At 71.8% G+C, this 57,671-nt stretch carries 44 protein-coding genes and 1 pseudogene (1 of these 45 only partly in view); 27 read left to right on the top strand and 18 right to left on the bottom strand.

All coding sequences use genetic code 11. From position 1 onward, the window contains the following. The first annotated feature begins 311 nt into the window (after positions 1-311). A complete protein-coding gene (locus tag ACZ470_RS31085) occupies positions 312-950 on the top strand; it encodes a phosphatase PAP2 family protein (protein ID WP_468432572.1) in 639 nt (212 codons plus the stop codon). Here ACZ470_RS31085 and ACZ470_RS31090 read toward each other — a convergent pair. The 7 genes from ACZ470_RS31090 to ACZ470_RS31120 all read right to left on the bottom strand — a co-directional run bounded on the left by ACZ470_RS31090 (position 889) and on the right by ACZ470_RS31120 (position 9,985). Further along, a complete protein-coding gene (locus ACZ470_RS31090) occupies positions 889-2,703 on the bottom strand; it encodes a chitinase (protein ID WP_468432574.1) in 1,815 nt (604 codons plus the stop codon). The genes ACZ470_RS31085 and ACZ470_RS31090 overlap by 62 nt on opposite strands. 86 nt (positions 2,704-2,789) lie before the next feature. Beyond that, on the bottom strand, positions 2,790-4,208 hold the full coding sequence (locus tag ACZ470_RS31095) for an NAD(P)/FAD-dependent oxidoreductase (RefSeq protein ID WP_468432576.1): 1,419 nt from the start codon (positions 4,206-4,208) through the stop codon (positions 2,790-2,792). A 36-nt stretch (positions 4,209-4,244) separates the two neighbouring features. After that, on the bottom strand, positions 4,245-5,045 hold the full coding sequence (locus ACZ470_RS31100) for an ABC transporter permease (RefSeq protein WP_468432578.1): 801 nt from the start codon (positions 5,043-5,045) through the stop codon (positions 4,245-4,247). After that, positions 5,046-5,972, bottom strand: a complete 927-nt coding sequence (locus ACZ470_RS31105) for an ABC transporter permease (RefSeq protein WP_468432580.1) — start codon at positions 5,970-5,972, stop codon at positions 5,046-5,048. Further along, complete coding sequence (locus ACZ470_RS31110; RefSeq protein ID WP_468432582.1) at positions 5,969-7,144, bottom strand: ABC transporter ATP-binding protein; 1,176 nt, start codon at positions 7,142-7,144, stop codon at positions 5,969-5,971. The genes ACZ470_RS31105 and ACZ470_RS31110 overlap by 4 nt, the downstream gene beginning before the upstream one ends. A 4-nt stretch (positions 7,145-7,148) precedes the next feature. Next, positions 7,149-8,396, bottom strand: coding sequence for a polyamine ABC transporter substrate-binding protein (locus tag ACZ470_RS31115; protein WP_468432584.1), 1,248 nt, complete (start codon positions 8,394-8,396; stop codon positions 7,149-7,151). Positions 8,397-8,449: 53 nt separating this feature from the next. Continuing rightward, positions 8,450-9,985, bottom strand: a complete 1,536-nt coding sequence (locus ACZ470_RS31120; RefSeq protein WP_468432586.1) for a gamma-aminobutyraldehyde dehydrogenase — start codon at positions 9,983-9,985, stop codon at positions 8,450-8,452. Between the two features lie 400 nt (positions 9,986-10,385). Between ACZ470_RS31120 and ACZ470_RS31125 the strand changes: the two genes are divergently transcribed. Continuing rightward, a complete protein-coding gene (locus tag ACZ470_RS31125; RefSeq protein WP_468432588.1) occupies positions 10,386-10,946 on the top strand; it encodes an NADAR family protein in 561 nt (186 codons plus the stop codon). Positions 10,947-11,650: 704 nt separating this feature from the next. On the opposite strand, the gene ACZ470_RS31130 is transcribed toward ACZ470_RS31125, so the two are convergent. Continuing rightward, positions 11,651-14,491, bottom strand: coding sequence for a glycoside hydrolase family 3 C-terminal domain-containing protein (locus ACZ470_RS31130; RefSeq protein WP_468432590.1), 2,841 nt, complete (start codon positions 14,489-14,491; stop codon positions 11,651-11,653). Between the two features lie 358 nt (positions 14,492-14,849). Between ACZ470_RS31130 and ACZ470_RS31135 the strand changes: the two genes are divergently transcribed. The 8 genes from ACZ470_RS31135 (at position 14,850) to ACZ470_RS31170 (ending at position 26,818) form a co-directional block, all read left to right on the top strand. After that, positions 14,850-16,544 carry an extracellular solute-binding protein gene (locus tag ACZ470_RS31135; protein ID WP_468432592.1) on the top strand — a complete coding sequence of 565 codons (1,695 nt, stop codon included), beginning with the start codon at positions 14,850-14,852 and terminating at the stop codon, positions 16,542-16,544. A gap of 27 nt (positions 16,545-16,571) precedes the next feature. Next, positions 16,572-17,606, top strand: a complete 1,035-nt coding sequence (locus tag ACZ470_RS31140) for an ABC transporter permease (protein WP_468432594.1) — start codon at positions 16,572-16,574, stop codon at positions 17,604-17,606. After that, positions 17,603-18,538: a carbohydrate ABC transporter permease gene (locus ACZ470_RS31145; RefSeq protein ID WP_468432596.1), complete on the top strand. Its 936-nt coding sequence runs from the start codon at positions 17,603-17,605 to the stop codon at positions 18,536-18,538. Before ACZ470_RS31140 ends, ACZ470_RS31145 begins: the two co-directional genes overlap by 4 nt. A gap of 123 nt (positions 18,539-18,661) precedes the next feature. Next, positions 18,662-20,848 carry a 1,4-beta-glucanase gene (locus tag ACZ470_RS31150; RefSeq protein WP_468432598.1) on the top strand — a complete coding sequence of 729 codons (2,187 nt, stop codon included), beginning with the start codon at positions 18,662-18,664 and terminating at the stop codon, positions 20,846-20,848. Then, positions 20,848-22,818, top strand: coding sequence for a beta-galactosidase (locus ACZ470_RS31155; protein ID WP_468432600.1), 1,971 nt, complete (start codon positions 20,848-20,850; stop codon positions 22,816-22,818). Before ACZ470_RS31150 ends, ACZ470_RS31155 begins: the two co-directional genes overlap by 1 nt. Continuing rightward, a complete protein-coding gene (locus ACZ470_RS31160) occupies positions 22,815-25,025 on the top strand; it encodes a glycosyl hydrolase family 95 catalytic domain-containing protein (RefSeq protein ID WP_468432602.1) in 2,211 nt (736 codons plus the stop codon). Before ACZ470_RS31155 ends, ACZ470_RS31160 begins: the two co-directional genes overlap by 4 nt. Before the next feature lie 35 nt (positions 25,026-25,060). Further along, positions 25,061-25,774, top strand: coding sequence for a glycoside hydrolase family 12 protein (locus ACZ470_RS31165; RefSeq protein ID WP_468432604.1), 714 nt, complete (start codon positions 25,061-25,063; stop codon positions 25,772-25,774). 201 nt (positions 25,775-25,975) lie between these two features. Further along, a complete protein-coding gene (locus tag ACZ470_RS31170) occupies positions 25,976-26,818 on the top strand; it encodes a dioxygenase family protein (RefSeq protein WP_468432606.1) in 843 nt (280 codons plus the stop codon). A gap of 47 nt (positions 26,819-26,865) precedes the next feature. On the opposite strand, the gene ACZ470_RS31175 is transcribed toward ACZ470_RS31170, so the two are convergent. Then, the gene (locus ACZ470_RS31175; protein WP_468432608.1) at positions 26,866-27,876 is read right to left on the bottom strand and encodes a LacI family DNA-binding transcriptional regulator; all 1,011 of its coding nucleotides are present in this window, start codon (positions 27,874-27,876) and stop codon (positions 26,866-26,868) included. Positions 27,877-28,221: 345 nt separating this feature from the next. Here ACZ470_RS31175 and ACZ470_RS31180 point away from each other — a divergent pair, with 345 nt between their 5' ends. The 7 genes from ACZ470_RS31180 (at position 28,222) to ACZ470_RS31210 (ending at position 37,788) form a co-directional block, all read left to right on the top strand. After that, complete coding sequence (locus ACZ470_RS31180) at positions 28,222-30,180, top strand: acyl-CoA dehydrogenase family protein (protein WP_468432610.1); 1,959 nt, start codon at positions 28,222-28,224, stop codon at positions 30,178-30,180. A 350-nt stretch (positions 30,181-30,530) separates the two neighbouring features. Further along, a complete protein-coding gene (dxr, locus tag ACZ470_RS31185; protein WP_468432612.1) occupies positions 30,531-31,793 on the top strand; it encodes a 1-deoxy-D-xylulose-5-phosphate reductoisomerase in 1,263 nt (420 codons plus the stop codon). A gap of 8 nt (positions 31,794-31,801) precedes the next feature. Continuing rightward, complete coding sequence (locus tag ACZ470_RS31190) at positions 31,802-33,094, top strand: M50 family metallopeptidase (protein ID WP_468432681.1); 1,293 nt, start codon at positions 31,802-31,804, stop codon at positions 33,092-33,094. A gap of 184 nt (positions 33,095-33,278) precedes the next feature. Continuing rightward, positions 33,279-34,436, top strand: a complete 1,158-nt coding sequence (gene ispG / locus ACZ470_RS31195) for a flavodoxin-dependent (E)-4-hydroxy-3-methylbut-2-enyl-diphosphate synthase (protein WP_468432614.1) — start codon at positions 33,279-33,281, stop codon at positions 34,434-34,436. A 130-nt stretch (positions 34,437-34,566) separates the two neighbouring features. Then, positions 34,567-35,415: a GNAT family N-acetyltransferase gene (locus ACZ470_RS31200; protein ID WP_468432616.1), complete on the top strand. Its 849-nt coding sequence runs from the start codon at positions 34,567-34,569 to the stop codon at positions 35,413-35,415. 26 nt (positions 35,416-35,441) lie between these two features. Then, entirely contained in the window at positions 35,442-36,047 is a 606-nt protein-coding gene (locus ACZ470_RS31205) for a GNAT family N-acetyltransferase (RefSeq protein WP_468432618.1), read from the top strand. Positions 36,048-36,087: 40 nt separating this feature from the next. Then, a complete protein-coding gene (locus tag ACZ470_RS31210) occupies positions 36,088-37,788 on the top strand; it encodes a proline--tRNA ligase (protein WP_468432620.1) in 1,701 nt (566 codons plus the stop codon). A 52-nt stretch (positions 37,789-37,840) separates the two neighbouring features. On the opposite strand, the gene ACZ470_RS31215 is transcribed toward ACZ470_RS31210, so the two are convergent. The 4 genes from ACZ470_RS31215 to ACZ470_RS31230 all read right to left on the bottom strand — a co-directional run bounded on the left by ACZ470_RS31215 (position 37,841) and on the right by ACZ470_RS31230 (position 40,416). Then, positions 37,841-38,347, bottom strand: a complete 507-nt coding sequence (locus ACZ470_RS31215) for a carboxymuconolactone decarboxylase family protein (RefSeq protein WP_468432622.1) — start codon at positions 38,345-38,347, stop codon at positions 37,841-37,843. A 108-nt stretch (positions 38,348-38,455) separates the two neighbouring features. Then, positions 38,456-39,361: an aminoglycoside phosphotransferase family protein gene (locus ACZ470_RS31220; RefSeq protein WP_468432624.1), complete on the bottom strand. Its 906-nt coding sequence runs from the start codon at positions 39,359-39,361 to the stop codon at positions 38,456-38,458. Positions 39,362-39,412: 51 nt separating this feature from the next. After that, positions 39,413-39,886 (bottom strand): ferritin-like domain-containing protein, encoded by a 474-nt coding sequence (locus tag ACZ470_RS31225; protein WP_468432626.1) that lies wholly within the window; start codon positions 39,884-39,886, stop codon positions 39,413-39,415. Next, entirely contained in the window at positions 39,883-40,416 is a 534-nt protein-coding gene (locus ACZ470_RS31230) for a hypothetical protein (RefSeq protein ID WP_468432628.1), read from the bottom strand. Before ACZ470_RS31230 ends, ACZ470_RS31225 begins: the two co-directional genes overlap by 4 nt. Positions 40,417-40,624: 208 nt before the next feature. Between ACZ470_RS31230 and rimP the strand changes: the two genes are divergently transcribed. The 10 genes and pseudogenes from rimP to ACZ470_RS31280 all read left to right on the top strand — a co-directional run. After that, positions 40,625-41,146 (top strand): ribosome maturation factor RimP, encoded by a 522-nt coding sequence (gene rimP / locus ACZ470_RS31235; protein WP_468432629.1) that lies wholly within the window; start codon positions 40,625-40,627, stop codon positions 41,144-41,146. 2 nt (positions 41,147-41,148) lie between these two features. Beyond that, positions 41,149-42,135 carry a transcription termination factor NusA gene (gene nusA / locus ACZ470_RS31240; RefSeq protein ID WP_037861923.1) on the top strand — a complete coding sequence of 329 codons (987 nt, stop codon included), beginning with the start codon at positions 41,149-41,151 and terminating at the stop codon, positions 42,133-42,135. A gap of 102 nt (positions 42,136-42,237) precedes the next feature. Then, on the top strand, positions 42,238-42,519 hold the full coding sequence (locus ACZ470_RS31245) for a YlxR family protein (RefSeq protein ID WP_030216796.1): 282 nt from the start codon (positions 42,238-42,240) through the stop codon (positions 42,517-42,519). A 185-nt stretch (positions 42,520-42,704) separates the two neighbouring features. Next, positions 42,705-45,746, top strand: a complete 3,042-nt coding sequence (gene infB / locus ACZ470_RS31250) for a translation initiation factor IF-2 (RefSeq protein WP_468432631.1) — start codon at positions 42,705-42,707, stop codon at positions 45,744-45,746. A gap of 194 nt (positions 45,747-45,940) precedes the next feature. Then, positions 45,941-46,234 carry a DUF503 domain-containing protein gene (locus ACZ470_RS31255; protein WP_184829571.1) on the top strand — a complete coding sequence of 98 codons (294 nt, stop codon included), beginning with the start codon at positions 45,941-45,943 and terminating at the stop codon, positions 46,232-46,234. A 48-nt stretch (positions 46,235-46,282) separates the two neighbouring features. After that, positions 46,283-46,732 carry a 30S ribosome-binding factor RbfA gene (gene rbfA / locus ACZ470_RS31260; RefSeq protein WP_468432633.1) on the top strand — a complete coding sequence of 150 codons (450 nt, stop codon included), beginning with the start codon at positions 46,283-46,285 and terminating at the stop codon, positions 46,730-46,732. Beyond that, entirely contained in the window at positions 46,729-47,634 is a 906-nt protein-coding gene (truB, locus tag ACZ470_RS31265; protein WP_468432635.1) for a tRNA pseudouridine(55) synthase TruB, read from the top strand. Before rbfA ends, truB begins: the two co-directional genes overlap by 4 nt. Positions 47,635-47,905: 271 nt before the next feature. Beyond that, a complete protein-coding gene (locus ACZ470_RS31270; protein WP_468432637.1) occupies positions 47,906-51,724 on the top strand; it encodes a trypsin-like peptidase domain-containing protein in 3,819 nt (1,272 codons plus the stop codon). A gap of 141 nt (positions 51,725-51,865) precedes the next feature. After that, the gene (locus ACZ470_RS31275) at positions 51,866-52,819 is read left to right on the top strand and encodes a bifunctional riboflavin kinase/FAD synthetase (protein ID WP_468432639.1); all 954 of its coding nucleotides are present in this window, start codon (positions 51,866-51,868) and stop codon (positions 52,817-52,819) included. Next, positions 52,820-52,963, top strand: a pseudogene (locus ACZ470_RS31280) (tannase/feruloyl esterase family alpha/beta hydrolase); the annotation flags it as partial. It abuts the gene before it with no gap. A gap of 446 nt (positions 52,964-53,409) precedes the next feature. On the opposite strand, the gene ACZ470_RS31285 reads toward ACZ470_RS31280, so the two are convergent. The 5 genes in view from ACZ470_RS31285 to ACZ470_RS31305 are tightly spaced (at most 18 nt apart) and all read right to left on the bottom strand, a layout consistent with a single transcriptional unit that may run on beyond the window. After that, positions 53,410-54,393 carry an ABC transporter ATP-binding protein gene (locus ACZ470_RS31285; protein WP_468432641.1) on the bottom strand — a complete coding sequence of 328 codons (984 nt, stop codon included), beginning with the start codon at positions 54,391-54,393 and terminating at the stop codon, positions 53,410-53,412. Further along, positions 54,390-55,394 (bottom strand): ABC transporter ATP-binding protein, encoded by a 1,005-nt coding sequence (locus tag ACZ470_RS31290; protein WP_468432642.1) that lies wholly within the window; start codon positions 55,392-55,394, stop codon positions 54,390-54,392. The genes ACZ470_RS31285 and ACZ470_RS31290 overlap by 4 nt, the downstream gene beginning before the upstream one ends. Continuing rightward, complete coding sequence (locus ACZ470_RS31295; RefSeq protein WP_468432644.1) at positions 55,391-56,305, bottom strand: ABC transporter permease; 915 nt, start codon at positions 56,303-56,305, stop codon at positions 55,391-55,393. The genes ACZ470_RS31290 and ACZ470_RS31295 overlap by 4 nt, the downstream gene beginning before the upstream one ends. After that, positions 56,302-57,318 carry an ABC transporter permease gene (locus tag ACZ470_RS31300; RefSeq protein ID WP_468432646.1) on the bottom strand — a complete coding sequence of 339 codons (1,017 nt, stop codon included), beginning with the start codon at positions 57,316-57,318 and terminating at the stop codon, positions 56,302-56,304. Before ACZ470_RS31300 ends, ACZ470_RS31295 begins: the two co-directional genes overlap by 4 nt. 18 nt (positions 57,319-57,336) lie before the next feature. After that, positions 57,337-57,671 carry the 3' portion of an ABC transporter substrate-binding protein gene (locus tag ACZ470_RS31305; RefSeq protein ID WP_468432648.1) on the bottom strand. Its footprint extends 1,528 nt past the window's final position, so only the last 335 of its 1,863 coding nucleotides appear in the window; its start codon lies off the right edge, out of view; it ends in the stop codon at positions 57,337-57,339.

Genomic DNA, 57,671 nt, shown 5'->3' on the forward strand with positions numbered 1-57,671 from the left:
CCCTGCCGTAGGTTTCTACCCGGATGAGAGATACACCCCGCCCACAGGGGACTGTGGGCGGATCAGGCCGGGGCCTCCCCAGCTTCGACCTGGTCGTGCCCTCGCGCACACAAACCGGGGCCTGAAGGCTTCGGGTCTCCTCACGATCGGACGGTCGCCCGCCCCAAACCCCCCGGGGCGCGCGACGTTCCGATCAGGACGGCCACCCGCGCACCTCACACGGCAAGCCGTTCCCCGTGGGGCCGGCGCTACCCCCCCCTTGCGCCGGCCCTTCGGTGCGTCATCGCCCCTCACCTGCGAAGCTGTGCGGCATGCTGCTGCTCGGACCGCCCGTTCTCCTCTTCGTGCTGATCACCTGGCAGGTCGTCGTCGACGGGCCGCTGCTGGGACTCGACGAGCGGCTGAGCCGGGCCCTGGTCCACCCGGACCGGGCCTCGGAGCTGCTCGCCGACCTCGGCAACGTCCAGGTGGCCGTACCGGTCCTGGTGACGGCGCTCGCGTACACCGCCTGGTACGGGCGTGCCACAGGTGTGGACCGCTGGTGGCTGCCGCCCGCCGCCGGGGCCGCGGCGATGGTGCTGGTGCCGGTGCTGGTCGCGCCCCTGAAGGAGTGGACCGACCGCCCCGGCACCCCCGCCGTGCCTCCGGCGGTCGGCTACTACCCCTCCGGGCACACGGCGACCGCCGTCGTGGCGTACGGAGCGGCGGCGCTGCTCCTCGTTCCGCTGCTGCGTTCGCCGGCGGTCCGCCGGGTGCTCGTCGTGGTCTGCGCCGTCCTGGTGGCCGGCGCCTCGTTCGGGCTGGTGCGCCGGGGCTACCACTGGCCGCTGGACGTGGCGGCCAGCTGGTGCCTCGGCGCGGTGCTGCTGATCTGTCTGTGGCTGCTGGTCAGCCGAAGTAGCCGTCGAACGTCCGCTGGAACTCCCAGCCGCCGAACCGGTCCCAGTTGATCGACCAGGTCATCAGCCCGCGCAGTTCGGGCCAGGTGCCGTGGGTCGCGTACGAGCCGCAGTTCACGCGCTTCGTCAGACAGTCGAGGGTCTTGGTGACCTCGGCCGGGGACACGTGCCCGTTGCCCGCGTTGGTGGTGGCCGGCATGCCGATGGCGACCTGGTCGGCGCGCAGCGGCGGGAAGACGTTGTTCGCGTCGCCGGCCACCGGGAAGCCGGTGAGCAGCATGTCGGTCATGGCGATGTGGAAGTCGGCGCCGCCCATGGAGTGGTACTGGTTGTCCAGGCCCATGATCGGCCCGGAGTTGTAGTCCTGGACGTGCAGCAGGGTCAGGTCGTCGCGCATGGCGTGGATCACCGGGAGGTACGCGCCCGCCCGCGGGTCCTGGCCGCCCCACTTGCCGGTGCCGTAGTACTGGTAGCCGAGCTGGACGAAGAAGGTCTCCGGGGCCATGGTCAGCACGAAGTCGTCGCCGTACTTGGCCTTGAGGGTCTTCAGGGCGGAGATCAGGTTGACGATCACCGGGGTCTTCGGGTTCTTGAAGTCGGTGTCGTCGGCGTTCAGGGAGAGGGAGTGGCCCTCGAAGTCGATGTCCAGGCCGTCGAGTCCGTACTCGTCGATGATCTTCGAGACGGAGGAGACGAAGGTGTCCCTGGCGGCCGTCGTGGTCAGCTGCACCTGGCCGTTCTGGCCGCCGATGGAGATCAGCACCTTCTTGCCGGCCGCCTGCTTGGCCTTGATCGCGGCCTTGAACTCGGCGTCGCTCTCCACGCCCGGGCACTCGGAGGCCGGGCAGCGCTCGAAGCGGATGTCGCCCGAGGTGACCGAGGTCGGCTCGCCGAAGGCCAGGTCGATGACGTCCCAGCTGTCGGGGACGTCGGCCAGGCGCGTGTAGCCGGAGCCGTTGGCGAAGCTGGCGTGGAGGTAGCCGACCAGGGCGTGGGGCGGGAGGTCGGAGGGGCCGCCGCCCGAGTCGGGGGCGCCCGTCGTCGCGGTCACGGTGGCCGAGCGGGCCGACTCGCCCGCGTCGTTGACCGCCGTGACCTGGAAGGCGTACGTCGACGACGGGGACAGCCCGGACACGGTGGCCGACGTCCCGCTCACCGTCTGCACCTTGGCGCCGTCGCGGTAGACCGCGTAGCCGGTGGCGCCCGCGACCGGCGACCAGGACAGGGCCACGCTGGTCGAGGTGACGGTACCGGCCTTGAGACCCGTGGGCGGGGCGGGCGGCTGCCCGGTCTCGCCGCCCGGGCCGGTGAGCGTGATGTCGTCGGCGTGATAGGCGCCGGTGCCGTACCAGCCGTGGGTGTAGATCGTGACGCGGGTCGTGGAGGGGCCGGTGCGGAAGGTGGTGGTGAGCTGCCGCCAGTCGGGGGCGGACTGGGTCCAGGCGGAGACGTCGGTGGTGCCGGTGCCGCTCGCGCCGAGGTAGACGTAGCTGCCGCGGACGTAACCGGAGAGCGTGTACTGGGAGTCCGGTTTCACGGTGACGGTCTGCGCGCAACGGGCGTTGTCGGCGCCGGCGGGCGTCGCCTGGAGTGCCGAAACGCCGCTGCGGACGGGCGAGTTCACGGTCGTACCGGCCGTGCAGCTCCAGCCGTCGAGGCCGGACTCGAATCCGCCGTTCCTGGCGAGGTCGGCGTCGGCCGCGCGGGCGGCCGACGAGAGCGCGGTCATTCCGGTGGCGGCGAGGGCGGTGGCGGTGAGCAGGGCGACGAGGGGCCGACGGGCGAGAGGTCTGGAGCGGTCCACAAGGGCCTCCGGGCAGGGGGGAATTGGAGGGGTGGAGCGCGCTCAATTTGGTCCAGACCAATTCGGTTGTCAAGCCCTCGCGCGGTTCAGCTGTCGAAGCCGAGGCCCAGCCGGTCCATCGTCCGCAGCCAGAGATTGCGGCGCCCGCCCTGCGCGTCCGCCCTGGCCAGGGACCACTTGGTGAGGGTGATACCGGTCCAGGCGAACGGTTCCGGCGGGAACGGCAGCGGCTTTCGGCGCACCATCTCCAGCTCCGTGCGCTCGGTCCGTTCCCCCGCCAGCAGGTCCAGCATCACCTCGGCGCCGAAGCGGGTGGCGCCGACGCCGAGCCCCGTGTAGCCCGCCGCGTACGCCACCTTCCCCGCGTGGGCCGTGCCGAAGAACGCCGAGAAGCGGGAGCAGGTGTCGATCGCCCCGCCCCAGGCGTGGGTGAAGCGGACCCCCTCCAGCTGCGGGAAGCAGGTGAAGAAGTGCCCGGCGAGCTTGGCGTAGGTCTCCGGCCGGTCGTCGTACTCGGCGCGCACCCGGCCGCCGTACGGATAGATCGCGTCGTAGCCGCCCCACAGGATCCGGTTGTCTGCGGAGAGCCGGAAGTAGTGGAACTGGTTGGCGCTGTCCCCGAGGCCCTGGCGGTTCTTCCAGCCGACCGACGCCAGCTGCCCGGCGGTGAGCGGCTCGGTCATCAGGGCGTAGTCGTAGACCGGGACGGTGTAGGGGCGGACCCGTCTGACCAGGCTGGGGAAGACATTGGTGCCGAGCGCCACCGCGCGGGAGCGGATCCGCCCGTACGGGGTGCGTACGGCCATGCCGGCACCGTACGGCCTCAGGGTGAGGGCGGGGGTGTGCTCGTACACGCGCACGCCGAGGTCGAGGCAGGCCCGCTTCAGGCCCCAGGCGAGCCTGGCCGGGTGGAGCATCGCCACACCGCGGCGGTCGTGGAGGCCGGCCTCGAAGGTCGGGGAGTTCACCTGGTCCCGTACGGCCTCGGTGTCCAGGTACTCGATGCCGTCGGCGAGGCCCTCGGCCCGGATCTCCTCGAACCACTCCTTCAGCTCCCGGGCCTGGTACGGCTCGGTGGCGACGTCGATCTCGCCGGTGCGTTCGAAGTCGCAGTCGATGGAGTGGCGGGCGACCGTCTCCTCGATGGCGTCGAGGTTGCGGGCGCCCAGCCGCTCCAGGGTGTGGATCTCGTCCGGCCAGCGGGCCAGTCCGTTGGGCAGGCCGTGGGTGAGGGAGGCGGCGCAGAACCCGCCGTTGCGGCCGGAGGCGGCCCAGCCCACCTCGCGGCCCTCCACCAGTACGACGTCCCGGGAGGGGTCGCGCTCCTTCGCGATCAGCGCGGTCCACAGTCCGCTGTAGCCGCCCCCGACGACCAGCAGATCGCAGGTCTCGGCCCCGGTGAGGGCGGGCTCGGGGTCCGGCCTGCCGGGGTCGTCCAGCCAGTAGGAGGCCGGACGGGCCTCGGAAAGGGATTTCGTCCAACGGCTCATGGCGCTCGGGGCCATGATTTCAACTCCCTACAGGGGCCTGCGGATTTGTTTCTATGCCTTCTGGCGGTTGCGGCGATTGCCGATGACCATGGAGACCAGTACCAGCAGAACGGCGATGACGAACATGGCCGTACCGATGACATTGATCTGTACGGGCGTTCCGCGCTGGGCGGAGCCCCAGACGAACATCGGGAAGGTGACGGTCGAGCCGGCGTTGAAATTGGTGATGATGAAATCGTCGAAGGAGAGCGCGAAGGCGAGCAGCGCGCCCGCCGCGATGCCGGGGGCGGCGATGGGCAGCGTGACCCGGACGAAGGTCTGGAACGGACCGGCGTACAGGTCCTGCGCGGCCTGCTCCAGCCGGGGGTCCATCGACATCACGCGCGCCTTCACGGCGACCACCACGAAGCTCAGGCAGAACATGATGTGGGCGATCAGAATCGTCCAGAACCCCAGCTCGGCACCCATGTTGAGGAACAGGGTGAGCAGCGAGGCCGCCATCACGACCTCGGGCATCGCCATCGGCAGGAAGATCAGCGAGTTCACGGCGCCACGGGCGCGGAAGCGGTAGCGGACCAGCGCGAAGGCGATCATCGTGCCGAGCAGGGTGGCGCCGAGCGTCGCCCACAGTGCGATCTGGAGGCTGAGCGTGAGCGAACCGCACAGCCCGGAGACCCCGCAGGGGTCCCGCCACGCGTCCGTGGAGAACTCCTGCCATTCGTAATTGAAACGCCCCTTCGGATTGTTGAAGGAGAACACGGTGACGACGACGTTCGGCAGGAGCAGATACCCGAGGGTCAGCAGTCCCGCGATGACGACCAGACGGCGCTTGAGCCAATTGACGAAGGTCATTTAAACCAGATCCTCCGTGCCGGACTTGCGGATGTAGAACGTGACCATGATGAGGATCGCGGCCATCAGGATGAACGAGAGCGCCGCGGCCGTCGGATAGTCGAGAATCCGCAGGAACTGCGACTGGATCACATTGCCGACCATGCGGGTGTCGGTGGAGCCGAGCAGATCCGCGTTGACGTAGTCGCCGGTCGCCGGGATGAAGGTCAGCAGCGTGCCGGAGACCACGCCCGGCATCGACAGCGGGAAGGTGACCTTGCGGAAGGTGGTCGAGGGCTTGGCGTACAGGTCGTTCGCCGCCTCGTGCAGCCGCGGGTCGATGCGCTCCAGGGAGGTGTAGAGCGGCAGGATCATGAACGGCAGGAAGTTGTACGTCAGACCGCAGACCACCGCGAGCGGGGTGGCGAGCACCCGGTCGCCGGCGGTCCAGCCGAGCCAGGCGGTGACGTCCAGGACGTGCAGGGTGTCCAGGGCGCTGACCAGGGGGCCGCTGTCGGCCAGGATCGTCTTCCAGGCGAGGGTGCGGATCAGGAAGCTGGTGAAGAACGGCGCGATCACCAGGATCATGATCAGGTTCCGCCAGCGCCCCGCGCGGAAGGCGATCAGATACGCCAGCGGGTAGCCCAGCAGCAGACACAGCACGGTCGCGGAGGCCGCGTAGAGCACCGAGCGGACGAACTGCGGCCAGTACTCGGACAGCGCGTCCCAGTAGGTGGCGAAGTGCCAGGTGACCTCGTACCCCTCCTCCAGGGAGCCCGTCTGCACGGACGTGGAGGCCTGGTAGATCACCGGCAGTGCGAAGAACACGACCAGCCACAGCAGTCCGGGCAGCAGCAGCCAGTACGGCGTCCAGCGGCCCCGCCTGCGCGGTGGTTTCGGCTCCGGCGGGGCGGGCGCCAGGGGTGGCGCCTCGGTGACCGTCGTCATCGGGCGACCTCTTCCTCGACGCTTTCCACGCCCGCGTCGATGTCCTGGGCCGCGTCCAGGCCGAAGGTGTGCGCCGGGTCCCAGTGCAGGACGACCTCGGTGCCCGGCACCAACCGGGCGTCGCGGTCGATGTTCTGGACGTAGACCTCGAAGTCGGCGCAGACCGGGCTGTCGACCACGAACTGCGTGGAGACGCCGATGAAGCTGGAGTCCGCGATCCGGCCGGTGATGCGGTTGCGGCCCTCGGCTATCTCCCCGGCGTCGTCGACGTGGGTGAGGGAGATCTTCTCCGGGCGCACCCCGACCAGCACCTTGCCGCCGGTCGTCGTGGGCGCGCTGTTGCGGGCCCCGGGCAGGACGAGCTTGCCGCCGCCCGCCTTGAGGACGATCTCGTCGCCGGACCTGGTGTCGACCTCGGCCTCGATGAAGTTGGAGGTGCCGAGGAAGTTGGCGACGAAGGTGGTGCGCGGGTTCTCGTAGAGGTCGGCGGGCGAGCCGAGCTGCTCGACCCGGCCCGCGTTCATCACGGCGACGGTGTCGGCCATGGTCATGGCCTCCTCCTGGTCGTGCGTGACGTGCACGAAGGTGATGCCGACCTCGGTCTGGATCCGCTTGAGCTCCAGTTGCATCTGGCGGCGCAGCTTCAGGTCGAGGGCGCCGAGCGGCTCGTCGAGCAGCAGCACCTTGGGGTGGTTGATCAGGGCGCGGGCGACCGCGACGCGCTGCTGCTGGCCGCCGGAGAGCTGGTGCGGCTTCTTGCGGGCCTGCTCGCCGAGCTGGACCAGCTCCAGCATCTCCTCGACCTGCTTCCTCACGCTCTTGATGCCGCGCCGGCGCAGACCGAAGGCGACGTTCTCGAAGATGTCGAGGTGCGGGAAGAGGGCGTAGGACTGGAAGACCGTGTTCACCGGCCGCTTGTACGGCGGGAGCGCGGTGACGTCCTGGTCGCCGAGGTGGACGGTGCCTCCGGTGGGCTCCTCCAGGCCGGCGATCATCCGCAGGGTGGTGGTCTTGCCGCAGCCGGAGGCGCCGAGCAGGGCGAAGAAGGAGCCCTGCGGGACGGTCAGGTCGAGCGGGTGCACGGCGGTGAAGGAGCCGTACGTCTTGCTGATGCCGGTGAGTCGGACGTCCCCGCCCTGGCCGGCCGCGGTGGTGTCTTTGGTCGTCTTCATCTCGTCACGCCCCAGTGAGCTTCGCGAACTTCTCTTCGAATTCCGTTTCTTCCTTGGAGCTCAGGGAGCGGAAGGCACGGGACTTGGCCTGCATGGCCTTGTCGGGGAGGATCAGCGGATTGTTCGCCGCGTCCTCGTCGATCCGCGCGAGCTCGTCCTTCACTCCGTCGACGGGACAGACGAAGTTGATGTAGGCGGCGAGCTGGGCGGCGGGCTGCGGCTCGAAGTAGTAGTCGATCAGCCGCTCGGCGTTCGTCTTGTGCCGGGCCTTGTTGGGGATCAGCATGTTGTCGCTGGACGTCATGTAGCCGCTGTCCGGGATCAGGAACTCGATGTCCGGGTTGTCGGCCTTGAGCTGGACGACGTCACCGGCCCAGGCCAGACAGGCGGCGAAGTCGCCCTTGGTGAGGTCGGCGGTGTAGTCGTTGCCGGTGAAGCGGCGGACCTGGCCCTTGTCGACGGCCTTCTGCAACCGGGCGATCGCCGCGTCGTAGTCGTCGGCGGAGAACTTCGCCGGGTCCTTCTCCATGTCGAGCAGCGTCATGCCTACGGTGTCGCGCATCTCCGTGAGCAGACCGACGCGGCCCTTGAGCTTCGGGTTGTCCAGGAGGTCGGCGAGCGTCCTCACCTCGACGCCGTCGAGCGCATTCTTGTTGTAGGCGATGACCGTCGAGATGCCCTGCCAGGGGTACGAGTAGGCGCGGCCCGGGTCCCAGTCGGGGTTGCGGAACTGGGCCGACAGATGGGTGAAGGCGTTCGGGAGGTTCGCCGGGTCCAGCTTCTGCACCCAGCCGAGGCGGATCAGCCGGGCGGCCAGCCAGTCGGTGAGCACGATGATGTCGCGGCCGGAGTCCTGGCCGGCGGCCAGCTGCGGCTTGATCTTGCCGAAGAACTCGGTGTTGTCGTTGATGTCCTCGGTGTATTTGACCTTGATCCCGGTGCGTTTCGTGAACGCCTCCAGCGTGGGGTGCGTGCGCCCGCTGTCGTCGACGTCCATGTACTCGGTCCAGTTGGAGAAGTTGACGGTCTTCTCCTTCTCGGAGTGGTCCTCCGCCGAGACGCCGCCCTGCGTGTTGCCGGCCGCGGGGATCCCGCAGCCGCTCAGCGCCCCGAGTCCGCCCACCGCGAGCGCGCCGCCCGCGGAGGCGCGCAACAGGGAACGGCGGGTCAGGGCCGCCCTGCCGTTGCGGAAGCTGCGCCGCATGGCGGCCACCTGGGCCGGGGAGGGGCGGTCGGGCTCGTACTGCTCCATGCGCGTGGTTGCCCTTTCGGGAGAGTGTGGCCGCGGGTCGGGCGGCCTGGCTGCTATCGGTCCCCGAAGACGGTGCGGTGCCAGTCCTTGCGGACCACCGCCGTGTTGTCGAACATGACGTGCTTGATCTGGGTGTACTCCTCGAACGAGTACGCGGACATGTCCTTGCCGAAGCCGGACGCCTTGTACCCTCCGTGCGGCATCTCGCTGATGATCGGGATGTGGTCGTTGATCCACACGCACCCCGCCTTGATCTCGCGGGTGGCACGGCCCGTGCGGTACACGTCCCGGCTCCAGGCGGAGGCGGCGAGCCCGTACGGGGTGTCGTTGGCCAGCGCGATGCCCTCGTCGTCGGTGTCGAAGGGCAGCACGACCAGCACCGGCCCGAAGATCTCGGACTGCACGACCTCGCTGTCCTGCGGCGCGCCGGCGATGAGGGTGGGGCGATAGTACGCGCCGTTCCCCAGCTCGCCCAGGGGCGTGTCGCCGCCGGTCACGACGCGCGCGTAGGCACGCGCCCGGTCGACGAAACCGGCCACCCGGTCGCGCTGGACGTGCGAGATCAGCGGGCCGAGGTCGGTGCCGGGCGCGAAGGGGTCGCCGAGCCGCACGGTCTCCATCAGGGCGGCGGTGCGCTCGACGAACGCCTCGTAGAGCGGGCGCTGCACATACGCGCGCGTGGCGGCCGTGCAGTCCTGCCCGGTGTTGATGAGCGCGCCCGCGACCGCGCCGTTGACGGCGGCGTCGAGGTCGGCGTCGTCGAAGACGACGAAGGGTGCCTTGCCGCCGAGCTCCAGGTGCAGGCGCTTGACGGTGGCGGTGGCGATCTCGGCGACCCGCCTGCCGACGGCGGTGGAGCCGGTGAAGGAGGTCATGGCCACGTCGGGGTGGCCGACCAGGTGCTCGCCCGCCTCCTTGCCGGTCCCGGTGACGATGTTGATCACGCCGTCAGGGATGCCCGCGTCGGTGGCGGCCTGGGCGAAGAGGAGCGAGGTCAGCGGGGTGAGCTCGGCGGGCTTGAGGACGATGGTGTTGCCCGCGGCGATCGCCGGGAGGATCTTCCAGGCGGCCATCTGGAGCGGATAGTTCCAGGGGGCGATGGAGCCGACGACGCCGATGGGCTCGCGGCGGACGTACGAGGTGTGGTCGCCGGAGTACTCGCCGGCCGACTGGCCCTGGAGGTGGCGGGCGGCGCCGGCGAAGTAGGCGATGTTGTCGATCGTGCCCGGGACGTCGAATTCCCGGCTCAGCTTCAGGGGCTTGCCGCACTGGAGTGACTCCGCACGGGCGAAGTCCTCCGCGCGGTCGGCGACGACGGCGGCGAACCGGTGCAGGGCGTCGGACCGCTCGCCGGGGGTGGCACCGGCCCAGGCCGGAAACGCCTCCCGCGCGGCGGCGACGGCCGCGTCGACGTCGTCGGTGCCGGCGAGTTCGTAGGTGTACACCTCCGCGCCGGTGGCGGGGTCGACGACCGCGTGGGTCCGGCCCGAGGTGCCCTTGGTCAGTCGTCCCGCGACGAACTGCGCACCGTCCGTGAACCGGTCCTGGGCGGGAAACCGCTCCGGGGTGGTGCTGCCCGGGTTGTGCATGTCGCTCCTCCGTGTCCCCGAGGGGGGCGGCGTGGCTCCAGCTCGATTTGAGTGCCGATCCTGACAGAGCGATGGGACTCCAACAAGGGATTCCGTTGTTGCCTTTTGGTTACGCGACGGAATCTGTCGACCGGGTGTCGAGTTACTGCGGAAAAGGCAGGACGGAGTGTCAGTGGTCGCTGCGAGACTCCTGCCGGATGGGTTGGAAGCCGCCCCCGCCGCCCCTTCCCGTCCCGAACCCGGGGGCGCTGCCCCCGGACCCCCGCTCCTCAAACGCCGGAGGGGCTGGTTTCAGCCCGTCCGGCGTTTGAGGACGAGGCCCGAAGGGCCGAGAGGGGGGTCTGGGGGCGCAGCCCCCAGGGACGGGACGGGAAGGGGCGGCGGGGGCGATTCACACTGCATGGAGGCGGCGATGGACTCACGGGAGACGTTGATCGAGGCGGTGCGCGCCGGTACGAGGGTGAAGTACATGCACTTCTGGGGCCACCGCCCCCTGCCCGACGGCCGGATCGGCGCGAGCTGCCTCAGCCAGTGGTGGCCATCCCCGTTCACCGTGGACGGCAAGGAGTACGCGACGGCCGAACACTGGATGATGGCCGCCAAGGCCCGGCTCTTCGCGGACCCGGAGGGCGAGCGACGGGTCCTGGACGCAGGCCACCCCTCCCAGGCCAAGAAGGCGGGACGCCAGATACGAGGCTTCGACGAGGCGACCTGGCAGCGCGAGCGCTTCGGCATCGTCGTCGAGGGCAGCGTCCACAAGTTCGCGGCCCACGCCGACCTGCGGGCGTTCCTGCTGAACACCGGCGAGCGCGTGCTGGTCGAGGCGAGCCCGGTGGACCGGGTGTGGGGCATCGGCCTCGCGGCCGGCGACGAGGGGGCCATGGACCCGGAGCACTGGCGGGGCCCGAACCTGCTGGGCTTCGCGCTGATGGAGGCCAGAAAACGACTGCGCGCCGGCTGACCCGGGCGGCCGCCGGTGCCGTGGTCCGCTCCGCGGGCCCTCCCCGACGCCTGCCGGGCTCGGGCCACGGAGGGGATGCCGTGCGTGGTGCGGAGCCGCCCGATGGAGGCCAGGAATCGACTGCGCGCCGGCTGACCCGGGGGGCCGCCGGTGCCGGGGTCCGCTCCGCGGGCCCTCCCCGACGCCTGCCGGGCCCGGGCCGCGGAGGGGATGCCGTGCGTGGTGCGGAGCCGCCCGATGGGGGCCAGGAATCGACTGCGCGCCGGCTGACCCGGGGGGCCGCCGGTGCCGGGGTCCGCTCCGCGGGCCCTCCCCGACGCCTGCCGGGCCCGGGCCACGGAGGGGATGCCGTGCGTGGTGCGGAGCCGTCCGACGTCCGGGCCGTATCCGTGTGGTCGTGTCTCTGGGAGACCGGCCTGCTGGGACCGGGCCACGGAGGGGATGCCGTGCCGTGGTGCGGAGCCGTCGACGTCCGGGCCGTATCCGTGTGGTCGTGTCTCTGGGAGACCAGCCTGCCGGGACCGGACCACGGAGGGGATCGGGGCCCCCGGGGCGCCGGAACCCGCGCGCCCGGACCTTCACGGCGTGCGGTTGATCGGGACCGGTGTCCGAGAGCGCGGGGCCTGCCGCTCCAAGAAGCGGGGCCCGGCACCGATTAGTCACCGGTGCCGGGCCCCCTCATCGTGTCGGCCCCCTCCGGACCCTCAACCGGAGAAGCCGACCCGCGCGAGCCGCAGCGGGCCGCGCAGTCGGAGGCGCACGTCGTGCACGCCGTCGAGGGCGGCGATGGACGCGCGGAGCGTGGTGTAGTCGTACGGACCCGACGTGGGCGCCGCAGGTGCCAGCTCGGCCAGCAACGGTCCGCCGTCGAGCGCGATTTCCACCGTGCCCTCGCCGGACACCTCGACGGTCACCTCCGTCACCCCGCCGCCGAAGTCGCAGTGACGGAAGAGGAGTTCGCCCTCCTTGCCGGACACGGGCGTGACCGCGTCACCCGCCGCCTTCGTCCGGTCGACGATCTCGACGCCGCTCTGCTCGTCGAAGTCGACAGCGTCCAGGCCGCGTTCGCGCAGAGCGCGCGGGGCGTTCGGCTCGCCGTCCAGAACCACGGTGGCCCGTGCCCGCACATCCTCGCTGGACGCCCCGGCCATCAGCTCGTAGGCCCCCGGCTCCACGCGCGACCGGCCCACCGCGACATCCCGGAACGCGAACGCGGACAGCGGCAGCACGAAGGACAGCTCGGCCGTCTCGCCGGGCGCCAGCGTCACCCGCCGGTGGGCCAGCAGTTCGCGGCGCGGACGCGGGACCGACGGGTCCACGGCCCGGGCGTAGAGCTGGGGCACCTCGTCGGCGGCGACGTCCCCGGTGTTGGTGACCGTGAACGAGACACGCACCGCCGACTCGACGACAGCGGCGGTCAACTCCCCGTAGGAGAAGGCCGTGTACGACAGACCGTGCCCGAAGGGGAACAGCGGGGCGCCCTCGAAGTAGAGGTAGGTCTGCCGGGAGCCGATCACGTCGTAGTCGAGGAGGTCCGGCAGGTCGGCGTCGTCGGCGTACCAGGTCTGCGGCAGCCGGCCGGCGGGGGAGACGTCCCCGGAGAGCACGCGGGCCAGCGCGGTGCCCCCCGCCTGGCCGCCGTGCGCGGTCCACAGCACGGCCGGGAGGTCCGCCGGGTCCACCGCGTACGGGTAGGCGGAGACCAGCGCCAGCACCGTGTCCGGGTTGGCGGCGCGGGCCGCGCGCAGCAGCCGCTCCTGCTGGGCGGGCAGCCGCAGCGTCGTACGGTCCTCGGTCTCCCGCCCGTTGATGTGCGGATCGTTGCCCGCGACCACCACGACCACGTCGGCACCGGCGGCGGCACGCGTGACCGCGTCCTCCCCGCGCTCGGCGACGACCAGTTCGAAGACCTCGGGATCCTCCTCGGCAACCTTCACGCCGTCGGCGGCGACCCGCACATGGCGACCTGTTCCCACATGCCTGAGGAGGTGACCGTCCCCGTGCGGTTCCAGCCGGAACGTCTCCTGCACGATCCAGCCGCCCGGCTGGTCGGCGGAGGCGCGGACGTACCCGTCCTCGGCGACCGAGAGATAGCGGCCGTCGGGTGCGCGCAGGGTGAGCACGCCCTCGCCCCAGTCGGCCAGGGCGAGTTCGGTGCCATCCACCTCGGCGGTGAGCGGCGGCAGGTCGGTACGGCCGGCGAGCAGCGCCGGGTCGAGCGCGCCCTCGGCGCCGCGCGCCGTCTCGGGGGCGTCGGGGGCGGCCGGGACGTGCAGAAACGTACCGGCGGAGGTCTTCAGCAGCACCCGGTCCACGCCCTCGGCGAACTCGACGCGCTCGGCGCCGAACCGCTCGTAGAGGCCCTCCAGCGGGGTGGAGCGGTGGATGAGGCTGCCGCTGTACCAGTCGAGTTTGCACTCGTCGGCGAGCAGTCCGACGACCGCGACGCGGGCGTCCGGGGCGAGCGGCAGCAGGCCGTCGTTCTTGAGCAGCACGATCGCCTGCTCGGCGGCCTCCCGTGCGAGCGCCCGGTGCTCCGGGGTGTCGAAGGGCTGCTCCCCGGCGTACGGGTCCGCGCCCGGGTCGAACTCGCCGAGCCGGAAACGCACCGACAGCTGGCGGCGGACGGCCGTGTCGATGTCGTCCTCCGTCAGCAGGCCCCGCTCCAGCGCGCCCCTGACCCGTCCGACGATTGTCGAGCTGTCGGTGCCGTGGTCGGTGAAGCTGTCGACGCCGGCCCGCAGGGCCGCCGCCGTGGCCTCCTCGTGGGTGTCGAAGTAGTGCTCGGAGTCGACCAGGTTGGACGGTGCCCCCGCGTCCGAACAGACCAGCAGGTCCTGCTCGGTCCAGGCGCGCAACTGCTCGCGCAGATACGGCGACACATGGTTCGGGCGCCCGTTGACCAGGTTGTACGCCGGCATCACCCCGGCCACCGTGCCCGCCTCGACCGTGTCGCGGAAGGCACGCAGGTCGTACTCGTGCAGCACGCGCGGGCGCACGGAGCTGGAGGTGGTGTCGCGCTCCGTCTCGTTGTTGTGCGCCAGCCAGTGCTTCAGTACGGGCGCCGTGCGCCAGTACACCGGGTGGTCGCCGCGCAGGCCGTGGGTGTAGGCGGTGGCGATCGCCGAGGTGAGCCGCGGGTCCTCCGAGTAGCCCTCCTCGTTGCGTCCCCACAGCGGGTGGCGCAGCAGGTTGACGGTCGGCGCCCAGACGTTGAGGCCGACGCGCTCGTCCCGGGCGCGCATCGCACGGGCCTCGCGGGACACGGCCTCGCCCACCCGGCGCACCAGTTCCTCGTTCCAGGTGGCGCCGAGGCCGACGGCCTGGGGGAACACGGTCGCCGGGCCCATCCAGGCGACACCGTGCAGGGCCTCCTGGCCGGTGCGGAAGGCGGCGACGCCCAGACGCTCCACGGCGGGCGCGAACTGGTGCAGAAATCCGATCTTCTCGTCGAGGGTCAGCCGCGACACAAGGTCGTCGATGCGCTTCGCGAACGACAGGTTCGCATCGCGGAAAGGCGGCGTAGGCGGCGTTTGTGCGGTCACGTGGGGTTCCCCTCGAGATGGAGCGGCGAGGCGCTTTCGAAGCGCTTCGATGCTCAGTCGGGGTGGGGGTGGGTGTCAAGGGATCCGAGGGCAACAGATCGGACGTCTCACCGACGATCCATGGGCGGCGCACCGGCATCCCGATCACGCATACATCCGAGGAATCTTGGATGTGACCCTTGTGTGCCCCTGGGTGTTCACTTAACCTCGCAGCAACATCGAAGCGCTTCGACTGCGAGGCCCGCCTTTCCGGCGCACCTTCCGCCGAACCACCGCTTCGGCTCAGCCAGTTCCAGTGAAGACACCGCAGCCGACGGCCACCGCCGGGTGTCCTGGTGCGCCATGAAGGGTTGACGCAATGACGCCGAACGCCGCCCCCAACTCCTCCGGACCGAGCCGGAGAAGCTTCCTCGCCTCCACGGCGGTCGCCACCGCCGCGGTGGCGGGAGGAATGCCGCTGCTCGCCGCGTGCGGTGGATCCGACGGAGGCTCGCGGGACGGCACCACGTCGGGCAAGGACGCCAAGAAGATCCTGCCGGCGTACGTGGCCAGCAACGTGGTCACGCCCGACATCCCCAGCAAGAACGGTTCCGCGGTCGGGTTCACCAGCAAGCTCGACCTGGCGACCCTGAAGACGTCGGTGCCGAAGAAGCTCGGCAAGGGCAACAAGGTCACCATCATGTCGCCGTTCTGGGGCTCCCCGCCCAAGGGCGGCAACGCCTACTACACGTCGATGAACGACCTCATCGGCGTCGACGTGGTCTGGCAGAACCAGGACGGCAACACCTACGACCAGAAGCTCGGCGCGGTCCTCGCCTCCAGCGAGGTGCCCGACGTGGTGGTCGTGCCCGGCTGGAACATGACCGGCAAGATCCCCAGCGCCATCATCGGCAAGTTCGCCGACCTCGGCCCCTACCTGTCCGGCGACGCGGTCAAGGACTACCCGAACCTCGCGGCGATCCCCACCGACGCCTGGCAGCGGTCCATCTTCGGCGGCAAACTGCGCGGCCTGCCCATGCCGTCCTCCTACGTCACCGGCATCGTGCCGCTCTACCGCCAGGACATATTCGAGAAGGAGGGCTACGAAGTCCCCCGCTCCTGCGACGAGTTCATGGCACTGGCCAAGGACGCCACCAACGCCAGGGCCAAGCGCTGGGCCTGCCTGGACATGAAGTGGACCGCCTTCAACGCCTTCGGCGTGCTCTCCGGTGAGGAGAAGTCGCTCGGCTGGAACATGGTCGACGGCAAGCTGATCTACCGCATCGAGACCGAGGAGTACCTCGAGGCCCTGGAGTGGACGCGCAAGCTGTTCGCCGCCGGCGTGGTGCACCCCGACGCCGAGCTGGGCAAGAGCAACGCCACCGACCCCGGCCCCAAGTTCGCCGCCGGTGAGTTCCTCATCTACAACCAGGACATGTCCCAGTGGTGGAGCCGCACCGCTGAGCAGGCCACCCAGAACCCCGAGTTCAAGATCTGGGGCATGGACATCTTCGGCCACGACGGCGGCGACCCCACGCTGTGGGCCAAGAACCCGGCCGGCATCTTCGCCTTCGTCAACAAGAAGGCCTCCGAGGCCGTGATCCGTGACGTGCTGGCCGTCGCCAACGTCACCGCCGCGCCGTACGGCACCAAGGAGTACATGGCCACCAACTACGGCGTGGAGGGCACCCACTACACCGTCAAGGACGGCGTACCCACCAAGACCGACCAGGGCAACGTCGACGTGATGAACGCCTTCGTGATGGTCGCGAGCCCCGCCGCGACCATCGCCCACCCCGACTTCCCCGAGGTCGGCAAGGGCCAGGTGGAGTGGCAGCAGCGGATGGGCGCCTTCACCAAGAAGTCGTCCTTCTACGGCATGCAGATCACCGAGCCCACCCGCTGGACCAACCTCTCCAACGACTTCGAGCAGCTGGAGGACGACGTCATCCGCGGCCGCAAGAAGGTCAGCGACGTGCAGCAGGCCGTCTCCGACTGGAAGAGCAAGGGCGGGGACGAACTCCGCGACTGGTACAAGAAGATCCTCGACGAGAACGGCTCGGCGGCCGGCTGACCGGGTACCGAGGCAAGGAGAACCGGCGTGTCCCACAGCACGGTGCCCCGGCCCGACACCGAGGCCGAAGCGAAGGAGAACCCCCCGGAGGCGCACGGCGGCGCCACCGGGGGCACCGGGAAACCGCCCGCCGGGAAGCTCAGCCTCCGGCTGAGGTTCCGACGCGACCGCGTCCTGCTGCTGATGACGCTGCCGGCCGTGCTGCTGGTGCTGCTCTTCAACTACGTACCGATCCTCGGCAACGTCGTCGCCTTCCAGGAGTACGACCCCTACATCAGTGACAACGGGGTCGTCTCCATCCTGCACAGCCCCTGGGTCGGCCTGGAGAACTTCCAGCGGATCTTCGAGGACTCCGCCTTCTGGAACTCGGTGCGGAATACGCTGGTGCTGTTCTTCCTCCAGCTGGTGCTGTACTTCCCGATCCCCATCCTGCTCGCGCTGCTCATCAACAGCGTGGTCAGGCCCCGGGTGCGGGCGATCTCGCAGGCCATCCTCTATCTGCCGCACTTCTTCTCGTGGGTGCTGGTCATCGCCGTCTTCCAGCAGTTGTTCGGCGGCGCCGGGCTGCTGTCCCAGCTGCTGCGCGACCACGGGTACGACGGACTCAGCCTCATGACCGACCCGGAGACCTTCAAGTTCCTGGTCACCGCGCAGAGCGTGTGGAAGGACGCCGGCTGGGGGATCATCGTCTTCCTCGCCGCGCTGGCCTCCGTCAGCCCCGACCTGTACGAGGCCGCCGCGATGGACGGCGCGAACCGCTGGCGCCGCATGTGGCACGTCACGCTGCCCGCGCTGCGCCCGGTGATCGCGCTGCTGCTGGTGCTGCGCGTCGGAGACGCCCTCACCGTCGGCTTCGAACAGATCCTGCTGCAACGCGACGCCGTGGGACCGGGAGCCGCGGAGGTCCTCGACACCTTCGTGTGGTGGAACGGCGTGCGCAACCAGGACTTCGGCTACGCGGCCGCCGCGGGGCTCGTCAAGGGTGTCATCAGTCTCGGCCTGGTCCTGATAGCGAACAAGGTGGCCCATCTCATGGGCGAGCAGGGGGTGTACAAGAAGTGACCGCCGTCATCGACAAGCCCGCGCGCACGCCCGGCCGTTGGGCGGCCCCGCCCCGGCCGGTGTGGGAGGAGAAGCCCAGCCGGGCAGGGCTCGTGGGCAAGGGTCTTGTCCTGTTCCTCGCCTGCCTGGCCATCCTGTTCCCGCTGTGGATCGTCGTGGTCACCAGCCTGTCCACGCGCAAGGCCATCGACGAGGCCGGCGGGCTGGTGATGATCCCGACGGACATCACCTTCGTCGCCTACCAGGAACTGCTCAGCGGCGGCCAGGTCACCCGGGCCGCGCTCGTCAGCATCGGCGTGACCCTCGTCGGCACCCTGTTCTCGATGGCGGTGTCGGTGCTGTGCGCCTACGGCCTGTCCCGCACCGGCTCCCTCGGCCACCGCTCGATCCTCATGGTGCTGCTGGCCACGATGTTCTTCAGCGCCGGCCTCATCCCCACCTACCTTCTGGTGCAGTCCCTGGGCCTGACGGACAGCTACCTCGCGCTGATCCTGCCCAGCGCCATCAGCGTCTTCAACATCCTGGTGCTGCGCGGCTTCTTCATGGGCATCTCACAGGAACTGATCGACAGCGCCCGCATCGACGGGGCCGGCGACGTGCGGATCCTGTGGCAGATCGTCATGCCGCTGTCCCGGGCGGTGATCGCGGTGATCACGCTGTTCTACGCCGTCGGGTACTGGAGCGCGTGGTTCAACGCGTCGCTGTATCTGAACGACCAGGACATGCTGCCGTTGCAGAACGTCATGATCCAGCTGGTGCAGAAGCAGGAGGCTCCGGTCGGGCTCGGGCAGGCGATCAAGACCGGTGAGCTGTCCGGGCTGGCCGTGCAGATGGCTGTCATGGTGATGGCGCTGTTGCCGGTGGCCGTGTTGTCGCCGTTCGTCCAGAAGCACTTCAAGAAGGGCATGCTCACGGGGGCGGTCAAGGGTTGACACCCTTTGTTTTCGGGGGTTCGGCGCGGTCGTTTCGGCTGCGGGCCGGTTGTGGTTGATCGCGCAGTTCCCCGCGCCCCTTCACGTTTCTCCACTCACCCCCCTCATAGGCGAGGTTCTGTCATGTTCGCGTCCCCCCTGAGTCGGCGTGCCGTTCTTGCCGGAGCGGCGGCTGTTGCCGCTGTCGCCGGTGTTCCCGTTCTCGCCGGTCAGGCGAAGGCCACCGGGGCCTCCTCCTACCGCTGGAGCAACGTCGTCATCGGGGGGACCGGGTTCATCACCGGTGTGCTGTTCCACCCCTCCGTGCGCGGGCTCGCCTATGCCCGGACCGACATCGGGGGTGCCTACCGCTGGGACGACCGGAGCGGGCGGTGGATTCCGCTGCTCGACCACATCGGGTGGGACGACTGGAACCTGCTCGGTGTCGAGGCCATGGCGGTCGACGCCGCCCATCCCGACCGGCTGTACCTGGCCTGCGGCACCTACGCCCAGTCCTGGGCGAACAACGGTGCCGTCCTGCGCTCGGACGACCGCGGCGCCACCTGGCAGCGCACCGACCTCACGGTGAAGCTCGGCGCGAACGAGGACGGCCGGGGTGCGGGTGAACGCCTGCTGGTGGACCCGCGTGACAGCGACACCCTGTGGCTGGGCACCCGGCACGACGGTCTGCTGAAGTCGACCGACCGGGGCGCCACCTGGGCGCCGGTGAGCGGCTTCCCGGCCACCCCGTCCGCCACCGGTCAGGGGATCACCCTCCTCGTGGCGGCCGGGCGCGCCGTCTACGCCGGCTGGGGCGACGGCGGTGACGCGAACCTGTTCCGCACCTCCGACGGCACCACCTGGGAGGCGGTCCCCGGGCATCCGTCCGGCGCCGCCGCCCGCGTACCGATCCGCGCCGCGTACGACCGGCACACCCGCGAGCTGTACGTGACGTACGCCGACGCGCCAGGCCCCAACGGGCAGGCCGACGGCAGCGTGCACAAGCTGCGCACCAGCGGCGACGAGTGGACCGAGGTCACCCCGGTGCGGCCCGACGCGGGCTCCGCCGACACCTTCGGCTACGGCGGTGTCGCCGTCGACGCCCGCCGTCCCGGCACCGTCATCGTCTCCACCAACAACCGCTGGGCGGCGGTCGACACGCTGTACCGGTCCACCGACGGCGGTCGCAGCTGGCGCTCGCTGAAGGACGACGCCGTTCTCGACGTGTCCGAGACGCCGTATCTCGAGTGGGGCGAGGACAAGCCCAAGTTCGGCTGGTGGATCCAGGCGCTCGCCCTCGACCCGTACGACTCGCGGCACATCGTCTACGGCACCGGCGCCACCCTCTACGGCACCCGGGACCTCCGCCACTGGGCCCCGCGGGTCCGCGGCCTGGAGGAGGCGTCGGTGACCCAGCTGATCTCGCCCCCGGCCGGGAGGGCGCACCTGATCAGCGGGTCACGGGACATCGGGGTGATGTACCACGAGCGGCTCACCTCGTCCCCGGCGCAGGGCATGGCGACCAACCCCGTCTCCGGGTCGGCGACGGGACTCGCGCAGGCCGCGCGCAGACCGGCGTACGTCGTCCGGGCGGGCTGGGGCGACCACGGCAACGGCGCGTACTCCCACGACGGCGGGCGGACCTGGGCGCCCTTCGCGGCCCAGCCCGGCATCGCCAAGGACGCCCCGGGGCCGATCGCCACCAACGCCGACGGCAGCGTGCTCCTGTGGTCCTTCGTGCACTGGGACGGCACCAGGTACCCGGCCCACCGCTCGGCGGACAACGGCACCACCTGGGCCGAGATCCCCTCCTTCCCCAAGGGCACCACACCGGTCGCCGACCCGGCCGACCCGACGCTCTTCTACGCGTACGACACCGACACGGGAACGCTGCTCGCCAGCACGGACAGCGGACGCTCCTTCACCGCCCGCGCGACCGGACTGCCCGCCGGTGACAGCCAGTTCAAGGTGGTCGCGGCGCCCGGACGCAGCGGCGACCTGTGGCTGAGCACCAAGTGGAATGGGCTGTACCGGTCCACCGACGGAGGTGTCACCTTCACCAAGGTCGACAGCTGCTGGGCCTCCTACACCGTCGGCTTCGGCAAGGCCGCCGCGGGGGCCGACTACCCCGCGGTCTACCAGGTCGGCTCGACCGAGGCGATCACCGCCGTGTACCGCTCCGACGACGAGGCGAGGACCTGGGTGCGCGTCAACGACGACGACCACCAGTGGGGGTGGACCGGCGAGACCATCACCGGCGACCCGCGGGTGTACGGCCGGGTCTACCTCGCCACCAACGGGCGCGGCATCCAGTACGGGGAGCCCGTCTGATGCCGAACCTCAGCGACGCCACCCGCGGCCGGATCCTCTACGGCGGCGACTACAACCCCGAGCAGTGGCCCGAGGAGGTCCGGCACGAGGACGTCCGCCTGATGAGGGCGGCCGGCGTCAACTCCGTCACCCTCGGCGTCTTCTCCTGGTCGAAGCTCGAACCCCGCCCGGGGGAGCGGGACTTCGGCTGGCTGGACGGGCTGATGGACCTGATGCACGAGAACGGCGTCGGCGTCGTCCTCGCCACCCCCACCGCCTCCCCGCCGCCCTGGATGGGCCGGCTCCACCCCGACACCCTGCCCCGCGACGCGGACGGCCGGACCGAGTGGTGGGGCGGACGCCAGCACTTCTCCCACTCCAGCGCCACCTACCGCCGTTACGCCGCCGCCATCACCGAGGACCTGGCCGCCCGCTACGCCGGACACCCGGCCCTCACGATGTGGCACATCAACAACGAGTACTGCACCTCCGACTGGGGCGACGAGGCGGCCGCCCGGTTCCGTGACTGGCTGCGCCACCGCTACGGCACCCTCGACGCCCTCAACACCGCCTGGGGCACCGCCTTCTGGAGCCAGGGCTACGGCGACTGGGCCGAGGTGCTGCCGCCCCGCCACGCGCACTACCTGAAGAACCCCACCCAGGTACTGGACTTCAAGCGCTTCACGTCCGACATGCTCCTGGAGTGTTACACCGCCGAACGCGACATCGTCCGCCGCCACACCCCGCACCTCCCGGTCACCACCAACTTCATGCCGCTGTGGGCCGGCCAGGACGCCTGGCGCTGGGCCGAGGAGGAGGACGTCGTCTCCGTCGACCTCTACCCCGACCCGCGCGACCCCCTCGGCGCGCAGGCCGGCGCCCTGGTCCAGGACATGACCCGCTCCCAGGCCCGCGGCCCCTGGATGCTCATGGAGCAGGCCGCCGGGCCGGTGAACTGGCGCGGGGTGAACCACCCCAAGCCGCGCGGCCTCAACCGACTGTGGTCCCTCCAGGCGGTGGCGCGCGGCGCGGACGCCGTCTGCTACTTCCAGTGGCGCCAGTCCCGGCAGGGCGCGGAGAAGTTCCACTCCGGGATGGTCGGCCATGCCGGCGAGCAGGGACGCACGTACCAGGAGGTCAAGCGGCTCGGCGCGGACCTGGCGCGGATCGCCCCGCACGTCACCGGCGGACCGGTCACCGCGGACGTCGCCGTGCTGCACGACTGGCACTCCTGGTGGGCCGGCGACCAGGAGGCCCGGCCCTCCCGCGAGGTCGACTACCCGGAGGTCCTGAGCGCCTGGCACCGCGCTCTCTGGCAGGCCCACCTCACCACCGACTTCGCCCACCCCGAACACGACCTGTCCGGCTACCGGCTCGTCGTCGTCCCGCAGCTCTACCTCCTCACCGACGCGGCCGTCGACAACCTCCTGGCGTACGTACGCGGCGGCGGCACCCTCGTCTGCGGCTTCCTGACCGGCGTCGCCGACCAGGACGACCGGGTGCGGCCCGGCGGCATGGACGCCCGGCTGCGCGAGCTCTTCGGCATCCGGACCCTGCACGAGTGGTGGCCGCTGGACCCGGGGGAGACCGCCGACTGCGCGGGCGGCCTGCGCGGCACCCTGTGGTCCGAGGAACTGGAGCCCGACGGCACCGCCGACGAGACCGTCCCGTACAAGGGCGGCGAACTCGACGGACTGCCCGCCGTGCTGCGCAAGGGCCGCGCCTGGTACGTGTCGACACTCCCCGAACCGGAGGCGCTGCGCGCGCTGCTGGCCCGCGTCGCCGCCGGTGCGGGCGTCCGGCCCGTGCTCGACGGACTCCCGGACGGGATCGAGGCGGTCCGGCGCGGTGAGCTGCTGTTCCTGCTCAACCACGGCGGCGAGCCGGTCGCCGTCGACGTCCCGGGCACCCACCGCGACCTGCTGACGGAGACCACCGTGACCGACCGGATCACCCTCGGCCGTCACGGCGTGGCGGTGCTGAGGTCATGAGCACCACGCCCGTCCACGGAACCTGGGAGCCACGCCCGGCCGCCCGCTGGGAGGACGCCTTCCTGAGCGGCAACGGGCACCACGGCGCCCTTGTGTTCGGAGATCCGAACGACGACCGGACCATCGTCACCCATCACACCCTCGTCCGCCCCGGCGACGGCGACGAGCGGCACCGGCTGCCGCCCCTGCTGGCCGACCAACTGTCCGACGTCCAGGACCGGTTGCTGTCCGGGGACACGACCGCCGCCGAGGGCTTCACCGACGGCCGTCCGCTCCAGTGGGTGCGGCCCTTCCACCCGGCCTTCCAGATCCGCCTGCGCCGCCCGGACGACGGCCGGGGCCGGGACGACTTCCGCCGTACGCTCGACTTCGCCACCGGTGTCGCGGAGGCGACCGGCGCCGACTGGTCCAGCAGGGTCTTCGTCTCCCGCGCCGACGACGTGATCGTCCAGCACGTCACCGGCCCGGGACTCACCCTCGACATCTCCCTGGACCACCGGCTCCCGGGCGTCCGCACCGGCCTGGGCGTCGGCCACGGCGCCGTCCTCACCCCCGAAGGTGCCCTGTTGACCCTGCGCGCCCGCTACCCGGGCAGCGACCTCGCCTGCACCGGCGTCACGCTCGTCGCCGTCACCGGCGGCCGGACGGCGCTGGCCCCGCCGGGCGCGCGGATCGCGGGCGCCCGCTCCGTCCTGCTGCTCACCCGGGTGCGACGGCACACCGGGGAGGCCGACGTGGTCGCCGAGGGCCGCGCCCTGCGCGATCTGCTCGACGAGGGGCGGATCTCGTACGACGACCTCCTCGCCCGCCATCTCCCCCCGCACCGCGCCGCCTACGAACGCGTCACCCTGGACCTCGCCGCCGATCCGGACGAACGGGCCCTGCCCGGCTCGGTGTTGCTCACCCGGCCGCGCGGCGCCGCCCTCCTCGAACGGCTCTTCGCGGCCGGCCGCTACCACCTGCTGTCCTCCAGCGGGCTCCTCCCGCCCCGGCTCACCGGACTGTGGACCGGCGACTGGGACACCGCCTGGTCCGGCGCCTTCACTCACGACGCCAACCTCAACCTCCAGACCGCCTCCGCCTCCGCCGCGGCCCTCCCCGAGGTCACCGAAGCCCTGGCCGCCCTGGTCCAGCGGCAGTTGCCCGACTGGCGGGACAACGCCCGCGCGGTCTTCGGCACCCGGGGCGTCGTCGCGCCCGCCCACAGCGACGGCGAGTCCGGGCACTCGTACCACTTCAGCCGCGAGTACCCGCTGCACCTGTGGACGGCGGGCGCGGATTGGCTGCTCAAGCCGCTCGTCGACCACGACGAGACCCGCGGCGAACGCGACCCGCGCACCGCCGCCGCGCTCGCCGAAGTCGCCCTGTTCTACGAGGACTTCCTCACCCGCACCGACAGCGAGGGACGGCTGGTCGTCGTTCCCTCCTACTCGCCCGAGAACCGTCCCGCGAACGCGAGCTGGGGCGCGGTCAACGCGGCCATGGACCTCTCCGCCGCCCGGCACGCCCTGCTGACCGCCGCCGCGTACCACCCGGAGCACGCCGACCGCTGGCGGGCGCTCGCCGAGCGCCTCCCGCCGCACCGGATCAACGCCGACGGCGCGCTCGCCGAATGGGCGTGGCCCGGCCTGGAGGACTCCTACGACCACCGCCACCTCAGCCACCTCTACGGCGTCTGGCCACTGGACGAGATCACCCCGTACGACACCCCCGACCTGGCCGCCGCCGCCCACCGCGCGCTCGAACTGCGCGGTGCCGAGAACGACTCCGCGCACGGCCATCTGCACCACGCGCTGATCGCGGCCCGGCTCCGGGACGGCGAGCGGGTCGCCCACGCCCTCGGCCAGGTCCTCGACGGCGACTTCTTCCACGCCTCCCTGATGAGCGCCCACTACCCGCGCCGGCACGTCTACAACGCCGACGCCGCCCACACCCTGCCCGCCGTGCTGATCGAGGCGCTCGTCCAGTCCACCCCCGACCGGCTCGTCCTGCTGCCCGCGCCGCTCCCCGCGTATCCGCGCGGCCGGCTGAACGGCGTCCGCACCCGCTTCGGCGCCGCACTCGACCTCACCTGGAGCCCGGACGGCGCCACCGCCCACCTCCGGCCGACCCGAACCCACCGCATCGACCTGTGGACTTCCGCCGGCGCCGAGCCGCTCGACCTCGTCGCCGGAGAAGACCGCGTCCTCACGGTGAAGACGCGGTGACCCCCGCGATTCCCCCCACCCATGGAAGGATCACCATGGCACCAAGCACCTCGCGCAGGATCACCAGGATCCTGCTGGCGCCCGCCCTCGCGCTCGGCGCGACGGTCGGACTCGCCTCCGCCCCCGCACACGCCGCCGTGTGGAGCTCCTGCGACCAGTGGGGCAACACCAGCCTGAACGGCTACACCCTCTACAACAACATCTGGGGCTCCGGCGCCGGCGCCCAGTGCGTCTGGGCCAACTCCGGCACCAACTGGGGCGCCTGGGCCGACCACCCCAACACCGGCGGCATCAAGTCCTACCCGAACGCCAAGAAGGTGATCAACAAGTCGATCACCAGCCTCGGTTCGCTCACCAGCAGCTACAACGTCACCGTCCCGGCCTCGGGCGCGTACAACACCTCGTACGACATCTGGGACACGGACTACGACTACGAGATCATGCTCTGGGTCAACTACAACGGCGCCGTGGGCCCGCTCGGCACCTCCCAGGGCACGGTGAGCCTCGGCGGCCACACCTGGAACGTCTACAAGGGGGACAACGGCGCCAACGAGGTCTTCTCCTTCCTGCGCACCTCGGACTCGAACTCCGGCACCGTCAACATCCTCCCGATCCTCAAGTGGATCAAGGACACCAAGGGCTGGATGCGCAACGAGACCATCGGTGACGTGCAGTTCGGCTACGAGATCACCTCGTCCTCCGGCGGGCTGGACTTCCGCACCAACAACCTGACGGTGTCCGGCGGTTAGCCACCGCCACCCCGGCCCATTGCCGCCCGCACCGGTGTCCCGGGCGGGCGGCCTTGTGCCGCTCGGCCGTTGCGCGCCCGGCCATAACGCCGTGCAGGGGCCGGAACGGGAGCTGTCCTCGTCCCCGGGGGGACGCATAGGTTTTCCGGCGATCAGGCACGCCCCGTCCTTCCGCCCCCACCGAGAAGCCGAGGAACCGCCATGACCCCATCCCGTCCGGACGAGCCCGGAACCGGCGCCGACCGCCCGATCAGCCGAAAGAGCCTCCTCAGAGCGGCCGTCGCCGCCGGAGCCGCCGCCCCGTTGCTCGCCACCGGCACGGTCGCGCTCGCCAGGGAGACCGGCCCCCAGGGACGGCCCCTGACGCCCACCCCCTACTGCGACGACGGCGACGACCCCACGCCCGACCAGATGGAGGGCCCCTACTTCAAGCCCAACTCACCGCTGCGCACCGACATCGTGCCCTCGGGCGCCCCCGGCACCCGGCTCACCGTCAGCGGCTACGTCTTCGGCCGGAACTGCGTCCCGCTCTCGGGAATCCTGCTCGACTTCTGGCAGGCCGACAACGCGGGCGCCTACGACATGGCCGGATACACCTTCCGCGGGCACCAGTTCACCGACGCCACCGGCGCCTTCACCCTGCGCACGATCGTGCCCGGCCTCTACCCGGGGCGCACCCGGCACATCCACGTCAAGGCGCAGGCACCGGGCGAGCCCGTGCTCACCACCCAGCTGTACTTCCCGGGCGAGCCCCGCAACAGCACGGACGCGCTCTTCGACCCGGCGCTGCTGATGAACGTCCGCGACGCGGGCGGCGGCAGACAGGGCACCTTCGACTTCGTGCTCGACGTCGAGGGCGACCCGACGGATCCGCCGACGGACCCGCCCACCGACCCGCCGAGCGGCAGCTGGGCTCCCGGCCGGCCGTACGCGGCGGGCGACCGGGTCACCTACGGGGGCGCCGGCTACCGCTGCCTCCAGGCCCACACCTCGATGCCCGGCTGGGAGCCGCCCAACGTGCCCGCGCTGTGGCGCCGCGAGTAGGGCACTGAGCGTCGTCGCCGAAGCCGATGAGGGGAGGGGCGGGTGACCTACTGGACGGGGGCCGGGCCCGAGCTGGCCCGGACCGTCAGCTCGGGCGCGAGCAGGACGACCTCGTCGCCGCCCCGCCCTTCGAGCTTGGCGACCAGCTGTTCCACGGCGTGCCGGCCCATCTCCTGCGCGGGGATGGCGACCGACGTCAGCCGCACCGAGGCCTGCACGGCGACCTGCTCCGGGCAGATCGCGACCACCGAGACGTCCTCGGGCACCGCCCGGCCCTGCTGCCGCAGCAGGGCGAGCAGCGGTTCGAGCGCCGTCTCGTTCTGCACCACGAAGCCGGTGGTGCCCGGGCGTTCGTCGAGGATCCGGGCGAGGGTCACGGCCATCGCGTCGTACCCGCCCTCGCAGGGCCGGTGCAGCAGTCGCAGCCCCAGGTCCCGCGCCCGGCCGCGCAGACCCTCCAGGGTGCGCTCGGCGAATCCGGTGTGCCGCTCGTAGACGGCGGGGGCCTCACCGATGACGGCGATGTCGTGGTGCCCCCGCTCGGCGAGATGCTCCACGCACAGCGCACCGGTGGCCTTGAAGTCGAGGTCGACGCAGGTGAGCCCCGCGGTGTCGGCCGGCAGCCCGATCAGCACCGCCGGCTGGTCGGTCCCGCGGAGCAGCGGCAGCCGCTCGTCGTCGAGTTCGACGTCCATGAGGATCATGCCGTCGGCGAGTCCGCTGCCCGCGACCCGGCGCACCGCGTCCGGTCCCTCCTCGCCGGTGAGCAGGAGCACGTCGTACCCGTGGGTGCGGGCCGTGGTGGCCACCGCGATGGCGATCTCCATCATCACCGGGACATAGATGTCCGTACGCAACGGGATCATCAGCGCGATGATGTTGGACCTGCTGCTCGCCAGGGCGCGGGCCCCGGCGTTCGGGTGGTACCCGAGCTCGCGGATGCTCCGCTCGACCCGCTGCCGGGTGTTGGCGGAGATGGACCGCTTGCCGCTGAGGACATAGCTCACCGTGCTCGCGGAGACTCCGGCGTGCTGGGCGACCTCGGCGAGGGTGACCATCCGGTTCTCCAAGCTTTTTTGAAGCGCTTCGACAATGCGCCAGAACGTGTAAGGGCGGTGAGGGTGGCTCGACAGTAGCCCCACAGAATGACGGGTGTCCAGAGCGCTGTCGAAGCGCTTCGACAGCTTTCCTCCAGCCCGAACGGAAGGCGAAGTCGCGCCGGAGGAAATTGTCCCTCAGTGGCGGACGGCGCCGGACCCCGGGGCCGTCACCCCCGACGGCCGGTGTATCGGCCGAACGGCCGCACGAAGGGTGGTGGGGTGGCTACGAATCGGGTACATACGATCGGGTAGCACCAGTCAGTAATGTAATGACTCCATCCCATTCGCGGCGAGGTGAGCCTCATGTCCGCAGCACCCGAGACACCCGAGACACCCCGGTCCCCGTCTCGACCCACCGTCACCGAACGTGAGGCCCGCCAGGTGGCGGAGGCCGCCCGGGAACAGCACTGGCGAAAGCCCAGCTTCGCCAAGGAACTGTTCCTCGGCCGCTTCCGGCTCGACCTGATCCACCCCCACCCCCTGCCCGACGACGAGCACGTCCAGCGCGGGGAGGAGTTCCTCGCCAAGCTCCGCGACTTCTGCGAGACGAAGATCGACGGCGCGCGGATCGAGCGTGACGCCCTGATCCCCGACGACGTGATCACCGGGCTCAAGGAGCTCGGCGCCTTCGGCATGAAGATCGACACCAAGTACGGCGGCCTCGGCCTCACCCAGGTCTACTACAACAAGGCCCTCGCCCTGGTCGGCTCCGCCAACCCGGCGATCGGCGCGCTGCTCTCCGCGCACCAGTCGATCGGCGTCCCGCAGCCCTTGAAGATCTTCGGCACGCGGGAGCAGAAGGAGACGTTCCTGCCGCGCTGCGCCCGCACCGACATCTCCGCCTTCCTGCTCACCGAGCCCGACGTCGGCTCGGACCCGGCGCGCCTGGCCACCACCGCCGTACCGGACGGCGACGACTACGTCCTGGACGGCGTGAAACTGTGGACCACCAACGGCGTGGTCGCCGACCTCCTCGTCGTCATGGCACGGGTCCCGAAGTCCGAGGGCCACCGGGGCGGCATCACCGCGTTCGTCGTCGAGGCGGCCTCCGAGGGCATCACCGTCGAGAACCGCAACGCCTTCATGGGCCTGCGCGGACTGGAGAACGGAGTCACCCGCTTCCACCGGGTCCGCGTCCCCGCCTCGCACCGCATCGGCGAGGAGGGCCAGGGCCTGAAGATCGCCTTGACCACGCTCAACACGGGCCGGCTGTCCCTGCCCGCGATGTGCGTCGGCGCCGGGAAGTGGTGCCTGAAGATCGCCCGCGAGTGGTCGGCGGCCCGTGAGCAGTGGGGCAAGCCGGTGGCGCTGCACGAGGCCGTCGGCTCCAAGATCGCGTTCATCGCGGCCACCACCTTCGCCCTGGAGGCCGTACTCGACCTGTCCTCGCAGATGGCCGACGAGGACCGCAACGACATCCGCATCGAGGCCGCCCTCGCCAAGCTGTACGGCTCGGAGATGGCCTGGCTGATGGCCGACGAACTGGTCCAGATCCGCGGCGGACGCGGCTTCGAGACCGCCGAGTCCCTCCGGGCGCGCGGGGAGCGGGCGGTCCCGGCCGAGCAGATGCTGCGCGACCTGCGGATCAACCGCATCTTCGAGGGCTCCACCGAGATCATGCACCTGCTGATCGCGCGTGAGGCCGTCGACGCCCACCTCTCGGTCGCCGGCGATCTGATCGACCCCGAGAAGTCCCTCGGCGACAAGGCGAAGGCCGGTGCCAACGCGGGCGTCTTCTACGCCAAGTGGCTGCCGAAACTGGTCGCGGGCGCCGGACAGCTTCCCGGCGCCTACGGCGAGTTCAAGCACGGCGTCGACCTGTCCCCGCACCTGCGCTACGTCGAGCGGAGCTCCCGCAGGCTGGCCCGCTCCACCTTCTACGCCATGTCCCGCTGGCAGGGGAGGATGGAGACCAAGCAGGGCTTCCTGGGCCGGATCGTCGACATCGGCGCCGAACTGTTCGCGATGAGCGCCGCCTGCGTCCGCGCCGAACTCCTGCGGAGCCGCGACGACCACGGCCGCGAGGCCTACCAGCTCGCCGACGCCTTCTGCCGCCAGGCCCGCGTCCGTGTCGAGGAGCTCTTCGACCGGCTGTGGACCAACACCGACGACGTCGACCGCAAGGTCGTCAAGGGCGTGCTGGGTGGCGCGTACGAGTGGCTGGAGCAGGGCGTCGTCGACCCCTCGGACGACGGCCCCTGGATCGCGGACGCCACTCCGGGCCCTTCCGAGCGGGAGAACGCCCACCGCCCGATCCGCTGACACAGGAGAGACCCACGGTTCCTCTCGTCTGCGGAGACCCGGACGCGGATCTCGACGACCTGCTGCTGATCGCACACGCCCTCGACGCTTCGCCCGCGGGCCTGGTGACCGACTGAGCGGCGGCTCGCCCACCGGCCGTGCACGGGGCGTCGGCCCACCCGTCGACCCGCAGGGGCGGAGGGAGGGGCCGGGCGGGGAATCCGGCCGCCCCACCGCCCGATCCGCTGGTCGCGCGGACGGGAGGGACCGTCCGGGGAACCGGTCCCTCCCGCACCGGCGGGCCTGGAACACACGCCCGACCCGCCAGGGCGGGGCCCCGACGGTGCGCGGGACCCGACACAATGGGGTCCATGACCGACGCTCCAGCTCCCCTCGCCGACCCGCACCTGGTGTACGACCCCTTGGCGGGAGACGGCCCGAAGGACGTGGTGATCCTCGGCTCCACCGGGTCGATCGGCACCCAGGCCATCGATCTCGTGCTGCGCAACCCCGACCGCTTCCGGGTCACCGGCCTCTCCGCCAACGGCGGCCGGGTCGCCCTCCTCGCCGAGCAGGCCCGCCGGCTGCGGGTGCGCACGGTCGCCGTCGCCCGGGAGGACGTCGTACCGGCGCTGCGCGAGGCGCTGTCCGCGCAGTACGACGCGGGGGAGCCGCTGCCCGAGATCCTGGCCGGTCCGGACGCGGCCACCCACCTCGCCGCATCCGCGTGCCACACCGTCCTCAACGGCATCACCGGCTCCATCGGACTCGCCCCGACCCTCGCCGCCCTGGAAGCGGGCCGCACCCTCGCGCTCGCCAACAAGGAGTCGCTCATCGTCGGCGGCCCCCTGGTCAGGGCGCTGGCCAAGCCCGGCCAGATCATCCCGGTCGACTCCGAGCATGCCGCCCTCTTCCAGGCGCTGGCCGCCGGAACCCGCGCGGACGTCCGCAAGCTCGTCGTCACCGCCTCCGGCGGCCCCTTCCGCGGCCGTACCAAGGAACAGCTGGCGAACGTCACCGTCGAGGACGCCCTCGCCCACCCCACCTGGGCCATGGGGCCGGTCATCACGATCAACTCCGCGACCCTCGTCAACAAGGGCCTGGAGGTCATCGAGGCGCACCTGCTGTACGACATTCCCTTCGACCGCATTGAGGTCGTCGTGCACCCGCAGTCGTATGTCCACTCGATGGTGGAGTTCACGGACGGATCGACACTGGCCCAGGCGACCCCCCCGGACATGCGGGGGCCCATCGCCATCGGTCTCGGCTGGCCCGAACGGGTCCCCGACGCAGCCCCGGTCTTCGACTGGAGCAAGGCGTCCACCTGGGAGTTCTTCCCCCTCGACAACGAGGCGTTCCCCTCGGTGAACCTCGCCCGGCACGTGGGAGAGCTCGCGGGAACCGCCCCGGCGGTGTTCAATGCCGCGAACGAGGAGTGCGTGGAGGCGTTCCGCGCCGGCGCGCTGCCCTTCAACGGGATCATGGAGACCGTCACCCGGGTCGTCGAGGAACACGGCACCCCGGCGACGGGAACCTCACTGACCGTGTCGGACGTCCTCGAAGCGGAGACCTGGGCCCGCACGAGGGCCCGGGAACTGACAGCCCGGACGGCGAGCGCGGAGGCGCGTGCATGACGACCCTGATGTTCATCCTCGGCATAGTCGTCTTCGCGGCCGGCCTGCTGTTCTCGATCGCCTGGCACGAGCTCGGACACCTGTCCACTGCCAAGATGTTCGGCATTCGCGTGCCGCAGTACATGGTCGGCTTCGGCCCGACCCTCTGGTCGCGGAACAAGGGCGAGACCGAGTACGGCGTCAAGGCGATCCCGTTCGGCGGCTACATCCGCATGATCGGCATGTTCCCGCCCGGCCCCGACGGGCGGCTCGAGGCCCGCTCCACCTCGCCCTGGCGCGGCATGATCGAGGACGCCCGCTCCGCCGCCTTCGAGGAGCTCAGGCCCGGCGACGAGAACCGCCTGTTCTACACGCGCAAGCCCTGGAAACGGGTCATCGTGATGTTCGCGGGCCCGTTCATGAACCTGATCCTCGCCGTCGTGCTGTTCCTCATCGTGCTGATGGGCTTCGGCATCCAGCAGCAGACCACGACCGTCAGCTCCGTCTCCCCCTGCGTCATCTCGCAGAGCGAGAACCGCGACGAGTGCAAGAAGTCCGACCCTGAGTCCCCGGCCGAGGCGGCGGGCATGAAGGCCGGCGACAAGATCGTCGCCTTCGGCGGGGTCAGGACCGACGACTGGGGCACCCTCTCCGACCTCATCCGCGACAGCGCCGGCAAGACCGTGCCGATCGTCGTCGACCGCGACGGCCGGGAGGTGACCCTCCGGGCGGAGATCGCCACCAACATGGTCGCCAAGAAGGACGGCAACGGCGCCTACGTCGAGGGCGAGTACGTCAAGGCCGGCTTCCTCGGCTTCAGCGCGGCCACCGGTGTCGTCAAACAGGACCTCGGGGACTCCGTGGTCTGGATGACCGACCGGGTCGGCGACGCCGTCGACTCCCTCGCCGCCCTGCCGTCCAAGATCCCCGCCCTGTGGGACGCCGCCTTCGGTGACGGCCCGCGCGAACCCGACTCCCCGATGGGTGTCGTCGGAGCGGCCCGGGTCGGCGGCGAGATCGCCACCCTCGAGATCCCCGCCTCCCAGCAGATGGCCATGTTCGTGATGCTGCTCGCGGGCTTCAACCTCTCCCTGTTCCTGTTCAACATGCTCCCGCTGCTGCCGCTCGACGGCGGACACATCGCGGGCGCCCTGTGGGAGTCGCTGCGCCGCAACCTCGCCAGGGTGCTGCGCCGCCCCGACCCGGGCCCGTTCGACGTGGCGAAACTGATGCCCGTGGCCTACGTGGTGGCCGGGATCTTCGTCTGCTTCACGATCCTCGTCCTGATCGCCGACGTGGTGAACCCGGTACGGATCTCATAGGTCCCAGGAGACGACACCTGTCGTTCACGACGGCCTGGAACCCTGTGGTTCCGGGCCGTCGCCCTTTGAGCGGGTTTAGGAGCGGGATGTGCTCCGGCATCGGCCCTTGCCGTAATCTCGGAGCCCGGAGCCTGCTGCTCACGGGGAGCCGCACCTAGATCCACGACTTGGGGTTGCACAGCAGATGACTGCGATTTCTCTCGGCATGCCGTCCGTTCCGACCAAGCTCGCCGAGCGCCGGAAGAGCCGGCAGATCCAGGTCGGAACCGTGGCGGTGGGCGGGGACGCCCCCGTGTCGGTGCAGTCGATGACGACGACGCGTACGTCCGACATCGGCGCGACGTTGCAGCAGATCGCCGAGCTGACCGCGTCCGGCTGCCAGATCGTCCGGGTGGCCTGTCCCACGCAGGACGACGCCGACGCGCTGGCGACGATCGCCCGCAAGTCGCAGATCCCGGTCATCGCCGACATCCACTTCCAGCCCAAGTACGTCTTCGCGGCCATCGAGGCGGGCTGCGCGGCGGTCCGGGTGAACCCGGGCAACATCAAGAAGTTCGACGACCAGGTCAAGGAGATCGCCAAGGCGGCCAAGGACCACGGCACCCCCATCCGCATCGGGGTGAACGCCGGCTCCCTCGACCGGCGCCTGCTCCAGAAGTACGGCAAGGCCACCCCCGAGGCGCTCGTCGAGTCCGCCCTGTGGGAGGCGTCCCTCTTCGAGGAGCACGACTTCCGCGACATCAAGATCTCGGTCAAGCACAACGACCCGGTCGTGATGATCGAGGCCTACCGGCAGCTCGCCGCCGCCTGCGACTACCCCCTCCACCTCGGCGTCACCGAGGCCGGCCCCGCCTTCCAGGGCACCATCAAGTCGGCCGTCGCCTTCGGCGCGCTGCTCAGCGAGGGCATCGGCGACACCATCCGCGTCTCCCTGTCGGCCCCGCCCGTCGAGGAGGTCAAGGTCGGCAACCAGATCCTGGAGTCCCTGAACCTCAAGCAGCGCGGCCTCGAGATCGTCTCCTGCCCGTCCTGCGGCCGAGCCCAGGTCGACGTCTACAAGCTGGCCGAGGAGGTCACCGCCGGCCTCACCGGCATGGAGGTGCCGCTGCGCGTCGCCGTGATGGGCTGCGTCGTCAACGGGCCGGGCGAGGCCCGCGAGGCCGACCTCGGCGTCGCCTCGGGCAACGGCAAGGGACAGATCTTCGTGAAGGGCGAGGTCATCAAGACCGTGCCCGAGTCGAAGATCGTGGAGACGCTGATCGAGGAGGCGATGAAGATCGCCGAGGAGATGGAGAAGAACGGCGTGGCCTCGGGCGAACCCGAGATCTCGGTGGCCGGCTGACCTGTTCGGCCCGTCCCGCGTCCGAGGACGGGTCCCGTCCCCGGCCGAAGCGGGGTCCGGGGGCGGCGGCCCCCGGATTCCACAGGTACAGTGCGGAAACCAGCAGACCCCAGTGTGTGAGGCCCCGCACGTGTTGACGCAGACCACATCCCGGGTCCTCGAACCGAGCGACCTGGACGCCGCGCTCGCGGTACTCGACCGCGAGCCGGTCGCGAACGCCTTCGTGACGGCCCGCGTCCAGATCGCGGGCCTGGACCCGTGGCGGCTCGGCGGCGAGATGTGGGGCTGGTACGAGGGCGGCGTCCTGACGTCCCTGTGCTACGCCGGCGCCAACCTGGTGCCCATCTGCGCCAACCGCCGGGCCGTCCGCGCCTTCGCCGACCGCGCCCGCCGGGCCGGCCGCCGCTGCTCCTCCATCGTCGGCCCGGCCGAGCCCACCGCCGAGCTCTGGCGGCTGCTCGAACCCCAGTGGGGCCCGGCCCGCGAGGTCCGCACCCACCAGCCCCTCATGGTCACCGACCGCATGTCCGACGTCATAGCCCCGGACCCCTACGTCCGCCGCGTCCGCAAGGACGAACTGGAGACGGTCATGCCGGCCTGCGTCGCCATGTTCACCGAGGAGGTCGGCGTCTCCCCGCTGGCCGGCGACGGCGGACTGCTCTACCAGGCCCGCGTCGCCGAGCTCGTCGGCTCGGGCCGCTCCTTCGCCCGCTTCGACGCCGACGGCAAGGTCGTCTTCAAGGCCGAGATCGGCGCCGCGACCGACCGCGCCTGCCAGATCCAGGGCGTCTGGGTGGCCCCCGAGCACCGGGGCCGGGGCGTCGCCGCACCCGGCATGGCCGCCGTCCTCCGCTACGCCCTGACGGAGATCGCCCCCGTGGCGAGCCTCTACGTCAACGACTTCAACACGCCCGCCCGCCGGACCTACAAGAGGGTGGGCTTCCAGGAGGTCGGGGCCTTCATGAGCGTGCTGTTCTGACGGGCACGCCCTGTAGTCTCCCCGGCATGCTGCGCTTTCCCGGTCAGGGCCGCCCACAGCCCGACGACATCGTGATCGGCCCCCTCGACCTCGCCGGCCGCGTCGACGAGGCGCTGGCGGTGCAGGCGGTGGCGTTCGGGCTCGGCCCCGACGAGGTGGCCGTACGCCGGCAGATCGTGCTGCGCCACATGACCCTCCCGGGCGCACGGGCCTTCGGCGCCACCGCCAGGGGACGCCTGGTCGGCTTCGTCTACGGCATGCCCAACGACCGCGCCCACTGGTGGTCCACCGTCGTCGAGCCGTATCTGCGCGCCCGGGGCCACGACGACTGGCTCGACGACTCCTTCGTCATCACCGAGCTGCACGTCCACCCCCGGCACCAGGGGCACGGCATCGGGCGCGCCCTGATCACCACCATCACCGACGGCGCCGAGCAGCCCCGCTCGATCCTCTCCGCCATCGACGTCGACAGCCCCGCCCGCCACCTGTACCGCTCGCTCGGCTACCAGGACCTCGCCCGCCAGGTCCACTTCCCCAGCGCCCCCAAGCCGTACGCCGTCATGGGCGCGCCGCTGCCCCTGCTCCGCGGACGGCCCATAACCGATTTCCGCCGCCCCGTCCCGCCCGGCTAACCTCCTGTCATCACCCAGACGCAGCAGGAGTACGAGAACCATGGCGAACGCACCGGTCCAGCGCATGTCCCAGTTGATGGCGAAGACGCTGCGCGACGACCCGGCGGACGCCGAGGTCCTCAGCCACAAGCTGCTGGTCCGCGCCGGCTATGTGCGCCGTACCGCCGCCGGCATCTGGACGTGGCTGCCCCTCGGCAAGAAGGTCCTCGCCAACGTCGAGCGCATCGTCCGCGAGGAGATGGACGCCATGGGCGGCCAGGAGGTGCTGCTCCCCGCGCTGCTGCCGCGTGAGCCCTACGACGCCACCGGCCGCTGGGACGAGTACGGCCCCGAGCTGTTCCGCCTCCAGGACCGCAAGGGCGGCGACTACCTCCTCGGCCCCACCCACGAGGAGATCTTCACGCTGATGGTGAAGGACCAGGCGTCCTCCTACAAGGACCTGCCGGTGATCCTCTACCAGATCCAGTCCAAGTACCGCGACGAGGCCCGCCCCCGCGCCGGTATCCTGCGCGGCCGTGAGTTCCTGATGAAGGACTCCTACTCCTTCGACCTGGAGGACGAGGGACTGGCGCAGTCGTACGCCCTGCACCGCCGGGCGTACCAGAGGATCTTCGAGCGCCTCGGCCTCGACTACCGCATCTGCGCGGCCACCGCCGGAGCCATGGGCGGCTCGAAGTCAGAGGAGTTCCTCGCCCCCGCCGAGGCCGGCGAGGACACCTTCGCCGACTGCCCCAACTGCGACTTCGCGGCCAACACCGAGGCGATCGCGTACGAGCTGAAGCCGGTCGACGCCGCCGGCGTCCCGGCCGCCGAGGACATCCCCACCCCCGACACCCCGACCATCGAGACCCTCGCCGCCCAGCTCGGCGTCGACGCCTCGGCCACGCTGAAGAACCTGCTGGTCAAGGTCGACGGCGAGATCGTCGCCGTGGGCGTCCCCGGTGACCGTGAGGTCGACATGGACAAGGTCGAGGCGCACTTCGCCCCGGCCGCCGTGGAGATGGTCACCGAGGCGGACTTCATCGCCCACCCGCAACTGGTGCGCGGCTACGTCGGCCCGCAGGGCCTGGACAAGGTGACGTACATCGCCGACCCGCGCGTCGCGCCCGGCACCGCCTGGATCACGGGTGCCAACAAGGCCGACACGCACGCGAAGAACGTGGTCGCCGGCCGCGACTTCGAGGTCGACGCGTACGTGGACGTCGTGGTGGTGCAGGAGGGCGACCCCTGCCCCAAGTGCGGCACGGGTCTGCGCCTGGACCGCGCCATCGAGATCGGCCACATCTTCCAGCTGGGCCGCAAGTACGCCGACGCCCTCAAGCTGGACGTCCTCGGCCAGAACGGCAAGCCGGTCCGCGTCACCATGGGCTCCTACGGCATCGGCGTCTCCCGCGCGGTGGCGGCCCTCGCCGAGCAGACCGCCGACGACAAGGGCCTGTGCTGGCCCGCGGAGGTCGCCCCGGCCGACGTCCACGTGGTCGCCGCCGGCAAGGCGCTCCAGACCGAGCTCGCCCTCGACGTCTCCGAGAAGCTGTCCGCCGTGGGCCTCCGCGTCCTGGTCGACGACCGCGCGGGAGTCTCCCCGGGCGTGAAGTTCACGGACTCGGAGCTGATCGGCGTCCCGCAGATCCTGGTCGCGGGCCGCCGCGCCGCCGAGGGCATCGTCGAGCTCAAGGACCGCCGCACGGGCGAACGCGAGGAACTGACGGTCGCCGAGGCCATCGCCCGCCTCACGGCGTGACGGCGTCCCGGGGCCCGTGCCGGCAAACCCGCCGCACGGGCCCCGGCCCGTCTCACTTCCAGGGGTCGGTGAACGACCGGCCGGGCACCGGCTTGGCGATGAGCGCGACGGGCGTGAAGAAGTTGACCTGGCCGATCGCGAACATCAGGGTGGCGAGCGCCTTCGGCTCGTAGTGCTCGGCCACCCGCGCGTACAGCGCGTCGGAGACCCGCTCGCCGTCCGCGGACGGCTGGAGCACGGCCTCCACGAGGGCCAGCGCGGCGCGCTCGGCACCGGTGAAGTACGGCGAGTCCCACCAGGACGCCACCGAGGCGATCCGCTCCTCCGACTGCCCGGCCTTGCGCAGGAAACCCGTGTGCAGGACGGTCAGGTAGGTGCTGCCGGCGATCTGACCGGCGCGCAGCTGCACCAGGCTGATCGTGGAGCGCGGCACCGACCCGTTGCCGGTGACCTTGAACAACGCCGCGGACACCTCCGCCAGCTCGGGAACGAGCTCCGCGGGGTCCTCGGACATCCGCGGAACCATCGGGATCTCCGCCGTGATCGAACGCGTTTCCATAGCCGTCTCCTTCGGGCTGCCTCACTGGCTGACACCGCCCTGACGGATGGCAGTGGAGAAGTGTGACGGCCCCCGGCGCGGAAATCGCGTACGCCTGGCGGACGCCTCCTAGAGCCAGCTCGCGAACTCCAGCAGGAGTTCCGCGTCCTGTTCGCGGCCCACGCGGCGGGCTCGTACTCCCGACTCCACCGCGCGGAACAGGGTCCAGCCGCTCAGGCGTTCGCGGTCGACCTCAAGGGACTCCGCGAGGCGCTTCACACGTCGCCGGGTCGTCGTCGCACCGGACGGCTGCGCGATCAGGTCCTCCACGCGATCACGTACCAGGCGTGCCAGATCGAACGCGTGCTCGCCGACCACCGGGTCCGGTCCCACCGCCAGCCACGGCGTGCGCTCCCCGGCGAGCACCTTGCTCTGCCGGAACGTGCCGTGCAGCAGGCGGTGCTCGGGCGGCGCGGCGAGCAGCTCCTCGCGGGCCGTCAGCGCCGCCTCCACCAGGGGCGCCACCTCGGGATCGGCCGCCGCGCTCGCCGCCATCGCCCGCGCCTGCCGCTCCGTGCGCTCGTCCACCGTCTCGAAGCCGTGCCCCTCCGGCGGGTCCACCCACAGCCGGCGCAGCGTCCCCGCCGCCTCCAGCAACGCCTTCGCCTCCGGCAAGGACCGCACCGACACGTCCGGATGCAGGCGCTCCAGCAGCAGCACCCCCTCGGTCGCCTCGGAGGGCGGCTCCAGCAGTTGCACCGCTCCCCGGCCGCCCCAGTGGGCCAGCGCGGCCCGCTCGCTCTCCGGCCGGGCCCGGCGCGGCGCCAGCTTCAGCACGGCGGGCGTCCCGTCGGCCATGCGCACCAGCACCACCAGGCTGCTGCGCCCGCCCGGCACCTGCACCCGCTCCACGGTCGACTCCCGCTGTGCGACGGCCTCGTGCGCCACCTCCGGCAGCTTCTCCAGCCAGTCGTCGCCCTCGGGCGCCGTCTCACCGAGCGCCCTCACCAGACGCTGCGGCGGTTCGAAAACCATGCGCGAGTCGTTCCCTTCCTGCTGTACGCGGTGCCTGCCGCCCCCGTCACATCACGCGGTCGGCGCCGTGGTCGCCGAAGCCGTACCGCTCCGCTCGGCGAGCCCAGGGAAGGCTACGCTCTCGCCGCTCCAGCGGACCGACCGCACCGCCGCCTCCCGCATCGCCTCGGCGGCCCCTCGGCGTCGTTCACCCGAGCTCGCGCGCACCAGATCGGCGTACACCCCGGCCACCCGGTCCTCGAGCTCCGCCGCCAGCCGGACCGCCGCCGCCGCGTCCGGCACCGGGAACGGCAGCGCGTACCCCGCGGCGGCGGCGACGGGCTTGCCGCCCGCGTCCCCGACCGCGCGCACCAGCGCGTCCCTGCGCGCCCGGTGCGCGTCGTACGCCGTCCGTGCCTCGGTGCGCCGCTCCTCGCCGATCCGCCCGCCGACGACCCCGTAGCCGTACACCGCCGCGTGCTCCGCGGCCAGTGCGGCCTGGAGGGCCCGCAGTTCCTCGTCCTTGGCCTCGCGACCGTTGCTCACCGTCGTGCCTCCGTCAGCAGATACACATGCGCCGCGCCGGCCGCCGCCACCGAGGCCAGCAGCCGGGCCAGCTCACCCGGCGCGTCCAGCAGCGCCTTCGCGTGCCGGTCGGCGATCTCCCGTTCGGCGGCGGCGAGTTGGGCCAGGGCGTCCTTCTCCTTCGCGGGCACGGCGGCCGACGGGGACGCCGAGGCCGAGGGCGAGGCCGACCCGGACGGCGACGGAGAGGCCTTCGGCGGGCCCGCGAACGCCTCCGCGTGCCGTACGACCTCCGCACGCAGCGGAAGCAGCCGCTCCGTCAGCTTCGGATGCGCGGCAAGGACCGCGTCGTACCGCGCGGCAAGCTCCCGGCTGTCCCGGGCGGCACGCGCGCGTGCCCGGTCGGCCGCCGAGGGACGGCTGCCGCCCGAGGCGTCGGACTTCTCGGGCCCGGCGGAACAGCCCGCCACCAGCAGGGCCGCCGGGGCGACGGCGAGCAGACTCCTTCGGCGCGGCCCCGAACGGGCGCGTGGGGACGAGGGGAACGGCACGGCAGACGTCCTCGGGGGGCTCGTACGAACGTGGGGACGAAGGGAGGGCAGGACCGACCCGTGATCACGGTACCCGTGCGCCCGCCCCGGCGCGCTCAGCGGCACCCTCCGTGACCGGGTGGACAGCAACACCCTCCGCGACCGGATACCCTTTGAGCAGACACGCGCCCCATCCCACAACAGCACACGCGGCCGAGGAGTCACCCGGATGAGCACCACCCAGAGCGAGAGGCTTCGAGAACTTCTGGAACCGCTCGTCAGCTCCCAGGGCCTGGATCTCGAAGAGATCGCCGTGGACTCGGTCGGCCGCAAGCGTGTGCTGCGCGTAGTCGTCGACTCCGACACCGGTGCGGACCTCGACCGGATCGCCGATGTGAGCCGCGCGCTCTCGGCGAAGCTCGACGAGACGGACGCGATGGGCAGCGCGGAGTACACCCTCGAGGTCGGAACCCCGGGTGCGGAGCGCCTCCTCACCGAGCAGCGGCACTATGTGCGCGCCACCGGCCGCCTGGTGCGGTTCCAGCTGGCCGAGGGCGGCGAACTGGTCGCCAGGATCCTGAAGGCCGACGACGAGGGCCTCGACCTCGAGGTGCCCGGGGTGAAGGGCCGCAAGGCCACCGCGCGCAGACTCGCCTTCGACGACATCACCAGGGCCCGCGTCCAGGTCGAGTTCAACCGCAAGGACGACGCGTCCGACAAGAAGGACGACAAGAAGGAAGAGGAGGCGTAGCCGTGGACATCGACATGAGCGCCCTGCGGGGCTTGGTACGGGAGAAGGAGATCTCCTTCGACCTGCTGGTCGAGGCGATCGAGTCGGCCCTCCTCATCGCCTACCACCGCACCGAGGGAAGCCGCCGGCACGCGCGCGTGGAGCTCAACCGGGAGACCGGACATGTGACCGTGTGGGCGAAGGAGGACCCCGAGGACCTCGAGGAGGGCCAGGAGGCCCGCGAGTTCGACGACACCCCGTCCGGCTTCGGCCGTATCGCCGCCACCACGGCCAAGCAGGTCATCCTGCAGCGCCTGCGCGACGCCGAGGACGACGCGACGCTCGGCGAGTACGCCGGCCGCGAGGGCGACATCGTCACCGGCGTGGTCCAGCAGGGCCGCGACCCGAAGAACGTGCTGGTCGACATCGGCAAGCTGGAGGCCATCCTGCCGGTGCAGGAGCAGGTCCCCGGCGAGACCTACCCGCACGGCATGCGGCTGCGGTCGTACGTCGTCCGGGTGGCCAAGGGCGTCCGGGGGCCGTCCGTGACCCTGTCGCGCACGCACCCCAACCTGGTGAAGAAGCTGTTCGCCCTGGAGGTGCCCGAGATCGCCGACGGCTCCGTGGAGATCGCCGCGATCGCCCGTGAGGCCGGTCACCGTACGAAGATCGCCGTCCGGTCCACCCGGTCCGGTCTGAACGCCAAGGGCGCCTGCATCGGGCCCATGGGCGGCCGGGTGCGCAATGTGATGGGCGAGCTGAACGGCGAGAAGATCGACATCGTCGACTGGTCCGACGACCCGGCCGAGATGGTGGCGAACGCGCTGTCGCCGGCCCGGGTCTCCAAGGTGGACGTCGTCGACCTGGCGGCCCGGTCCGCCCGGGTCACCGTGCCGGACTACCAGCTCTCCCTGGCGATCGGCAAGGAGGGGCAGAACGCCCGCCTCGCCGCCCGTCTGACCGGCTGGCGGATCGACATCCGGCCGGACACGGAACAGGCCGGGGAATAGATCCAAGCCGCAGGTCGCTGAGATCACGACAGCTTCGCTCGCGGCAGTTGTTCGATTCTTGCCCCAAAGGGGTGAGGTCGCTCCGGGGAGGTAGACTGAGGAGTGTCTGGCCGGACACGTGCTGGCGTATGCCCTGAGCGCACTTGCGTGGGGTGCCGGGAGCGAGCGGTCAAGAGCGAGCTGCTGCGGATCGTGGTGATCGAGGACGCGTGCGTCCCCGATCCTCGCGGTACGCTGCCCGGCCGGGGTGCTTATGTGCACCCCGTCCCGGTCTGTCTCGACCAGGCAGTGCGCCGCAGGGCGTTTCCGCGGGCGCTTCGCGTCCCGGGACCGCTCGACGTAAAGGCGTTGCGCCACTACGTCGAGCAGGCACAAGGTTGCTGAGCAGCGGCTTCCCGCCGGCTGGACAGGCAACACGTAAGAACATGCTGTACGGAACCCCCCGTGCGGTCTGGTACCTCGCGAGTCGAAAGCAGGTCGAGATTGCGATGAGCACTCGATGAGTACGCGATGAGTACGCCCATGAACTAGCGACGGTCCGGACGCAACCCGGACCTCAAAGGAGCGAAGTGGCTAAGGTCCGGGTCTACGAACTCGCCAAGGAGTTCGGTGTGGAGAGCAAGGTCGTCATGGCCAAGCTCCAGGAACTCGGTGAATTCGTCCGTTCGGCGTCTTCGACCATCGAAGCGCCCGTAGTACGCAAGCTGACCGACGCCTTCCAGCAGGGCGGGGGCAACGGCAAGTCCGCCGCGAAGCCCGGCGCGCCCCGGAAGGCGGCCCCCAGGCCCGCCGCGCCCTCTCCGGCGCAGGCGGCTCGTCCGGCTGCCCCGAAGCCGCCGGCAGCCCCCAAGCCCGCCGCGGCCCAGCCGCCGGCGGCACCGTCGGCTCCCTCTCCGGCGCCCTCCGGTCCGCGTCCGACGCCGGGCCCGCGCCCCGCGCCGCGTCCGGCTCCGGCGGCCCCGGAGTTCCAGGCCCCGCCCGCGGCGGCGGCCCCGGCTCCGTCCGGTCCGAAGCCCGCCGCGCGTCCCGGTGCCCCCAAGCCCGGCGGTCGTCCCGCCGGTCCGGGCCAGGGTCAGGGTGGCGGTCAGGGCCGTCCGGCCGGTCAGGGTCAGCGTCCCGGTGGCGGTGCTCCGCGTCCGGGTGCCCGCCCGGCCGGTCCGCGTCCCGGTAACAACCCCTTCACCTCGGGTGGCTCCACCGGCATGGCCCGTCCGCAGGCGCCGCGTCCACAGGGCGCGCGTCCCGGTCCGGGTGGTCCCGGCGGCGCCGGTCCCCGTCCGCAGGCCCCCGGTGGCCAGGGCGGCGGCGGTCCGCGTCCGCAGGCTCCGGGCGGGCAGCGCCCGACCCCGGGCTCGATGCCGCGTCCGCAGGGCGGCGGTCCCCGTCCCGGTGGCGGCCCCGGTGGTCCGCGTCCGAACCCCGGCATGATGCCGCAGCGTCCCGCTGCCGGCCCGCGTCCCGGCCCCGGTGGCCGCGGTCCGGGCGGTGCGGGTCGTCCCGGCGGCGGTGGCGGCGGTCGTCCCGGCGGCGGCTTCGCCGGCCGTCCGGGCGGCGGTGGCGGTGCCGGTCGTCCCGGTGGCGGCGGCGGCTTCGCCGGTCGTCCCGGCGGCGGTGGCGGCTTCGCCGGCGGCGGTGGCCGTCCCGGCTTCGGTGGCCGTCCCGGCGGTCCCGGTGGCCGTGGTGGCACGCAGGGCGCCTTCGGTCGTCCCGGTGGTCCCGCGCGTCGTGGCCGCAAGTCGAAGCGGCAGAGGCGCCAGGAGTACGAGGCCATGCAGGCCCCGTCGGTCGGCGGCGTGATGCTGCCTCGCGGCAACGGCGAGACCATTCGCCTGTCGCGCGGTGCTTCGCTCACCGACTTCGCGGAGAAGATCAACGCCAACCCGGCGTCGCTCGTCGCGGTCATGATGAACCTCGGCGAGATGGTCACCGCGACCCAGTCCGTCTCCGACGAGACGCTCCAGCTCCTCGCGGACGAGATGAACTACACCGTTCAGATCGTCAGCCCGGAGGAGGAGGACCGCGAGCTGCTCGAGTCCTTCGACCTGGAGTTCGGCGAGGACGAGGGCGACGAGGAGGACCTGGTGGTCCGCCCGCCGGTCGTCACCGTCATGGGTCACGTCGACCACGGAAAGACCCGCCTCCTCGACGCCATCCGCAAGACGAACGTCATCGCGGGCGAGGCCGGCGGCATCACCCAGCACATCGGTGCCTACCAGGTCACGACCGAGGTCAACGAAGAGGATCGCAAGATCACCTTCATCGACACCCCGGGTCACGAGGCGTTCACCGCCATGCGTGCCCGTGGTGCCAAGTCGACCGACATCGCGATCCTGGTCGTCGCGGCCAACGACGGCGTCATGCCGCAGACGGTCGAGGCGCTCAACCACGCCAAGGCGGCCGAGGTCCCGATCGTCGTCGCGGTCAACAAGATCGACGTCGAGGGCGCGGACCCGACCAAGGTGCGCGGTCAGCTGACCGAGTACGGCCTGGTGGCCGAGGAGTACGGCGGCGACACCATGTTCGTCGACATCTCCGCCAAGCAGGGTCTGCACATCGACAGCCTCCTCGAGGCCGTCATCCTCACCGCGGACGCCTCGCTCGACCTGCGGGCCAACCCCACGCAGGACGCGCAGGGCATCTCGATCGAGTCCCGGCTCGACCGCGGCCGCGGTGCCGTGGCGACCGTCCTCGTCCAGCGAGGCACCCTGCGGGTCGGCGACACGATGGTGGTGGGCGACGCCTACGGCCGCGTGCGCGCCATGCTCGACGACAACGGCAACAACGTCGCCGAGGCGGGCCCGTCGACGCCGGTCCAGGTCCTGGGCCTGACCAACGTCCCGGGTGCGGGCGACAACTTCATCGTCGTGGACGAGGACCGTACGGCCCGTCAGATCGCCGAGAAGCGCGCCGCCCGTGAGCGCAACGCCGCGTTCGCCAAGCGCACGCGCCGCGTGTCGCTGGAGGACCTGGACAAGGTGCTCAAGGCCGGCGAGGTCCAGCAGCTGAACCTGATCATCAAGGGTGACGCTTCCGGTTCGGTCGAGGCCCTCGAGTCCTCGCTGCTCCAGCTGGACGTCGGCGAAGAGGTCGACATCCGCGTCCTGCACCGCGGCGTCGGTGCGGTCACGGAGTCCGACATCGACCTGGCGATGGGCTCGGACGCCATCGTGATCGGCTTCAACGTGCGCGCCGCCGGGCGTGCGCAGCAGATGGCCGAGCGCGAGGGCGTGGACGTCCGCTACTACTCGGTCATCTACCAGGCGATCGAGGAGATCGAGGCGGCCCTCAAGGGCATGCTCAAGCCGGAGTACGAGGAGGTCGAGCTCGGTACGGCGGAGATCCGCGAGGTCTTCAAGTCGTCCAAGCTGGGCAACATCGCGGGTGTTCTCATCCGCTCCGGCGAGGTCAAGCGGAACACCAAGGCCCGCCTCATCCGAGACGGCAAGGTGGTCGCGGAGAACCTCAACATCGAGGGTCTGCGTCGCTTCAAGGACGACGTCACCGAGATCCGCGAAGGCTTCGAGGGCGGTATCAACCTCGGAAACTTCAACGACATCAAGGTCGACGACGTCATCGCGACGTACGAGATGCGCGAGAAGCCGCGGGTGTAACAGCCCACGGTGTGTGCCGGCCGGCGGGACCGCGGTCCCGCCGGCCGGCTCGTGTGTGCGGGGACGGCGGAGCGGTCCGGTGGGCGCAATATCCGTCGAACGCCGTGCCGCCTTCGTTGTACGGTTCTGATGTCCCTGCCCACCACGGATGGCGGGGCATCGATCCCGTACCGGCGGGTGAACCGGTTGCACACATGTATGTGGGGACGCTGTCCTTCGACCTCCTCCTCGGCGACGTACGGTCGCTGAAGGAGAAGCGCTCCGTCGTCCGCCCGATCGTCGCCGAGCTCCAGCGCAAATACGCGGTGAGCGCGGCCGAGGTGGATCACATGAACCTCCATCGCAGGGCGATCATCGGACTGGCGATGGTGTCCGGTGACGCGGGTCACCTGAGCGACGTACTGGACCGGTGCGAGCGGCTGGTCGCCGGGCGCCCCGAGGTGGAGCTGCTGTCCGTCAGACGGCGCTTCCACGGCGAAGACGACTGACGACCAACCTCTTGAGAACGCAGACAGGAAAGAACGGGAGACGGACCAGTGGCCGACAACGCGCGGGCGAAAAGGCTGGCGGACCTCATCCGAGAGGTGGTGGCCCAGAAGCTGCAGCGCGGGATCAAGGACCCGCGGCTCGGCTCGCACGTCACCATCACGGACACCCGGGTCACGGGTGACCTCAGGGAGGCGACCGTCTTCTACACGGTGTACGGGGACGACGAGGAGCGGAAGTCCGCGGCGGCCGGTCTGGAGAGCGCCAAGGGCATCCTGCGCTCCGAGGTGGGCCGGGCGGCGGGCGTGAAGTTCACGCCGACCCTGACCTTCGTCATGGACGCGCTGCCCGACACGGCACGCAACATCGAGGACCTCCTCGACCGGGCGCGCCAGTCCGACGAGAAGGTGCGCGAGGCGTCCGCGGGCGCCAAGTACGCCGGCGACGCCGACCCGTACCGCAAGCCGGACGACGACGAGACGGACGACACCGCCGAATGACCCAGAAGCACACCACGCCCGACGGCCTTGTCATCGTCGACAAGCCGTCGGGCTTCACTTCGCACGACGTGGTCGCCAAGATGCGCGGCATCGCGCGCACCCGGCGCGTCGGCCACGCCGGCACCCTCGACCCGATGGCGACGGGCGTCCTCGTCCTCGGCGTCGAGCGGGCGACCAAGCTCCTCGGGCACCTCGCGCTGACCGAGAAGGAGTACCTCGGCACCGTACGGCTCGGGCAGAACACGCTCACCGACGACGCCGAGGGGGAGATCACCTCCTCCACCGACGCCTCCGGGGTCACCCGCGAGGCCGTCGACGCCGGCGTCGCCAAGCTGTCCGGCGACATCATGCAGGTGCCCTCCCGGGTCAGCGCCATCAAGATCAACGGTGTGCGCTCCTACAAGCGCGCCCGGGAGGGCGAGGAGTTCGACATCCCGGCCCGGCCGGTCACCGTGTCCTCGTTCTCCGTGTACGACGTCCGGGAGGCCGTCGCCGAGGACGGCACCCCGGTGCTCGACCTGGTGGTGTCGGTCGTCTGCTCCTCCGGTACGTACATCCGCGCCCTCGCCCGCGACCTGGGCGCCGACCTGGGCGTGGGCGGTCACCTCACCGCGCTGCGCCGCACGCGGGTCGGCCCGTACAAGCTGGACTCCGCGCGGACGCTGGACCAGCTCCAGCAGGAGCTGACGGTGATGCCGATCGCCGAGGCCGCCACGGCGGCCTTCCCGCGCTGGGAGGTCGACGCCCGGCGGGCCAAGCTGCTCACCAACGGGGTGCGGCTGGAGATGCCCGAGGAGTACGCCGGCTCCGGAGCCGTGGCCGTGTTCGGGCCCGAGGGACGGTTCCTGGCCCTCGTCGAGGAGCACCGGGGCAAGGCGAAGAGCCTGGCCGTCTTCGGCTGACGGACGGGCGGACCGACGGGCCACGGGGTCCGCGGGTCCGTCCGTGGAGCGGCGTCACGGGGATGGACATGCCGCCGCTCCACGGTCCCCCCTCGGTTCCCCCACCCCTAGGGTTATCCATCCACCCCCGTCTGTTCACCCGTAAGTGCGGGCGCTCGGAGTGAAGCGGGGGAGTGGAAGGGGGCGCGTTCGCCGAGTGATCTGGTCCCGCTGATCATCCCGGCCCTACTGTCACGGACAAGGGCACGGATGCACGGCGGGAGGCGCGACGATGCCGTCCCAGGACGAACCCCCTCCGAGGTGGCACAACCCGGGCGACCTCCCGGATCCCACCGGTGACCGGACCGACGACGTCCTGGTCCGCGTCCACGATCTCGCCGGCCGGCCGCGCGGTACGGGCTTCGTGGCCGACCACCACGGAACCGTGGTCACCAGTCACGAGGCGGTCGACGGACTGCCCCGGCTCGTACTGCACGCGGCGGGCGGCCGCCAGTGCGTGGTGACCGCCGACGCGGTCACCCCCCTGCCCGCGCTCGACCTGGCCCTCGTCCGCACCGAGGGGCTCGGCGTCGCACCGCTGCCGGTCACCGCGCGGCGCGGCGGCGTCCGGCCCGGCACCTACGTACGGATCGCCGCCGGCGGCTGGCGGGAGGCGCGCGTGCTGGGGACGAGCTCCGTGACCTACACCGCCACCGACCGCCCGCACCCCATCGCCGGTGTCCTGGAACTGGCGGTCGGCACCGCGGGCCGGGACGCACTGCGCCTCGGCGGCGGCGCCGCCGGGGGCCCGGTGCTCGACGCCGCCACCGGCACGGTGCTCGGCGTGCTCGGCACCGCGCTCCGCTCCGACACCCGCGACGAGGGCTTCGCCGTACCGCTGCCTCCGCCGTCCCCGGCCCAGGGCCCGCTGGCCGAGCTGCTCGCCGAGAACGCGGCGACGGTCCCGGCCTACGGCGCCGAACTCAACCTCGCCGGGCTGGTGCGGCTCACCGCCGCGTCGGTGGGAGGGGACGGGCCGACCCGTGCCGTGGAACCCGTCGAACGGTCCGCCGTCGGCGCGGAGTTCGCCGCTTTCGAGCGGGGCGGGGCCGCCGTACTGGGCCTGGTCGGACCGCCCGGCAGCGGTCGTACGACGGAGCTGGCGGCGCTCGCCGCCCGCCGCCACCGCGCCGGGCGGCCCACGCTGCGGCTGCGCGGCGCCGACCTGCGCGAGGACGACGGCTCCGTCGCGGACGCCGTCCGCCGGGCCCTGGAGCGGGCCGCCGCGGTCGTCGCCGCCTCCCGCGCCCCGTCGTTCCCCGCCACCCCGGACGACTTCGGTGACCTCGACACGGAGCGCCTCGCCGGGCTCGCCCGCACCTCGGGTCGCCCCCTGCTGGTGCTCCTCGACGGCCCCGAGGAGATGCCGCCCGTCCCGGCCCACCGCCTCGCCGAGTGGACCGCCGGGACCGTGCGGTGGCTGCGGGCGACGGGGGCGCTGCTGGTCGTGGCCTGTCGCGCGGAGTACTGGGAGGGGGCCGGGGCGCTCTTCCCGGCGGAACTGCTGCACACGGGTGCGGGCAGGGCCGGCGGGCTCCCCGCGTGTGTGCCGCTCGGTGACCTCACCGCCGAGGAGGCCCGCGAGGTGCGAGCCCGTCACGGCATCCCCGAGGGCGCACTGGCCGACGCCGACGCCCGCCACCCCCTGACCCTGCGGATGCTCTCGGAGATCCCGGTGGTCCTAGCCGACACCGCCGTGGACCGCGACGACGTGTTCTCCGCCCATCTGGACCTGACGTGCCTGCGGATCGCCGACCGCCTCGCCGCCGGGAACGGGCTCCGCGGCACCGCCGTGCGCCGGCTGGCCGCCAAGGTCGCCGGGCAGGTGCACGAGGCCGCCCGGCGCAGCCTCGGGGCCGGGCACGGGGAGCTGGACCGGGAGTCGTTCGAAGCGGTGTTCCCCCGAGGGCCGGCGCCCGACCGGCTCGGCGGCGGCACCGGCTGGGCCTCGGCCGTCCTCGCCGAGGGCCTCCTCGTCCCCGCCGGGACGACCGGCTACCGCTTCGCGGACGAGGAGCTGGCCGACTGGCTCCAGGGCACCCACCTCGACGTGGACGACGCCCTGCGCGCCCTGGTCCACACCCGCGCCGTCCCCGCCGCCCCGGCCGTTCAGGACGGCCGCACGGGGCCGCCGCCCGGCCACAGGTCCGGCGCGGCCGGTTCCGGCCCGTGGCGGGGCGCCGCCGGCTCCCTCCCGCTGTCCGGCGACCGGGCCGGTCCCGGCGCCGGGCGTCGCGCCGTGCCTGCCGCCGCCCACGACCCCTGGACCGTCGCCGGTCCCGATCCCTGGGCCGTCGCCGACACCGGACGGCGGCCCGCTGAGGACGGTCCTCTCCCGACGCAGGCACTCGGCCGGAGCGGTGCGGCACCGGGCGAGGGCGGTCCGATCACCGCCGGAACCGCCGACGGCCGCCCGAGGCCGCTCGCCGTCGACTCCGCCGCGGCCGACCGCCCTCTCCTGCCCGCCCGCGTCACCGAAGCGGCAGCCGTCACCCCCGTCCCGCACCACCGCGTCGGTGTCGTCGTCGAAGCCCTGCTGTTCCTCGCGCGGCGGCACGGGAGCCGGCGGCTCGCCTCGCGGCTCACGGACCTGGTGCACGCCCTCGACGCCGACCCGGACTCCTGGTGGGCCGCCCGCCTCCTCGCCGGGACCCTCGCCCGGGTGCCCGACGCGACCCCGTACACCGACGTGCTGCGGCTGCTGGCCGACCGCGTCGTGGCCTGGCGGGAGCAGCGACGGGCCGTGCCGGCCGAGCTGGTGCCCGACTTCTGGACCGCCCTCCGGCTGCCCCCGGAAGCGCTCTGCGCGCTGTTGCGCCGACTCGTCCACGCCGACGGCCCCCCGTGCGAGAACGGGCCCCGCTTCCTCGACGCCGCCGCCCACCTGCTCGCCGCCGACCCCGTCGCCGTACTGCCGTATCTGATCCGCTGGTTCGAGGACGACCGGCCGTTGCCCGCCACCCCGCACGCGACCGTGGCGACCGCCGCGCAGGCGCTGCTGCACACCCACCGGCACGCGGCCCCGGACGCGCTGACGGAGGTGCTCGCCGACAGCGGGCACCGGCGCGCCGAACAGCTGCTCACCGTGCTGTCGGAGGAGGAGCCCGCGGCGATGTGCCGGGCCGTCGACCGGTGGGCCAGGGACGAACGGCCCGCGCGCCGTGCCGCGGCCATCGCCCACGGCCAGCGGGTCGCGCCGTACGCGCGTGACCACGCCGACCGCACCCTGCTGAGGTACGCGGCGCTCGCCGTGCTCGTCCGCAGCGCCGACCGGGAGCTGCACGGCGGCGCGCTCGCCCTTCTCGTCCGCGACCCGGACAGCAGGGACCGACACCTCCCGCGGGCGCTGGAACGCTTCACGGCCGGTGACCCCCACCTGCCGCCGAGCGCGCTGACCGCGGCCCTCGAAACCCACCCGGAGCCCGTCCTCGACGCCTTCCGGACCAGGCTGGGGGACGCGGACGCGGGCGAGACGCTGCGCGCCCTCGCCGACGCCGTCACACCCGCCCTGGCCCGCCCGGTGGCCGCACTCGTGCGGGAGGCCGTGGAGCGGCGGCCGGAGCTGACGGGCCACGTCGCCGCGTACGCCGACGGACGACTCGACCGGGGCCCCGCCGCCCGTGCCGTCCAGCGCACCCTGCTGACCGGCCTGCTCGACGGCGGCCCGCATCCCCTCCGCCTGGCCCTCGCCGGTGTCCTCGCCGCCCCGGGGACGCCGGACTCCCGCCCGCTGCGCCGCGAACTGCTGGACGCCCTGCTCGCCCGCGAGTCCGACGCCTCCGTCCTGGAGGCGGTGGTGCGGGCCGCCGCCCGGAACCCCGGTCCGGAACCGCGCGTACTCGTCCACCGCGCCGGACTGCTCCTCGTCCGCACCCCGGAGGGCGCCGCCCGCCTCGACCGCTGCCTGGCCGACCTGGCCCGCCATGTGCCGGGCTTCGCCGCCGCCGTGGCCGGCTGGCTGGCGGACGCCCCGCGCGAGTGGGTCCCGCTCGTGGGGGCGGAGACCCGACGGACGATCGGGGACATGTCAGGCAGGGCCGTTCCCGTATGACCTGGGCCGGCACGTGCACCCCGTCACAGACTCCCCCTACCGATGCGGGCCCCCGGCATGCGGCATGGCACCCTTAGAGTCGCGCAGAGAAGTCCACGGACTCGGGTTCGTTCGACAAGGTTTCGACAAGGAGCAGGCACAGTGCAGCGCTGGCGTGGCTTGGAGGACATCCCCCAGGACTGGGGGCGCAGCGTCGTCACCATCGGCTCCTACGACGGAGTGCACCGCGGGCACCAGCTGATCATCCGGCACGCCGTGGACCGCGCCCGTGCCCTGGGCGTCCCCGCCGTCGTCGTCACGTTCGACCCGCACCCCAGCGAGGTCGTCCGCCCCGGCAGCCACCCCCCGCTGCTCGCCCCGCACCACCGGCGCGCCGAGCTCATGGCCGAGCTGGGCGTCGACGCGGTCCTGATCCTCCCCTTCACCACCGAGTTCTCGAAGCTGTCCGCCGCCGACTTCGTGGTCAAGGTCCTCGTCGACAAGCTGCACGCCAAGGCGGTCGTCGAGGGCCCCAACTTCCGCTTCGGCCACAGGGCCGCGGGCAACGTGGAGTTCCTCGCCGAGCAGGGCGAGGTCTACGACTTCGACGTCGAGGTCGTCGACCTGTACGTGTCCGGTGCGGCGGGCGGCGGCGAGCCGTTCTCCTCGACGCTCACCCGCCGCCTGGTCGGAGAGGGCGAGGTCGAGGGCGCAGCCGAGATCCTCGGCCGCCCGCACCGGGTGGAGGGCGTCGTCGTCCGGGGCGCCCAGCGCGGCCGCGACCTGGGCTTCCCCACCGCCAACGTGGAGACGCTCCCGCACACCGCGATCCCCGCCGACGGCGTCTACGCCGGCTGGCTGCACGCGCAGGGCGAGGCCATGCCGGCCGCGATCTCCGTCGGCACCAACCCCCAGTTCGACGGCACCGAGCGCACGGTCGAGGCGTACGCGATCGACCGCGTCGGCCTCGACCTGTACGGCCTCCACGTCGCCGTCGACTTCCTGGCCTTCGTGCGCGGCCAGGCGAAGTTCGACACGCTCGATGCGCTGCTGGACCAGATGGCCGAGGACGTCAAGCGCTGCAAGCAGCTGGTCGCCGCGGCGGAGAAGCCCTAGCCGGGCTCCTGGAACGGCGGGCTGGTCGTCACCGGCGCGCCGGGCAACCGCAGGCAGTACGCGACCGACAGGGCGATCTCCGACCAGGTGCCGGCACGGGGCTGCGCCTACGCGTCGACGGACAAGGGCAACAGCTGCGTCGACCAGCGGCGTCGACTCCACCTCGACGTGGACAGGGAGGGCACTCGCCGATTCCCGGGGGTCGCCCGCGCATCGACTCCCTCCTCCGCCTAGCGACGCACGGCACCGGACGCCGCTCCCCGCTCCGACCCGACCGACGAGGCGGCTCTTGGGGCGCGGGAGGTGCCCCCCACGCGCCGCGCCGGGCGAACGCCCGCATACGACCGACCAGTACGGGGGCGTCGGCCCGGCACCGCGAGAGCGGGCGCCGGACGCCGGGAGCCGTCCTCCGGGCGGACGACGCGACTTCGTGGACGTCCCCCCGGGCCCTGCCTCGTGGTGCCTGGCCAGCCACGCGCCGCACCGGGCTGACGCCCGAGCAGGACTGATCAGCCCGGCCCTGTCAGAGCACGCACCGTCCTCCGCGAGAGGACGACTCGACCTCGCGGGCGCCTCCGACCGGAGCCCGGTCAGTCCGCCCCCGCGTGTGCCCAGTGGCACGCCACCTGGGCCGTGCCGCTTCCGTCGAGGATCTCCGGGTCCTTGGCCCGGCACGCCTCCGCCACCCCCGCCGCCTCCGCCTCACCGCCCGCCAGGATCGGACAGCGGGCGTGGAAGCGGCAGCCGGAGGGCACGCGGGACGGGTCCGGGGGCTCCCCCGTGAGGATCACCGGCTCGCCCGTGGCCTCCGGAAGGACCGACAGCAGGGCCCGGGTGTACGGGTGCCGTGGCGCGGTCAGGACCTGCTCCACCGCCCCGGTCTCGACGATCCGGCCCAGGTACATCACCGCGACCCGGTCGGCGATGTTCCAGGCCAGCCCCAGGTCGTGCGTGACGACCAGCGCGGACAGGCCCAGTTCGGCGCGCAGGCGCAGCAGCAGGGCCAGGATCTCTCCGCGTACGGACGCGTCGAGTGAGGCCACCGGCTCGTCGGCGACGAGGAGTTCGGGCTCCAGCACCAGCGCGCCCGCGATCACCACGCGCTGCCGCTGACCGCCGGACAGCTCGTGCGGGTACCGCAGGAAGAAACGCTCCGGTGGCCGCAGCCCCGCCCGGGACAGGGCGTCCGCGACCGCGGCCCGCTCGTCACCGGCGTGACCGTGGATCCGGGGCCCCTCGGCCACCGCGTCGTACACCGTGTGCCGGGGATTCAGCGAGCCGCTCGGGTCCTGGAGCACCAGCTGCACCCGCCTGCGGTACGCCTTGAGCGAGCGGGCGGAGTAGGCCAGCGGACGCCCGTCGAAGGTGACCCGTCCCGCGGTCGGCTCGACCAGGCCCAGCAGGGCGCGGGCCAGCGTCGTCTTGCCGCAGCCCGACTCGCCGACCAGGGCGACGATCTCACCGGGGCGGATGTCCAGGTCGACACCGTCCACGGCCCGGGCGTCCGGGGCGCCGTGCCGGCCGGGGAAGGCGACGTGGACGCCCTGGGCGCTGAGGAGGGGAGAGCTGGTCATGGGGTGGTGGGCCTCGCTTCCTCCAGGGGATCGGGTTCGCCGGGGCCCGTGCCGTCCACGACCCGCACACACGCCGCGCCCCGCTCCGGTCCCGCGTCCCGCAGCGGCTGGTCCTGCGTGGCGCAGGAGTCCAGCGCCACCGGGCACCGTGGATGGAACGCGCAGCCCGACGGCAGCGCCGACGGGTCCGGCGGATCGCCCGGCAGGCCGCGCGGGGCGAAGCGCGACGCCGGGTCGCCGATCCGCGGGAACGCGGCCGACAGCGCCTGGGCGTAGGGGTGGTGGGCGGACTCGTACACCTGCCCCGCCGGCCCCTCCTCGACCACCCGGCCCGCGTACATCACCGCGAGCCGGTCGCAGGTGCCGGCGAGGACCGCCAGATCGTGGCTGATCATGATGAGCCCGACGTCCTGGTCCGCGACCAGCCGCTCGATCAGCCGCAGGATCTGCGCCTGGATCATCACGTCGAGCGCGGTCGTCGGCTCGTCGGCGATGATCAGCCGAGGGTCGCAGGCCAGCGCCATGGCGATCATGACGCGCTGCCGCTGCCCGCCGGACAGCTCGTGCGGGTAGGCCGTCGCGCGGGCGGCCGGAAGACCGACGTGCTCCAGCAGTTCCCCGGTCCTCCGCCGCGCCCCGGCCGGGGTCGCCCTCCGGTGCAGCAGGACCGGCTCGGCGATCTGGTCACCGACGCGCCGCACGGGGTTGAGGGAGTGCATCGCGCCCTGGAACACGATGGAGGCCCCGGCCCAGCGGACCGCCCGTACCCGGCCCCACTTCATCGCCAGCACGTCCTCGCCGTCCAGCAGGACCTCCCCGCCGACCCGGGTCCCCGCCGGCAGCAGCCGCAGCAGCGCCAGCGCCAGGGTCGACTTGCCGCAGCCCGACTCCCCGGCGATGCCCAGCTTGCGGCCCGCGTCCAGCCGCAGGTCCACCCCGCGCACGGCCGCCGCCCCGCCCTCGTACGTGACCGTCAGCCCTCTGACGTCGAGCAGACTCAACGGGACACCCCCAGCCTGGGGTTGAGAACGGACTCCACGGCCCGCCCGCAGAGCGTGAACGCCAGTGCCACCAGGGCGATCGCGATGCCCGGCGGCACCAGATACCACCAGTGCCCGGCGCTGACCGCCCCCGCCTCCCGGGCGTCCTGCAACAGCCCGCCCCACGACACCACGGTCGGGTCGCCGAGCCCCAGGAACGCCAGCGTCGCCTCCGCGAGGATCGCCGAGGAGATGATCAGCGTCGTCTGCGCCAGCACCAGCGGCATCACATTGGGCAGCACGTGCCGGGACATGATGTGCCAGTGCCCGCCGCCCAGCGCCCGCGCACGCTCGATGTACGGCCGTGTCTCCACGGCCAGCGTCTGCGCCCGCACCAGCCGGGCCGTCGTCGGCCAGGTCGTCACCCCGATCGCCACGACGATCGTGAGCAGCGAGCGGGACATCACCGTGGCCAGCGCGATCGCCAGCACCAGCGTCGGCATCACCAGGAACCAGTCGGTGATCCGCATCATCACCGTCGCGTACCAGCCGCGGAAGTGGCCCGAGGTCACCCCGATCACCGTGCCGATCGCCACCGACAGCACCGCCGCGAGCAGCCCCACCAGCAGCGACACCCGCGCGCCCCAGATCACCAGTCCGAGCAGGTTCCGCCCGAACCGGTCCGCGCCGAAGGGGAGTTCCGCGCTCGGGCGCTCCAGCGGGTCGCCCGGCGCGTCGGTCACGTCGTCCACGTCCGAGCCGACCAGCAGCGGGGCGGCCAGGGCGAGCAGCGCGAAGAGCGCGAGCGTGGCGAGCCCGAAGAGCCCGGCCCGGTGGGTGCGGTACCTGCGCCAGAAACGCGCGGCCGACGCCCGGCGCCGCTGCCACGCCATGGCGCCAGGGCGCACGGCCGGGATCTTCTCGGTCGTCATCGGCCCACCCGGGGATCGAACAGCGGATAGATCAGATCGGCCAGCGTGTTCATCACGATCACCGCGGCGGCGAACACGAAGAACAGCCCCTGCACCAGCGGCAGATCGGGCACGCTCAGCGCCTGGTAGAACAGCCCGCCGAGCCCCGGCCAGGAGAAGACCGTCTCGACGAGGATCACCCCGGCCACCGTCCGTCCGAGGTTGATGAAGATCAGCGTCACGGTCGGCAGCAGCGCGTTGGGCAGGGCGTGCCGGCGCCGTACGAGGTCGTCGCGCAGCCCCTTGGCCCGCGCGGTGGTCAGATAGTCGCTGCCCATCTCGTCCAGCAGCGCCGACCGCGTCACCAGCAGCGTCTGACCGTACTCCACGGCCACCAGCGTCACCACCGGCAGCACCAGATGGTGCGCCACGTCCACGGCGTACGCGAGGCCCTCCTCCCCGCCCGACTCCATGCCACCGGTCGGGAACAGCCCCGGCAGCGGGCCGATCCCCACCGACAGCGTGACGATCAGCAGCAGCCCCAGCCAGAAGGACGGCAGGGAGTACAGCGTCAGCGCCAGCCCCGTGTTGAGCCGGTCCCCGAGCCGCCCGTGCCGCCACGCCGACCGGGTGCCGAGGACGATGCCGAGCACCGTGTAGACGACGAAGGCGGTACCCGTGAGCAGCAGCGTGTTCGGCAACGCCTCCGTGATCTTGTCGAGGACCGGCGCGTTGAACTGGTACGAGGTCCCCAGATCACCGGTGAGCGCCTTGCCGCAGTAGTCCGTGAACTGCTGCCACAGCGGCAGATCCAGGCCGAACTCCTCGCGGTAGGCGGCGAGTTGCTCGGCCGAGACCTGACGGCCACCGGTCATGAACTTCACCGGGTCGCCGGGGATCAGCCGGAAGAGGAAGAAACTGGTGACGAGGACGGCGAGGAGGGAGACGGCCGCACCGGCCACCTTGCCCGCCACATGGCGCGGATACGCGGCGGTGACACGGCCGCCGCGTGCGAACGTCGCGTCAGCGGTCATGAGTCCCGTTCACCCGGCCTATTCGCGGTCCTCGGCGGTGGCCCGTCGCCGCATCGCCGCGAACGCCCCCAGCCCCGCGAGGACGACGACACCCGCCACGATTCCGATGATCACGCCGGTCGACGACGCGTCGCCGCCCCCGTCACCGGAGTCCGCGGGCACCGCTGACCACCAGCTCCAGTAGCCGTCCTGCCCGTAGATGTTGCCCGCCTTCGCCGGCATGGTGGTGATCGACTCGATCTGGTCCGTGCGGTACGCCTCCACCGCGTTCGGGTACGCCATGACGTTCATGTACCCGAGGTCGTACAGCCGCGACTCCATCTGCTTGACGATGTCCGCCCGTTCGCCGGGGT

It is taken from the genome of Streptomyces sp. NPDC031111, from assembly GCF_055570675.1.

Coding starts and splice junctions, on each gene's coding strand:
- ACZ470_RS31160 (WP_468432602.1), top strand. CDS start 22,815: ATGAGCACCACGCCCGTCCACGGAACCTGGGAGCCACGCCCGGCCGCC.
- ACZ470_RS31300 (WP_468432646.1), bottom strand. CDS start 57,318: ATGACCGCTGACGCGACGTTCGCACGCGGCGGCCGTGTCACCGCCGCG.
- ACZ470_RS31110 (WP_468432582.1), bottom strand. CDS start 7,144: ATGAAGACGACCAAAGACACCACCGCGGCCGGCCAGGGCGGGGACGTC.
- ACZ470_RS31155 (WP_468432600.1), top strand. CDS start 20,848: ATGCCGAACCTCAGCGACGCCACCCGCGGCCGGATCCTCTACGGCGGC.
- ACZ470_RS31105 (WP_468432580.1), bottom strand. CDS start 5,972: ATGACGACGGTCACCGAGGCGCCACCCCTGGCGCCCGCCCCGCCGGAG.
- ACZ470_RS31125 (WP_468432588.1), top strand. CDS start 10,386: ATGGAGGCGGCGATGGACTCACGGGAGACGTTGATCGAGGCGGTGCGC.
- ACZ470_RS31100 (WP_468432578.1), bottom strand. CDS start 5,045: ATGACCTTCGTCAATTGGCTCAAGCGCCGTCTGGTCGTCATCGCGGGA.
- ACZ470_RS31190 (WP_468432681.1), top strand. CDS start 31,802: ATGTTCATCCTCGGCATAGTCGTCTTCGCGGCCGGCCTGCTGTTCTCG.
- ACZ470_RS31180 (WP_468432610.1), top strand. CDS start 28,222: ATGTCCGCAGCACCCGAGACACCCGAGACACCCCGGTCCCCGTCTCGA.
- ACZ470_RS31135 (WP_468432592.1), top strand. CDS start 14,850: ATGACGCCGAACGCCGCCCCCAACTCCTCCGGACCGAGCCGGAGAAGC.
- ACZ470_RS31150 (WP_468432598.1), top strand. CDS start 18,662: ATGTTCGCGTCCCCCCTGAGTCGGCGTGCCGTTCTTGCCGGAGCGGCG.
- ACZ470_RS31295 (WP_468432644.1), bottom strand. CDS start 56,305: ATGACGACCGAGAAGATCCCGGCCGTGCGCCCTGGCGCCATGGCGTGG.
- ACZ470_RS31210 (WP_468432620.1), top strand. CDS start 36,088: ATGGCGAACGCACCGGTCCAGCGCATGTCCCAGTTGATGGCGAAGACG.
- ACZ470_RS31115 (WP_468432584.1), bottom strand. CDS start 8,396: ATGGAGCAGTACGAGCCCGACCGCCCCTCCCCGGCCCAGGTGGCCGCC.
- ACZ470_RS31215 (WP_468432622.1), bottom strand. CDS start 38,347: ATGGAAACGCGTTCGATCACGGCGGAGATCCCGATGGTTCCGCGGATG.
- ACZ470_RS31095 (WP_468432576.1), bottom strand. CDS start 4,208: ATGGCCCCGAGCGCCATGAGCCGTTGGACGAAATCCCTTTCCGAGGCC.
- ACZ470_RS31165 (WP_468432604.1), top strand. CDS start 25,061: ATGGCACCAAGCACCTCGCGCAGGATCACCAGGATCCTGCTGGCGCCC.
- ACZ470_RS31220 (WP_468432624.1), bottom strand. CDS start 39,361: ATGGTTTTCGAACCGCCGCAGCGTCTGGTGAGGGCGCTCGGTGAGACG.
- dxr (WP_468432612.1), top strand. CDS start 30,531: ATGACCGACGCTCCAGCTCCCCTCGCCGACCCGCACCTGGTGTACGAC.
- ACZ470_RS31285 (WP_468432641.1), bottom strand. CDS start 54,393: ATGACCAGCTCTCCCCTCCTCAGCGCCCAGGGCGTCCACGTCGCCTTC.
- ACZ470_RS31175 (WP_468432608.1), bottom strand. CDS start 27,876: ATGGTCACCCTCGCCGAGGTCGCCCAGCACGCCGGAGTCTCCGCGAGC.
- truB (WP_468432635.1), top strand. CDS start 46,729: ATGACCCAGAAGCACACCACGCCCGACGGCCTTGTCATCGTCGACAAG.
- ACZ470_RS31270 (WP_468432637.1), top strand. CDS start 47,906: ATGCCGTCCCAGGACGAACCCCCTCCGAGGTGGCACAACCCGGGCGAC.
- ispG (WP_468432614.1), top strand. CDS start 33,279: ATGACTGCGATTTCTCTCGGCATGCCGTCCGTTCCGACCAAGCTCGCC.
- ACZ470_RS31255 (WP_184829571.1), top strand. CDS start 45,941: ATGTATGTGGGGACGCTGTCCTTCGACCTCCTCCTCGGCGACGTACGG.
- ACZ470_RS31085 (WP_468432572.1), top strand. CDS start 312: ATGCTGCTGCTCGGACCGCCCGTTCTCCTCTTCGTGCTGATCACCTGG.
- ACZ470_RS31120 (WP_468432586.1), bottom strand. CDS start 9,985: ATGCACAACCCGGGCAGCACCACCCCGGAGCGGTTTCCCGCCCAGGAC.
- rimP (WP_468432629.1), top strand. CDS start 40,625: ATGAGCACCACCCAGAGCGAGAGGCTTCGAGAACTTCTGGAACCGCTC.
- ACZ470_RS31170 (WP_468432606.1), top strand. CDS start 25,976: ATGACCCCATCCCGTCCGGACGAGCCCGGAACCGGCGCCGACCGCCCG.
- ACZ470_RS31205 (WP_468432618.1), top strand. CDS start 35,442: ATGCTGCGCTTTCCCGGTCAGGGCCGCCCACAGCCCGACGACATCGTG.